Origin of the sequence: Photobacterium sp. (assembly GCF_033720175.1) — a bacterium.
Classification (GTDB): domain Bacteria; phylum Pseudomonadota; class Gammaproteobacteria; order Enterobacterales; family Vibrionaceae; genus Photobacterium.
In genome coordinates this window covers 230685-286280 of the sequence record NZ_JAWWDA010000001.1, presented here as the reverse complement: position 1 = coordinate 286280, position 55596 = coordinate 230685, and the positions used below count along the sequence as shown (strand labels likewise).

The window sequence follows — 55596 nt, the reverse complement described above, 5'->3', positions numbered from 1 at the left end:
ATAGGCGTCGTTACGGTAAGCATTGTTTTATTTGGGTTGATATGAATGCAATGTGGCCCATTTTTTCAGCGTCATGGGCTGAACAGCAGTCTTGACTAAATCTAATGAATTATCGCTGAACTCTGCATCTTGAGGCGGTTTGGGTATATAATCCCGCCACTTTAATTTCACACAAGAATGATCATGTTAGCAGGCTACTTAACATTTTTAATTCCCGCATTATTAGGTGCTCAGCTTATTCTTACGCTGGTGTTGACCAAAGGTAACATTTGTCCCGGGCAGCGCGGACGCGTGCATAAAACGTTGCCAGTTGTCCTTGTCGGTTGGCTGTTAGCCGTTATGGCTCAACCGCTGGCGGTATTACCTCTTCTGGCATTGGCGTATTTCAGCTTCAAGGCGAAAACGGGAAAAACACGTGATACAGGTCCAATGCCGGTTCTGATGGCTGCTAACGGATTGGCAGCTCTGTGCTGGCTCGTGCTATTACCATCAATGTCATTGCCACAGGTTGGCATGAGTTTTATGGCAATCGCACTGTTTGGATCATCATTGGCACACTTACTGTTGGCTCAAGCCAAAACGCGCTTACAAGCTTTTCATCGTATTTTGCCGTTTGTGGGCTTGAGCAGTGCAATGGTCTTAATTCTGTTTATGCTGTGGCAGCTGACCGATATTGATGCTGCAGTCGTTGAAGCAATGACAACGAATGTCATTGCAGCGCTGTTGCTGCTGGTATTTGCCCTGCTGGTGTGGGCGTCACATATTCTACTCAGCCGCACCGTAAATCGCTGGCAGTTGTTGGTGGCGTCGGTATTGCTGGTGGTTTCCGGCTCAATGCAGTTAACCTTGTTCTGATCATCTAAACCTGCGAGTTCGGGATAGAGGGCTTTTTTATGCCGGTTGATTTGATCCCTACTATGCTTATCGGTAGAAAAGCGAGTGAAGGGGAAGGCGGTATGGAAATTTCAAATCTACTGAATATGGACAGTAAAATTGTCATCGGTATTATCAACGAACGACTCAGGCTGGAATGTTCCAGCATGGATGAGCTGGTCAGTCGCTATGAATTAGATGCTGATGAGCTGACCGAGAAAATGGCTACGATCGGTTATCGCTATGATCCAATTACCAATCAATTTAAGTAAACACCCAATCAGATTTAAAAGTAACAGGCCAGCATAACAATGCTGGCCTTTTTGTCCTTTGGGGGGTTCTACGCCGCTTTAATTCCTTCAAGATGCGTTTGGCACTGTTGCCTTGCGGTAGCGAAGAATGCCTGTAAATAATGGCGATCCTGCTCCGATGAACGGATGGCTGCAAATAGCCGGCGCCATAATCCCTCCCCAAGCGGTTTACTCACAATGAGTCCCTGGCGGGAAAAATCATGAATCGCCCAGTTTGGCAGCGCCGCGACGCCTAAGCCTGCAGACACCATCTGAACCAGCATTAACGTATTATCTGCTTGCTTCCAGGCTTTTGGCTCGACGTTCGCGGGCTGGAGAAAGTGCTTTACAACATCCAAACGGTTCTTTTGCACCGGGTAACTGAGCATCGTCTGATTGGCAATATCACCAGGTTCGATAACGTCTTTATCGGCTAAAGGCGACTGAGGGGATACCACCAATCGCATTTCAAAATCGAATAAAGGTTCGTAGTGAATTTCAGCCCGGGGTTGAATATCTGAAGTGATCACAACATCGAGCTCGCCAGAGGCCAACGCCGGGATCGGTTCAAACCCGAAACCGGAAGAGAAATCGAGTGCCACGGAAGGCCAGTGGATCTGATATTCCTTTAATGCCGGCATCAGCCACTGGAAGCAGGAGTGGCATTCAATTGCCATATGCAACCGGCCATTGGCATCGGCTTTGAGGCCTGAGAGATCGTGTTCTGCTTTAACAATACGGGGGATCAGCTCATCTGCCAGTCGGAGTAAAATTTCGCCTTCAGCGGTAAACTTTACAGGGCGAGTTTTACGGAGAAAGAGTTGTCCGCCCAGCCGTTGTTCCAGATCTTTTAGTTGGTGTGATAAAGCAGATTGTGTCAGACACAAGGTGTTAGCCGTTGCGGTGAGAGAACCTGTATCGCGTAGAACAGAAAGGGTTCTGAGGTGCTTAATTTCAATCATGAGCGAATTTCAACATCCTTGTGATCACTATGAATTCAATGTACCTGTTCAATAAGGATGTGTAAACATCTAGACGTCTATTGCCTGTGGTTTTGATCTAATGAAATGATTATTAATTTTTCTCATAATCAAGGTGAGTAATTAGAAATTGTTCATCTTGTTTATATGCGCCATTGTTTAGCCATCCATACCGCTAAATAGACAGCAGGGAATCACAATGACAGTTTCAGCAGTTCATAAAACCATCACCCACATTCTGGGTTACCCGCGTGTAGGCTCACAACGAGAGCTGAAATTTTCACAGGAAAAATACTGGCGCGGTGAGATTGATCAAAAAGAACTTAAGGCCGTGGGTAGCTTATTGCGCCACCGCCATTGGGGGGATCAGGTCGGTGCCGGGCTGGATTACGTTTCTGTGGGGGATTTTGCCTGGTACGACCATGTTTTAAGCACCAGCATGTTACTTGGTCATATTCCCCAACGTCACAAGAACGGCTTTCCGGATCTTGATACACTCTTTCGGGTTGCACGCGGCAAAGCGCCCACCGGGTGTGCTTGTGCGGCATCGGACATGACAAAGTGGTTCAACACCAATTACCATTACATCGTTCCTGAGTTTACTAAAGACGATCAGTTTACTGTCAGCTGGCAGCAACTGTTTGAAGAAGTGGCTGAAGCGAAAAAAGCAGGCCACAATGTAAAACCTGTTTTGCTTGGTCCCGTTTCTTACCTTTGGCTAGGTAAAGAAAAAGAAGCAAGTTTCGATCGCCTGACGTTACTGCCGCGTCTGTTATCTGCTTATCAGCAGATCTTAACCAAATTGGCCGCACTGGGTGTAGAGTGGGTTCAGGTTGATGAACCCGTGTTGACGCTTGAATTGCCAACAGCCTGGGCAGATTCCTTCAAACTGGCTTATCAGGTACTGAATGGCGACGTGAAGTTATTGCTTACCACCTATTTTGACAACATTACCCACCATCTGGACAAGATAACTGAGCTGAATGTCGACGGTCTTCATGTAGACTTATCTGCCGCGCCTGCACAGTTGGACGACGTGGTTGAGGCGCTGCCCGATCACTGGGTACTGTCAGTAGGAGCCGTCAATGGTCGCAATGTATGGCGTGCTGATCTGTCTCAGCTCCTTGAGAAACTGCAACCGGTTAAAGCGCAGCTCGGCAAGCGTCTGTGGCTGGGAAGCTCCTGTTCGTTACTTCATAGCCCCATTGACGTAGATCTTGAAACAGAGCTGTCACCCGATGTGCGTCAATGGCTCTCTTTTGCGAAGCAAAAATGTCGTGAAGTCACCTTGCTTGCACAGGCTTTGGATGGTAACAGCATTGCGATTGAGGAGTGTCATAAATACAGTGCTCCCATTAAAGCGCGATTAAACAGCGCACGGGTCAACAACCCTGATGTGCGCCGGCGCACTGATGCAATTACCGGTGCATTGGCTGACCGTAAAGCGCCGTATGCCGAACGAGCACGCAAGCAGCGCGGAGCCTTGAATTTACCGCTGCTACCCACAACAACGATTGGTTCATTTCCGCAAACCGCTGAAATTCGTTCTCAGCGAAGTGATTTTAAAGCAGGTAGGCTGAGTAAAGCCGATTATAACGCTGTGCTGAAAGATCATATTGCCGATGCTATTGCCCGTCAGGAAGCATTGGATCTTGATGTACTGGTTCATGGTGAAGCTGAGCGTAACGACATGGTAGAGTATTTTGCCGAATTATTAGAGGGTTTTGCGGTAACCCGTTTCGGCTGGGTACAAAGCTACGGTTCTCGCTGTGTAAAACCGGCGATTATCGTGTCAGACATCTATCGGGCCAGAGCAATGACAGTAGAGTGGGCGACATACGCACAGTCTCTGACAGACAAGCTTGTCAAAGGTATGCTGACTGGCCCGGTCACCATCCTGGGCTGGACATTTCCGCGAGAAGATTTGACGCGGGAAGAGATTGCCAACCAGATAGCCTTAGCGCTGCGTGATGAAGTGGCCGATCTGCAAGCGGCGGGCATCAAGATTATTCAGATCGACGAGCCGGCTATTCGTGAAGGCTTGCCCCTGAAAGAGAGCCAGTGGCCGTTGTATCTCGATTGGGCTGTTAATGCCTTTAAAATCGCGGCGGGAAGTGCAGATCCGCAAACGCAGATCCATACGCATATGTGTTACAGCGAGTTCAACCACATCATCAAATCTGTCGCCGCGCTGGATGCCGATGTTATTACCATTGAAACATCTCGCTCAGACATGGAGTTATTAACAGCATTTGAAGCATTTAATTACCCGAATGAAATAGGCCCGGGTGTTTATGATATTCACTCGCCTAATATTCCGCCAGTAGAACAGATTATTCAGTTAGTCGAGAAGGCAGAAGCCCTTATTCCGGTTGAAAGGTTATGGATTAATCCTGACTGTGGCCTGAAAACCCGTAATTGGGAGGAGACCGAAGCCGCCCTGAGTAATATGGTTACTGCCGCAAAAGCACTTCGTGAGGAGTGGCATGCAAAAGCGGTTTAACAAATTGCCATGAAAAGAAATTGAGGGAGTGCTCTAAGCACTCTTTTTTTCGATGTGGAAAAATCAAAAAATATCTTTAAGTTACAGACTTGAGGCGAGGGTAGATCCCCCCGCCTTTACGTGCAACGATGATTACTGAGGCTCAGTACGTGTGAAAGTCAGTATGTGGCTGGCGCTTGTTAGTGTTAACTGATCACCAGAAATTTTCGCCTCACTCCAGTCCGTCAGTGTCTGGGTCAGGGTATTTTCCATCTCCATTGCCGGGGCAGGGCAGGCCATCATAGTCATTCCCATTTTTTCAATGCGTAACTGACCGTCGCTCAATTCAGCCTGACCAAAGTAACGGTTGCAGCCAGAATAACCATTTGCGCTCATGTCATTGGTGAGCCCAATATTGGGGGCTGTAAACGGCTCTGGTAACTCAATGGCTTTGTTGTCAACTTGAGTGAGCACCCAATTGTGGTTAACAAGATCCCCCTCGGTTGCAATTTTACTGATCTCGCCGTTGTTGCCTGCACATGCAGCAAGGATCATAGGTAATACCAATACGGTAAGTAAACGCTTTTTCATAGTGTCGATTCCCAGGGTTTAGATGTGGATATACTCTTTATTGAACAGAAGCTGTCTTACGATCAATTAAAGAATGGAGAGCATTAATACCAAACTGTATAACAATAAGAAAGCTTGCTATCTCTTTATTCACAGCATGAATAAGTCACTGAGCTTTAAGGATTAAAATCAATTATGACAAAGGTAAAATAATATGTGTTAGAAATACGTGATTTTTACTGTGGCTTTGCACGGTAGATATCGTCTGAAATGATCTGAAGTCGTTTGAAACACCGTTTACATTAACTTGGTATTAGGTTTTTTTTCGATCATGTGAAGATGAACATCCTGTTGCGGGAAGGGGATAGAAATTCCTTCTTGGTCGAACCGGATTTTAACCTCGCGAGTAATATCCCAGTATACATCCCAGTAATCTTCAGTTTTTACCCAAGGACGAACAATAAAATCAACAGAGGAGGTATTAAGCGTGTGCAGTTTAATGGTTTTTTCTGGCTGACCTAATACCGCAGGGTGAGCATCAACAATGTCACTCAACACTTTTTCTGCCAGTTCAATATTGTCGCTATAACCAATACCAAAGATCATATCGACACGCCGAACGCGTTCATGTGTCATGTTTTTGATTATGTCTCCCCAAATTTTGCTGTTTGGAACAATGATGATTTGGTTATCAAACGTTTTTATGGTGGTGTTTACCAGGCTCATATGGCTCACTTTGCCCGATACGCCGCCAGCTTCCACAAAGTCACCCACATCGAATGGCCGGTAGATCAGCAGCATCATGCCGGAGGCAAAGTTGGACAGGGTATCTTGTAAAGCAAAACCGATGATCACACCGGCGACACCAAAACCAGTAAGGATTGGGGCCAAGTTTAAGCCAATTTGCGACATGGCAATGAGCAGGCCTATGACAAAAACGCCATTGCCGGATATGGAGGTGAAGAAGTCCTGCATCAGCTGCGATAAATTAAGGTTTGGTGAGGAAACCGCTTTTTTCACCATTTTCCGCGTTAATTTTTTCAGCCCGCGGAACACGATAATGATGAATACGAAGATCAGGGAATTGAACAGTAGCTGTGGCGCTTTATCAAATATCCACTGTCCGAATTCATTCCCCCAGGTAGAGATGATCGAAAAAATGACGTCGAGATTGAGCAGATCATTGGTAAGGGTACCTGTGGCTTCAAAAAGCTGTTGCTTATACTTTGTCGTATCCAGAGCCATCTTGTCACCGAGCTTGACTAAAAACTGCAAGGTGTCGATGTCACTGGCTACTTTGCGCTGTGCAAGAATGTGCACCAGTTGGACGGAGGTTTTTTCTCCTTCAGTCGCTGATTTAAGCTGCTTACTGAGCAAGGCTTCTTGCTGGCTATCGAAGGTCAGGGATGCAGACATGAACTCCAGCCGGTGTTCAATATCATTGATCAGTGCTTGTTCTTTTTTCGGTGCTGGGTCACCAAGTAGTTTTAGCCATTGATAGTTTTCCCATTGTTCTTCGAACAGGCGGGAGGAAAAACGGCGGGTTTCATCCAATGACTTCTGCGCCAAAAGTTTTCCTTCATTCGTTTCCTTGTCCAGTTCCTTTTCATCTGTTTTTATTTTATTGAGCAAAAAAACCGATGCGTCTGAGATGAATTTAACCTGCTGGTGGACATGTCTTAGAAGAAGCTCATGCGTCTCTTCGGTCCGGTTATCAATTAAATCCTGAATAACCTCCCTAAGCGCATTGTTTTTATTGAGAAGCTGTAGGCGAACCACATCCCGAGCGGAACCCGACATGGTCTGAGATTCGGTATAAAGTGCTGCAATTTCCTGATCAAGTTGTTCTAGTTTCACAATTTGCGGCGAGGATTCTTGTGCAATGCAAAAAGATGACAGTAACAGAAATAATAAAACCAATACCCGCATTATAAACGCTACTCTTGCCAACAGGGATTTTACAAGCATAGCAAACGCAATCATCTGGTGTTCAGAATTGGGCACATAAAAAACCATAGCTTGGATTATTATCTTTAGTATCTTTTGTGTTTGCAGTCTCTCAACGCGGGCGGGCTGGATCATTCCCAAAGGGCGAGTTGACTGGCGAAATAGGCTGTGTCGCTGATTTTCAACGTACAGTTGCGATATGTTTAAATCGGCACTTTGCCTGATAGCCAATAAATCTTCGCTAAAACGAGCATCTTGAGGTCACTTGAATATAATTAGTTTGATAACTGAGTGATCGTCGCAGTAAGTGTTGGCTTGGCAGGTAGTCTTTAGGTGGCGTAATGATTAATCATAATATTGTGAAAATCAGCTTAAAAAACGGGATTAAGGATCTTTTCGAAACGTCTGGTGGCGGAATAAAAGAGCTTTTTGAAACATCGGCGGGAATAAGAGGGATTGAATACAGTTCAAGTCGTGAAGCTTATATTAATAAAAATCAGCTTGTTTGGTTTCATATTGATGAAGAAAAAATGACCATAGCAATGAGCTTTGGTGATGTCAGGTCGACATTACAATTCCCTGACCATGGTGGTGAATTTCAGCGAATAAAAAGAGATCTGACAAGGTAGTTGAACTTATTGGAGCCGATGGGTTGCCGCCAAATTGTTGTCATTTTTGCGTACATGAGTTGGTTTTACTGATGGTTTTCCGTAAAAAAAGCCCCCTTGCAAGAAGGGGGCAATAGTACCATCGCTAATATATCCCCACTTCCCGCAAGCCCCGTCATACCTAGGGTTTTCATATTTATCAACCAGTTGTGAAAGGTTGATGAATGCAATATGCATCAGTATTAGTGGGTTTTATTCACGAATGTCGCCACTCTGTCGCCACTTTCTGGCGGCGGATTAAAAGGTGTTTAAAGGAAGTTCAGAGGGTTTTTAGTGACGGCATCTTGAAGGTGATCGGGGGCGAAATGGCTATACACCATTGTCTGTTTTATATCGGTATGACCCAGTATGCGCTGAAGCACTAAAATATTGCCACCGTTCATCATGAAGTGGCTTGCGAAGGTATGACGTAATACGTGTGTCGTTTGGCCTTTAGGAAGTTCAGGGAAGCACCGGCGGATGCGTTTATAAAGAGGCAAATAATTGGTAGTGAAAAGTGGGCCATTACCGCGACAGTGAATCTCATCATACAGCTCAGATGAAATAGGCACAGTGCGATTTCGCTTCCCCTTGGTATTGGTAAACGTGATTTTGTGTTTGGTCAGTTGAGAACCTTTGAGGTTCGCGGCTTCCATGATGCGTGACCCAGTAGCAAGGCAGACTTTGATGATTTTAACTATCTCTTCACCATTGTTGGTGTGACTCACAAAGTCGAGAAGGTGGATGATTTGTTCGTGTGTTAAAAAAGCGAGTTCCTTTTCCGGTGTCTTGATTTTTTTAACGCTTTCGAAAGGGTTGGGGTGGTTCCACTCATTTAAGCGATGCAGCTCATTAAACACAGCCTTGAGCAAAGTAAGCTCCAGGTTCTGAGTTTGTGGCGACAGTTCCTTTGCACCGTTTACAACAATATTTCGTCTGGTTGCACGATAGCGGGTGAAATCACGGCCACTGCATTGGGCTGCTATAGGGTTGCCCATTAATTCGCTGATCACCTGCAAGCGGCGGTAACACATCTTACCGGCTTTAATGTTTTTACCGTGATACTCAAACCACAAATCAACCAACTCTGATAACCGGCGATTATCGGGTTTTTCTCCAAGCCACGGCTTATCTTGAATTTCACGCATGGTGAAACGCTCAAAAGCTAGGGCTTCACCTTTGGTCGAAAACTTTTTGCGTAGACGTTTGCCTTGCCGCCCTTGGGGGTAGCATTCGCAAAGCCATGAACTATCTGTTTGTTTTCTAACGGCCATAATAGTATATACTGTTTTTATATACAGTCATTCTAGGACTCAATTTTAACTTTGCAATGTTTATTGCTGCATATTGCAGACATACGATTGAACGTTTATCCAGCAGTTGATTTTTCCAAGGTGGTACATTTGCCATTCAAAGGTATAATCTGACTGATTTTTTTAATTATTTTATTGGTATTGTTGGTACATGAAAGCAATTGATTTATTCGCAGGGGCAGGTGGCTTTTCTCTGGCAGCTCATAAAGCTGGGGTAAAGGTTATGGCTGCTGTAGAGTTTGATGAACAAGCTGCGATTACCTACCAGCAAAACCTAGTTGATCGTTTAGAAGCGCCTACAAAGGTTTATTCTAAAGATATTAACACCATTGATATTCCTGAATTCATGGAAGAGCTCGCTATTAAAGAAGGTGAGCTTGACCTGTTGTTGGGTGGTCCACCTTGCCAGGGATTTTCTGGACACCGGCTAGGGGATAGTTCAGTTGATGATCCTCGTAATAAACTGCTTATTCGATACTTCGATTTTGTGCATGCACTCAAGCCAAAAGTTTTTCTTGTAGAGAATGTTCCGGGTATGTTGTGGAAGCGCCACGAAAAGCACCTGAACAATTTTTTAGATTTGGCTAAAGAAAATGGCTACAAGATTATCGGGCCAGAGCGCATTAATGCCAAAGATTATGGTGTACCTCAGAATCGATTACGTGTTTTCATTCTTGGTGTTCGAGAAGATGTTGATCTAGCAGACTTACAATGGCCACCTCAACCAACGCATTTCAAGCCGGGTTCAAATAAGTCAGAATGGTTAACTGCTTCTAATGTTTTCGAACGGCCGCCTGAAAAAGAATTAGAGCGATTATTTGAACGGTTTGTGAAAAAAGACAGTATTGAACATGATAAGGCTTGGCAAATAATTGACTCATTGAAGTTCGGTAAACCTGTAGCTTCGATAGAAGATGACCCATGTGCTTTTCATATGAACCATACTCCTGAACTCACAGCACGGTTTGCGGAAATAGGACCTAATGGAAGTCGTGATGAAATCGGCACTCAGCTGAAATGTCATAGCAATGGCCATAAAGGCCATAAAGATGTTTATGGCCGTGTTCGTTATCACCTGCCAGGGCCGACGATGACGACAGGGTGTTATAATCCATCAAAAGGTCGTTTTGTGCATCTATGGCACAACCATGGTATTACGCTACGTCATGCGGCAAGGTTCCAGACATTCCCTGATGACTACATCTTCCAAGGCACTGCAACATCTCAAGCCAGACAGATAGGAAATGCAGTGCCCATAGAATTAGGGAAGCATCTCATTACTGCAATATGCAGTAGATTGAAATAAGAAAAGTGCCTACAATGTTAGGCACTTTTTTTTGCGCAAATTTCTGAACTAAAGGCAAAAATGGCAAAGATAAAAACAAGAGCCAGAACGTTGGATATGCTTGGTAGGCAGCAAATAGCAGGTATCCCAACAGCTCTTAGCGAGCTTTTCAAAAATGCTCACGATGCATATGCTGAAAATGTTGAAGTTGATTATATAAGAAAACAAAATTTACTGATCCTCAGAGATGACGGCTTAGGCATGAGTCGTGATGAGTTTGAGAGTCGATGGTTAACTATTGGTACTGATAGTAAATATGAGCATTACTCAAGCATAGATATGCCCAGCACGGACTTTAATAAGAAGAAACGTGTTGTGATGGGGGAAAAAGGTATAGGCAGGTTAGCTATAGCTGCTATTGGACCTCAAGTTATTGTATTAACCAGGAAGAAGAACTATCTATTAGACGAAAATGGAGAAATGATTCCATTAATTAAAGACTTAAAAGAGGGTGAAAAGCAAGAATATAAATTTGAGTTATCGGATCTAACAATCGCACTTGTTAATTGGTCTTTATTTGAGCTTCCAGGTCTGGATCTAGACGATATTGAAATACCTATGGAGACAATTGAAGGTGGTAAATATTTAACTACTGATGTCTTTACTAGGCTATTAAGTGACACCAAAAAGAATTATAAAGTAATTGCACAAGCAAAGATAGAACAATTTAAACGAACAAAAGAATATGAGAAACTTCAAGGGATTATTTCACCAAGTGAGTTGTTAGAAGAAATAAAAATAATACTTGGATTAAAGAAAATTGAAGATGAGTTGTTATCTTTTTCAAATATAAACCCTGACATAGTTAAAATGATTAAGGAAGGACCTAGTTTATTTGATAATGGACATGGCACTCATTTCATAATTTCCTCTGTCGAAGAAACTTTGATTGATGATATTGAAGATTACGGTAAAAATAAAAAAGAAGGTGCGTCAAAGTTAGAGAAGGGGTTGTTAGGGTTTACTAATACAATGAATCCTAATGAAAGACCTCCGATTATTGCAAAGTTTAGATATCATACATTAGATAACTTTAGAGATGAACTTATTGGTGAGGATGTCTTTTTTACACCAGATGAGTTTCAAATGGCTGATCATCACATTGAAGGTGAATTTAACGAATATGGTCAGTTTGTTGGAAAAGTTTCAATTTATGGTGAAGAGGAGAAAGAATATGTATTACCATGGTTAGATGGAAAAGGAAATAAAACATTATGTGGTAAGTTCAGTTTTAAATTGGCCTATGTACAAGGTAGTTTAAAAGATACTAAATTGCCTCATGATATATGGAAAGATATTACGGCTAAGACTGATAAGATTGGTGGGCTATATGTATATCGTGATGGTATAAGAATATTGCCATATGGTGATGTTGATTATGACTTTTTGCACATTGAAAAGCGAAGAACTAAGAGGTATTCATCATTTTTCTCTTATCGAAGAATGATGGGATATGTTGAACTTTCTAGGGAAAAAAATAACACTCTTCAAGAAAAAGCTGGTCGAGAAGGATTTATTGAGAATACAGCGTATCGTCAATTTAAAAAAATCCTTGAGAATTTGTTTATCCAATTGGCTCAAGATGTATTTAATGACGGTGGTGACTATTCAGATTTATTTATTCAAAAACGAGATCGTTTAAATAAAGATTACGAAAACTTGAAGAAAAGAAATTCTTCAGTTTCGAAAAAAAGAGAACAGTTATCTAAAAATCTTGATAAATTCTTTTTGAAGTCTCATGAGCTTTATTGGAAAAATGAGGTAGAGAGGATTAAATGCAATACGTTATCGAGGCTCGGGAAAATCACGAGCGATGATATTGATAATGTGGATGATTTGATCTATAAAATCGAAAAGGATGTCAGGAGTGAATTTGCACGTCTTGATGATGAGTTAATTATTAGTCGACCTTCTGGCGTGGGTTTAACAAAAACATTGTCTGATGATTGGGACCAATACCTTACTTATAAAAAATCAGTATCGGAAAATGTGATTAAACCTGTAAAAAAGGAACTATCTAGTGTTTTGATGAGTATTGAAAATACACATTATTCTTCCGAACAAATAAAAGATAGAATGGTTAAATCTGTTGAGTCATTAATTGATTATCATGATAGACAAATAAAAAAAAGAACTTCAGTTCTTGGCGAAACATTATCTGATATTCAAGGGTGGATAAAAAAAGACATTTCAAAGAGCAGAGAAGAAGCAAAGACTAACTTTAATAATTCATTGTCAAGTCTGATTTCTTTGGATGCTTCTTCGAGAGATCCTGAATACTTGGCCGGAGTTAAGATAAAAGTTGAGGAGTCTATAGAAGATGTGTCGAAAAATACGGTAGATGGAATTGATGAACTTATCGCGCAGCTTAACACTACTAAAATTAATACTGATGAAAATGTTATGTCATCAAATGCATTGCTAGCTTCCTTAGAAACACAACTAGAAATACTCAAGGAAGAGGTCGATAATAACACTGAGCTTGCGCAACTTGGGATGTCTATTGGTGTGATACATCATGAATTTTCTAGCCATATTAGAAATGTAAGAGCAGGTATAAGAGAGCTACAACCTTTAGTTATAAAAAGCAAGAAAGCAACCATAGCTCTTAACCGTATAAGAGTGAGCTTTGAACATTTGGATGGCTATCTTAAACTTTTCACGCCACTTTCTAGACGATTAAATAGGAAAAAAGTTAAAGTTACAGGTGCTTCGATCTATGACTTTATATTTGAGCTGTTTTCAGAAAGAATTGAAGAGCAAGATATTGAATTGATAATAGAAGACGGGTTTAAGACTAGTTATATTGAAACTTATACATCTACAATTCTGCCTGCATTTGTCAACATTGTAGATAATGCTATTTACTGGGCATCAAGAATTGAAACTGGCAGATATATCAAATTTGGGTTTTCTGATGGTGGATTTTATATTACTGACTCTGGGCCAGGTGTTGCTTTAAAAGATAGGGATGTGATTTTTGAATTTGGTTTCTCCAGAAAATATCAAGGTCGAGGTATGGGGTTGTATATAACAAAACAAACATTAGACCAGGAAGACTTAGACTTAACTCTTGCACATTATAAAGCGACGGAAGGCGCTACTTTTATCATCGCACCAAAATCCGAATCGAAGGTATCATAATTATGCCATTTTTTTCAGCATCACGTGAAACAGCAATTAATTATTTGAGCACAGTCCTTACAGTCGATGATATGTTGGGTTTTGGTCCGCAAGAAACATTATCTGAAGAGGATTTTATACCTGAGGATGATGATGCGACTGAATATGGTGTCGCAGATATTGATAATAACAATAATGAAGAAACCCCTTTGGCCGATCATTATCTTGATTATCAAGAATTGTCAAAAAGTTTCGCATCTTTTGGGTTACATTGTAGTGGTTTAAAACCAGATACGACAAAGCCTGTTTCTGATGTCGTTGATGATATAATATTATCTGCTAATAAATCAGATCTTTGTATTTTTGATTGGGAAATGGAAGCGTTAAAAGATGGATCAACGGCAAAAAGTGTTATCGAGAAACTCGTCGCCAATGACTATGCTTTAAATGGTAGGTTAAGATTAGTTGTTATCTATACGGGGGTTGATCAAGCTAAGCACCGAATCGATATTATTGATCCGATAGCTCGCTTGATTGAAACTAAACTTAATGGTATCAGTTCCCATACTGTTAAAGTAACGGATCAGCATGTTGATATTTGTGATCAAGATGAAAATTGTAGTTGGCGTGTTGTTTGTGTTGGTAAAGGGACTGTAGACCCTTCTCAACTAGCAAATATTACTATTGATGAATTTGTTGATCTAACTGCGGGTCTATTATCTAATGCGACATTAGCCTCAATCGCGGAATTAAGACTTCATACAAATAGTTTACTTTATAAATTTAATAAAAACCTTGATTTTGCTTTTATATCTCATGTTTTGGGCCTCATGTCATCACCTCTTTCGAGAGGTAATGCTAACAATGTGTCGATAGACTATGCTATAGATCTTGTATCAGAAGAAATAAAATCATTATTACAAAATAGTTCTCTTTTAAAGGATGAGTTCAAAGAAGAGAGGATGTCAAAATGGCCAAAATTCAAGAATTCTAATGATCAAGTAAAGTATTTATTAGAGTATTCAGATAAATCTCATGAATTGACAGCCGATGAGTTATTAAGTGTTATGAATATAAGTAATCAGAGTGATGAGGATTACGACACTATCTTAAATGGCTTACAAATAACAAAAAGTAAATTCAAAAACAGTGCTATATCCCTTTCACTTAAAGGCGATGATGCTAAATTATATTTAGAGAAACTATCGTCTATTGAAGGTGTTAGAAGGAGTGTGTGCTCACATAAGACATCTACTCCAATATCGTTAAAACAAGGAACGATTTTAGAAATTAATGATATGATTTTTGTTTGCATTCAGCCTTTATGCGATAGTGTTAGATTGCAAGATAATACAGATTTTGTATTCTTGAAGTCAGTCTTTGATGAAACTGATGGGAAATTTACTCATGTTGTCAAACATGAGGATGAATATATAAAATTATATTTGGTACCAGGGAAAAATGGAGTACATAATTTTACATTCAAACCTGATGCTAATCGAGGTGAGATTATTTCTGTTTTTGAAAATGAAAAACACTTCTTTAATGCTGAATATAATCTTAATGGTATTGTTGATATAAAGATAAAACTACGTTGGTTAGGTGAATTAAAATCAAACGTAGCGCAGTCTTTGTGTACAAACCTTGCTAGCCAATTATCACGTGTTGGTCTTGATACAAATGAATGGCTACGTTTGCAATAAATTGAATATTAATTTATAAAAGATAAGCGGTCTTGGAATTGGCCGCTTATCTAAACAACCTTTCCCAATACCTCAACCTGCTGATCTTCAACTTCAACATCCTTGCCATTGAAGTTCATAAACATCTTGCCGTTCGGGAGGCGATGTAGTTCATTCACCGTGGTTAAGCCAGAGAAAGAAACAAGATACTTCCCACTGATCACCTTCGTATTACTCGTATCCACAAACAGTTTCTGCCCTTCATACTCAACTAGCATCAGGTTCTCTGCTTCTGGCATTCCTTCCAAAAACTTAGCGTCGAAGAACATCTTGCCTTTGTCGATTAAATCGCCGTTCTTTAGCTCGAAGTAGGGTAGCTCAATTTTTCCACTTTCAGAACTAGGTTCACCCTTCTCATACATCTCACCTTCACCAAGCAGCAACCAACGAAGAGATACCCCAGTAGTCAAATGTACACGTACAGCGATTTCAAAAGGAGTTTGATCACGCTGATGCCAAGTTGAAATAGTACCTTTGCCTACTCCAAGCACATCAGTGAGCTCTTTGTATTCTGACAAATGTAGAGCCTCAACCAATCTTGAGGTCACATTTTTGCCTCCTTCATACGAAAGAGGTTCAATTTTATCTTGACTAGGACTCATATGTAGATCTACCATTCATGCATCAGTAAGGGTGTTCTGGATTGTATAGCAGCAAAAAGAACACAATTGAATGACTCAATAACACGATAGGATACCACCATGGAATCAACTTCAATAGTGTTTAACGCGCCACTTTCGCCTTTTGTCACAGTACAAAAGTTCTCTGAATTCACAGGTATAGCTGTTGGTCAGGTGAACAAGATGATTCATGAAGGCCGCCTTCCTATCCGCAATAAGCTTAAACCAAAAGAAAAGCCACTTATCAACATGGTTGCATTGGCAAACGAAGCTGATCAGCAGGCTTATTAAATCATTGGGTTAATTGAGTAAGTCATTTGAATATGCCTTAGGGATAGGAAGCTCACAATGTCTGCAAATGAATGTCCTAAACACACCGCGTTCACAAACGCATGCTCCACCTTTAGCAACGATCACACCGTTAAGCAGTTGGCGGCTAAGTTCGGGCTAAACAGTCAAATGCTGTGTAACAAGCTGGATGCAAACAAAACACACAAGCTGTTTGTTGAAGAGTTGCTGTTACTCACCAAAGCAACCTACAACCCAGCAACCGGAAAAATGGACACCGGCTTAGTTGATGGCCTGCTGCGAGAACTCAACTTAACAGCCATTCCATTACCAGAATCAGAAATAGCTCAAAAGCCAGCATCGCTGACAGACCGCATGTTGCAGATTTCATCTGCAACGGGTGAACTCAGCGCACATGCTTTGCAAATCAATGCCACCAATCGCGTAAATCGCACAACGAAAGAGCAGGTCGTCAAACGCGCTCAATGTGCAGTACGCGAACTCGTCATGCTAATGAATGAAGTAGAAGGCAAGTTTCAAGCTGTGCCGGTTCTTTCGTGTGCGTTTGATGCCATTGGTTCTATGCCTTTGCCTGGTTTGTTATAGGGGAATCCACCATGGGACAAGCACTACAACGTATTGAACATCAGTTTCCTCGCCCGGCAGAGGAATCCATTGCCCAGTGTCATGCACTGTTTAACTGCGAAAGCCAGTTGGGCCTGTCGTATGACAACTTGGAAGAGAAGGTAAAACGCACGTTGTGTTTTTCTGCAGGGTTAAAACAACGCCACGTTGAAATGAAGCTTCACGAATTGAACACCCTAGAGAGAAAGGCATTACACAACGCCATTAACACACTGGCCGATGCGCTAAAGCCTCTCGCTCATCAGTTGTTTAAAGAATTCCGTTAGTAACTCTATTTATCTGAACATTTGTTATTTGGTTAGGAGAACACCATGGAACAAGGAACAGTAAAAAGTCATTTGCTACAACAAGCTGAAGCCCTCGCAAAATACAGCAGAGCGCTTGCGAATTCACTAATACAAGAACGTGATTGCCATGATGTGATGTTAGGGATCATGCAGCTGGCGATGGTGAACAAAGATGTGATTCATATTCACGTGAGATTTTTCGCACATATTAATGATATCTATGTATCTGTTAATCCGGTAAATAATAGCTATAAAATTTCAGAAACCATCAATGTTTATGCTGAGATAATTTCGCTGAATCCGGAACATTATAATGATGATTCATCGCCACTAACTCGATTGTTAGAACTTGAAGACAAACTATTAGAACTGATCGCTGAAGCTAAAGATAAAGCAGAGGTGGCAGCATGAGCCTCGGTCATATCATGGTCACTTCTGATGACTTATACGCGGCACTTTCTGATGTCGGGATGCGTTCTGAATCGAAAGATATATTCGTGAATATCTTTAATTACATCGAAGACATGACAGGTGAATGGTTCGCACTCGATACCGTTCGCGCTCAGTCCATCCATGTCGCCCATGATCCGGTCTTGCTAGCTGTCGATGAAATTTATGCCGGTTGGTTCGCGTTCTGGATGTGTGTATTTAACAGCTCAGACCATGGAAGTGAATTAGAAGCCCAAGCAATGGGTTCAATTCGAAGCCTGTTTTTTGTCGCTGCTCACAACCGACAAATCACCGTTCCTTCAGCTATCGAAACATGGTGGCTGCAAACCGCAGACATTCACCGTAACCATTCACTTAACGAGGTGGCGGCATGATGAATTATCTAGCTGTGTTCTTAAATTCAGGTGGTGGCGTTGTTCGTAACGAAGAAACCCAAGAGGTGATGAATTTACAACTTGGTGAATATCCATCTGCAGATATTGCGATTGAACATGCGTGCGAACAATTGAATTGCAAACATGTGCTAAATGGCGTTCTTGTGAAGGGACAAGACAAAGGCGGTTTCATGATTGTTGATGCGCAGGAGTTTGTAAGTCTTTAAAGAATCAACGCCCCAAAAGGGGCGCGATATTAGTGGTTATTTGTTCGAGTTAAATTTTCACCTGCAAGCCAAGACATAACGACTTCGAATCGAGTCAGTGTGATATTTGAAACATCATTACCGAGCTCAATTCCTGCTCTGATATGAGCGGCAGAGTCAAAGATTTGTAATACAGCATTATCTTTACTCTGAAGCGCTTTGTATTTGGTAAGCAGTTCATCTTCACTGGTTGGTTCTTCAGTTAGAAGGTCAACATATTGCTTGTGTTGATATTGTGAATGAACTGATTTTACTGCTGGTTTAATTGTATGTGATATGGCTGCAATGAAAGGAATGAACACACCAACTTCAAAATTGAATTGTGTAGTAGCAACAAGAGTTGTTCCCAAGAAAACTTGGAGAATGCTTATTGCATTATCTAATCGATTATAGAAACAAGCGTTCATTTGCTCCATTCGATTGGAGTAACGAATTTTAAATTGGGTGTTATGTTTCGACATGTTTTTATTCCTTTTGTTTTTGCGGCGGTTGTTCTGGAACTTCGCGTTTAGGTTCATGAAATTTGTCTCTGTCGCCGTTAGCTCTTTGATCTGTATAGCCTGTCATTTGGCTTTCCTTTTTTGCTGGGTTGTTATGTGGAAACAACATCTTAGCGAACGTGTGCCAGCTACGTAAATGGGCCGGGTTCCCCCACGTTACGGGGGATTTAAACAATACGAACGAATAAGAACGATATAAGCCGAATAAGCGCGAATACGAATTTAAAAATAATTTAAATATTTTTTAATTTGTATTTTTCGAGGTGATAGGAAAGAAGATGCTATCGAATAATGATCTCTTTTATGTGGCTGCCACTGTGCAGCCACATGACAAAACAGAAAATAATTTAGCCGCTTATAATAGCGGTTTTTTAGGATTCGATTTTTGTGGGCCACGCCCAAGTCGTTTAAATCCAGAACAACGTTGGGAATTAAACCGCGTCAGTCGCGAGAATAATTTTTTTGCCGAGAAACAAAAAGCGCATGCCGCTTCTTTGCCTGACTATAACGCAGATCACCTCCGCGAAGCGGCGGCACGAAGTGACGAAAACAATAGGCTTGTCCAAGGGCGCAAAAGTCCGACACGCCATAAAGTGTCTGATTTATCCCGCCGTGTGGCAATGTTCCGTAAGGCTCAGCGTGGTTCGGTGGTGCTGGATAGTATCGAGTCGGCTTACAATCACGACACGTTGTATGCGCTCTCAGACAATGGAAACAAAGCTCGGGTTTTGGCACCGAAAGGAAAATCCAAGGTTGCAGAGCCAAAAATTAATCCAAATTCAATCAGATTGATGAAACGTGATTGGTCCGGTGGATTCAAAGTTCAGTATCACACGCAGACGCCATCAAGTGCCGCGCCGGATGCTCAGGAAGGCGACAGATTTACAGAAAACCTGACCAAACGCGCGGTAAGCAAGGTTTTTGAGTCGGGCGCCTATGTTGCAACGTGCTGTGGTGGGTTTACTACGTTCTTAACCCTGACATTTAAAAAAGAACAACGAAACAAAATCTTCGGAGGCATGGTTGACGGCGATGCTGCGCCATATTCCACATTGCCTAAACCACCGTTACCAGCCAGTAAAACCCGCGGGCCGCGTTCGATGTTGCGGGGCCGTCCACAGCTAAAATGCACCGATGGCACAAATACCCCAATCAATATCAAGCGCAACATGGCAAAGTCAGTTGATCATATTGCTGGCCCATACACCGCGCTGGATGTGCCGACCACTTTTGAGAAAGATTCAGGAATGATTGTCGGCCCTATCTGCCCGCAGCCTGTATTGATGAATGCCGATCGTGTTATTGCGGGGCCATACTCACCACTTTGCGCCAAACCAGAAAAAGAATTCACCCTCACTAAAACGGCTGAAACCACGATAGGCAAAGAGGTTAGCCGTTTTTTGGATGGCGCAAAAAAAATGTATCACCGTGGTTGGGTGGCAAATCATACCGTTGAAATTGATGTTGAAAGCGGCGCGGAATATTGCAAATTAGAAGAAAAATCCATAGCCGGTTACACCAAAGCCAGCGACGTGGGGCCAACTCAAGAGCCATCAGATTTTCATTATATCTGGGTGGCTGAATGCCCGGCTAATGAAGACGGTGAACCTAATCCTCACGTACACGTTTTATTAAACTGGTCAGTGCCTAAACCGCAGTTTTCTGCCTGGTCAAAACGGCTAGAAAAGTTATGGGGTAATGGTTTTGCTAACTTGCAACGTATCCAGCAACCAAAAGCAGCGGGAACTTACATCATCAAAGCCGTTGGTTATGCCGCCAAAGGTGAAAATGCCGACCAAGGGCTAATCAAGGGCAACCGTTATAACATCGCTCAATGCAGCCGCGCCCCAGCTTGGGAATGTGTTGCCAGTTTTGAGGCCGATAATATGGCGGCAATTATTAAAGAGTGTGGATACCAGTTGGAACAGTGGCGAAAACCGCTAAACCGAAGCATTAGACGTATTGAAAGGCAGATAGACCAAACCATAAAGGCGAAAGCGATAGCCAAACAAGCCAAAAAGCCACAAGACGTGATCCACAAATTAACGGGTCGCATTATCCGGCTTGAACACCAACAGAAAGCGGTTCGGGACCAAATAAAAAGCCGTGAAGTTTATGCCACCACTAAAAATATTTTTTGCTTTTCCTTTGATGGCGAACACGCAGAAGAAAAGGCGTGGGATTTCTTGCTTTGGGCAGCTGGCGCTCGCGGTTGGTCAATGGAATCGAGATCGGATGATGAAACTTACCGACAAATCGTAGCCGAAGCCAAACAGGCCGCACGTATCGAGTACGCCAATAACTATCACCAGTTCAAAGAAAAGCGCGCTTACTGGCAAAGCGTTTTACATGATCCATTAATACGATGTGATGATGGTGATCGAGATGCGGAGCTCGCGTGGAGTATGTCCATGTTCGAGCAATACGAAAAATCTTACGAGATTCGAACCGGTTGGTTGGAATAGTAAGGGAGTATCATGAAGAAATTGACAAGGTGTTGGTTAATTTAGCTTTGTCACTTGGAGCTGAATGCTTAGCTCTAGTACTGGCAATGGTTCAAGGCCAGACACTTCGCATGATGTAGCATCACTTGTAAGCCAACATTCGATGAAGCTGAGCAGGTCATCTGCATCGAAGTGTTTTGGGGATCTAAACGCACACTCCCAGACGGTAAGAACTCGCCAGCCATTTTCGATAAGCTGTTTAAATGCGGTGTGGTCCCTTTCCTTATTTCGTTTAAATTTGGATTGCCAAAATGCAGAGTTAGTTTTGGGTATAGTCCCGTGAGAACAGCCGGCATGTTTATGCCAAAAGCATCCATGAAGGAAAATTATTGCTTTGTACTTAGGAAAAACGAGGTCAGGTGTACCAGGTAGTCGCTTATCATGAATTCTATACCTAAACCCTTTGGCAAAAAGGAGCTTGCGCAAGTTCATTTCTAAACCTGTGTTCTTTGATTTATATAGGCGCATATCAGGCATAGAACACATGACCAGCAAGGAAGCTAATAATAAAAGCCTACGACAATAGTGAAGAAATGCCAGAACAGGCTATCGGCAATCAGCTACTAGACTTAGTAACCACTGATATAAGGAGTTCACCATGTGCTTTGACGGTTTAGCCCTTAAAGTGTTGAAAGAGCAATTCAGGGAAAACACTAAACGTTCGGTTTCGCCTGGGGGAAAAACGGCTGCCGATCCTTCTTTGGAACGCAATGAACACAGTACCAAACTATCGTCCACTCGGGAGAATCTGCTTTCATCCAAGGTGAAGGGGATTCCAGGCATTGAATACACGGCCTGATATGCCGACAGTCATCGCAAAGCTCTAGCCTTGGTATTTTGACTAACTCTTTATCTGTATCAGTTACTTGCGTCACTTTTTTTCTCGTTATTGCTGCACATTGAATAACTTTACTGTATATTCGTACAGTGCTTTACGCAAGGAGTACTGTAAATGGCGCATTCAATCAGCTGGCAAGCCATTGATTTTATAGTTGAAGCTCTCGCTGCAAGTACATACGGCGAAGACCGTACTGAAGTAGGGGTGTATTTGGTGGAATTGGTAATGAAAGAGAAGAAAGGGCAGCTAGATGCAGCCCAAATGGAAATGGTTAGAACCCTGCTGACTGATGCCTCGTCGCTTGCCGTCCAGGTAGATACAGATACTTGAATTGTTCTTCGTCATCAATTCTTCAGAGGGAACGGAACGCATTTGATGTTCCGTTTTATTTCTTAACGTCGTATTTAGCGTATTGATTCATGTTATGTAGTGTAAATATCATTGAAGTGGTTTTCTATCGACTACCAACACATCTGTTAAGTGCGGAAGTAGCAAATACACTGACTCTCCAGAATTTTCGTCATCATTTTCTTCGATAGCTGTTAACCAAAACCAAGGGGTGTCACAGTTGCATTTATGTTCATCTTCATTGGTTAGGGAAAACCTTTGCCCACAACTCCAGCACCAAACATGAAAATCTCCACATTCATCGCATTTGGCAACGCAACATATGCTTAAAGGCATTTGGGAACTGCCAATTCCAAAAGGTGCGTCCCATAAGACTAATCCTCTATTTTTTCTTGAATTGCAGCTTTCGCTTAGACAATCACTCCATAGCGAAAGATCAAGTTTCTCAAGCTCCTCAAGTGTCACAAGCCTTATACTAATAAGCCCTTGTGCTCTGCGCTTAGCTGACTCGCTATATCCATTCGGGCAAACTAAAATACCTTTTGAAGCGGAGCAGTCCCTCATCATCCCTTCAAATGACTCAACATCCTTTACATTGATCGCACGCTTATACCTCTTGGCGTCAACGATTATTCGCCGTTCTTTACCATCCTCAAATCGACTATCAATTAAGACATCTACTTGCCGCTCACATTTACTGATAGAGCCAGTTAATTTTGCATTAGGAATAACTGTAACGTCATCAGACAAAAACTCTTCCGAACACAGATATGCCACGAATCTTTCGTATTTCTTCCAGTCTTCCATCTAGCACCTTAATAATTGATATTGAAACTGACAGCTTAAGCTAATGTATTCAGGGATATTACAGAGATATGAGCTTAATACATTTGATATAAAATCATATCAAATGTATTAAGCTTTGCGTGCGCATATGTTGTCTGTATGTTTTTTGAGGGCAAATGAGATCAAGTCGGAATGAAGCTTAGAACATATTTAACTGACTATGTAGTTCCTTCGCTTTCTCTGGTGACATCGAATTAACTAAGGCAGCAACCAGCTCGGTCGTGTTCTTTGCCGAAGGGCTGAGAGTATGGGAAAAGCTAAGATTCATAACAAAAGAGTGGCCACATTCGGGGTCACTACAACTGCAGTATAAATCCGCATAGCCGGTCGATATTCGATTGGTTTTTTGAATGCGGGCTTTCTCACCGCACTCTGGGCAAAATACTCTCATAACGCATCCACTTGATTGACGAACTGACCAATCAATTGTAAATCAAATGACTGTGTTTTTATACAGTGATGTCTGCTAAGTCTTCTCAACACACAAAGAGATGAGTGCGCCCACGTAAAACACATTCACGCCACGGAAATCGCACTCCTCCTCCCCACCTGCGACGTTTAAAAAAAGTGATTTTTTTCAGTTTTGTTTTCTGCAATTCTGGCGGTGGTGCCTGGCGAGTGATTTAGCGCTAAGCCCCATGAATACAGGGCTTTCAAGGTATGGTTGATGGAAGAAACTAGCGATGAAACCACAAACATAAAACTGAAAAATTGAAATTAATTACAGATTTTTTCAGTTTTAAAGATCACTTAATGATCTATCTTGTTTGATTAAGTTGTTGAAATTAAGAGGTTTTGCGTATTTTCTGTCACTGTTTTAATGATCTGGTTGATCGCGACAATGATCTGATGACTTACGTTTAAAGCCAGGCAGGACAAGGGCTGGTAGCGTTTTTTGTCTGAAAATGAAATTTCAATTAACTGAAGAAGGAACTTAAAAGCGCTAGCTCAGTTTTAGCCCATTTTGTAGATTGAGTGATTGCTCGTCACATTTCTTATGCTTGAAATTTGACTACATCCTAACCGTGATACTAGGTTCATATTGTGGGTGTGTTGGTTTATATATTTCATAACACCGAAGGTGAATGGTATGAGCTCAAATAACGAACTAGAAACAGAAGTTAAATTTTTGCCAGCAGGAACTAGTATTGTTTTTGAAGGTGCTACAGAAGCTAAATTTGGTGCACTTACAGTTGTCCAAGGCGTGCTTGATATTACATATTATGACGGCTCAACAGCTTTAGTGAAAATGGGGAAATTCCCTGTTTTAAAAGCAAAGTTGTTAGTTGATTCCTACATAATGATAGATAAAACGGAGTTAAATGTTTTAATTGATAGTTCCATCGAGAAAAGTCGTAGTAAGCATAAGAAATGGTATGAAAAATCATGTTGGTTTGAAGGTGAATATTGAAAACTAAGATACAAGTTAATCAACGATACTCTAAGCTGTGGGCTAGTCACCTGACTTCAGCCCATATCCTTATCAGTATATTGGGATCCATATGAAATTTAGAATTGTTATTAAAGGAACACAAGTATCTGCTGTGATAAACAGATACAAGCTGCCTTAAATCGTCATCAGAAAGGTTCATCCCAAGCTGGTTTTATATTGAAGATTTGCTTGGCATGAAGTTTTTAAGCTTTGTATTAATGAGGTCGATGGTATTTTTATGGAGAATTGTACATGTCTAATCAATCAATAGTTTTACGTAAAGAATTATTCACCGAAAATGGTTGGAATAAATTATTGGGTCAATTGGAAGTGAATTTAGATGCTAGCAATGCTGTTGAAAGCTTTGAAGTTGATTTCAAAGAAATTGAAATGAAAGGTGACTTTCACATCATTGATGGGATTCTAGAGGATGAACCAAAAGGTGGCAAAGGCCAAAAAAGTGGATGGAAAAAAAGCAAAGGAGGAGGCTGGTTTAAATAAAGGCACCTCTTAAGACGTAGCATGATTACACTTTTCTACTAACAAGCAATCAAGCTTGTTCGCCCTATAGATTAGCTCACGGGACGTTGGCGCTGTAGCCCATCGTCCCTTATTTGGTCTCAAATTATATGCTGTTTGGCTGTCCCTTAACATGTTACATAAAAAGCAATAATCAATAGACTATCGATGATCAAAAGTCCTAACCTAAAATAGATTCAACTGAGTGCTACTTGCTTCTCGCCATTAGCTAAAGTGAACTCAAACTGCAAGCTTTTCGGCACCTCCACATCACTATTGACCGCATCCATGAACATTTCACAAGCGGGTATCACTTCGTTCTGGGTATAAACTTCGTTGAACTTAATTGGGTCGCCTCGGGTGCCGCCATTGGGAATGATGGCCGCCAGTTCGACAGGGAAGCGATGACCGGTTAGCACTTCCTGTGCGGATACATTTTTTATCTTTTCAAATTCATCTTTGGTGGCAATGTCGCCAACCGGGATCAACTGAATGCCTTTTTCCTTACCATTTGGAATGTTGATGAACATAGACCGGAAATTACCAACACCACGGCTAGAAGCCATCTTCTCTTTTAAATCGTCTTCATCATCTTTACTCAAGTTCGGGTCAGTGGCGTAAAAGATAAAGCCCATATGTAAGCCGTTCTTGTAGTATCGACGGCGAAAAGTAGTCGCATCGCTATTTAACAAAGCCGATTGAACACAACCCAAATAATCAGGCGAGCCGTAAACCTGTTGAGCCGGGTCGTATTGCTTAATGAAAATGACATCTTCTTGCTTATAGAGTCGCTTTTTATCATCGCGCTCTAGCAGCCAGTAATCGCCTTTCTTGTTCTTGCGTAAATACATCGATGGGAGAGGGTGCAGGCGAACCACACGACCAAAGTGATCGCGTATCTTTAGAATGGCAGTATCGCCAAACTCCAGGAAATCATGAACAGCCGATTGAACCTGTTGTTTAAGCATTCCGCCTTTTACGAATCGCCCGGCAATCATATTGCGTCGGGCCATTAAAATAGAACCATGATACGCATTGGCCCGGGTTAATTTATTTAAGCCGGTTCTATCTAGCGGCGGTTCCCAGTAGTCGTCTGAATCGTTGTAATAGAGTTCGCTGTATTCATAATTGGTGAAACCACTGTCCATGATTTCAGGCTGTCCAAAACTGAACATCAGACTTTCATTCGTTGATTGCTCAGAACCGGTTGGGTTTACTTGTTCATTATTACTCATGCACAGGTCTGCCAGGTTGATTTACGTTTTTGTTGGTGATCGAGAGGTTCATTGATGATGGCGTGAGAAATCGCCCAAAAGGCATCGGCATGGCCTACCGTTTCACTTCGGTCTGCCTTAAATGTCATCATGTTGCCACTGTTGGTACTGGTTCGCTTAATCGCCATGAATGCCATGGCAATGTCTTTGTGCTCCGCATCAAAAGAGAGTCGGCCACTTTCAATGACATCAATCATTTTTAACACTAAGCGGTTTTTGTTTTCGTTGCTGTAGTGAATCGGTACCGCTTCTCGTGGGTATTTGGCTTGCAATAGATCCCACACACCGCCACCGATGCCAGTGGTATCTACACCAATGTAAGAAACGTTATAGCGGTTATACACTTCTTCAATTTTTGCTACGTGATATTGAAAGTTGAGCCCGCGCCAATAATGCTTTTCTAACACTCGGAATTGTTCAGGTGCCACGATTGGCGGAGCAATCACAACCAAACACGCATTATCTCGGGTACGTGATGGGTCGTAACCTAGCCAGACTTCACGACGGCCAAAAGGTGCAACGGTCTTGGGTTTATAATCTCGCCACCGGCTAATATCGACCATGCACTTTTCAAGGTCGGAGAACTTAAATACCGAATGCGAGTCATCGACAAAGATGCACATAAACAAGTTATCGAAATCTGACTTGCTGTATTCATCTTTGAGTTCTTCAATATCGAATAAACCGCAACCGCCGTTAGCCGCATCTTCAATGGTGACAATGTAACGCCATTGGCGGTCAGGGCAGAGGATCCCTTTCTGCATCTCTTCAAAGGTTGGGAATTCAATACTTTCCCGGCTGTCTCTGCCTTTCTTCCAGGAATCCCCAGTCCAGAACGGATAAGCTGCATGTACCTTGCTAGATGGCGTAGAGAAATAGGTTTTACGCCATTTCTTATGGGTCGCCATTGCCGAAGCGAGTTTATTGAGTTCATCAAACTTGGGGATCCAAAAATACTCATCAATATAAACATGGCCGTGGTAACTCTGAGCCGTTTTGCTGTTGGTTGATAAGAATCGAAGTTCAGCGCCATTGGAGAGAGTGATTGGGTTACCCGTTAACTCAATATCTAAAAACTCTTTTGCGATGGCAATTATGTAACTGCGGAATACTTCCGCCTGGGCGCGAGAGGCCGACAGAAAGATTTGGTTATCACCCGTTAAAATCGCATCTTCTAAAGCTTCACCGGCAAAGTAATACGTAGCACCAATCTGGCGAGATTTTAAGATATTACGAATACGCTGATGAAGATTATCACGCATCGCCAGTTGATATTTAAACAGCGATTTATGCCATGGTTTGAAATCATCCTCGGTGATCTCATCAATGTTATTTTTGCCCGCTTTTGATTTTGTAAGAGTGGATTTCTTGTTATTAGCTTTGGTGGATGAGTTGCGGCTTTTCTGTTTCTTCGGTACTTCTTCCTCCTGTTCGCCAGAAGCCTTTTGAATTCGTAGCTCTAATTCAACACGTTGTTTCTTCAACTTCACGTGATGTTCAATCAGCTTGGTCATTTCTTTGATTTGCTGATCGGTCTTTTCTGGAAGCTCTAACAAGGTTTCCACCCGGCGAGCAATCGACTCTTCAACGGTGTTTTCACGCAGGGAATCACGCCAGCCATATTTATCCGCCCAATAGTAGATGATGCGATCACTATTTAGCTTCAATTCAGCAGCGATTTCTTTTGGTGTCCAAGTGCGCATGTAAAGGCTCTTGGCTGCGTCTCTGATTTCTTTTGTATATGCCATGCCGCCAATAATACGCATCTGAAATAGGCAAATGACTAACAAAAATTCGGCTGTTTTCGGATAGACGCTGTATCCGAATTACCCCGAACAGAACTGCATGATTTGCCAACTTCAAGCCCGTATTCTTGCCGTAAATCGACATTCATTTGAAGCACTGACAGGTAATTATGAGTAAGAAATCAGGCTGGAAAATCGCTGCAACAGAAGGAGCAACCATTGACGGTCGCACCATCACTAAGCAGTGGATTCTGGATATGGCAGATCAGTATTCAACGACTGAATATGGTGCGCTTATCTGGCCTGAGCATTCCCGTAGTCGATGGGACAAGTTTGAAGGAAAAAACTGGGGCACGGTTGATGAAGTTAAAGCGGAAAAACAGGCGGGCAAGTACCGTTTATTAGTCAAACTTTCACCCAATAAATACCTGCTGAATGCCAATGCTGATGGGCAAAAGTTATTTATGTCTATCGAGCCTAATCCTGATTATTGCGGTTCTGGCCGTTGCTACTTGATGGGGTTAGCCGTGACTGATTCGCCAGCATCAACAGGAACCACACTTCTTAAATTCTCAACAGACAGTGAACACGAATACAGCCAACTAGAAGAGCTGGATTTAAGTGATGTGATGGAAAGAGATCACAGCTTGATTGCTAGTGCGTTTTCAACCATTGCTCATTTCTTCTCTTCTGGCGGGCAGTTACCCAACATCGCCCCAACCCCTTCTGATAGCAATAAGGACGAAGAGCCAATGAACACCGAGCAGTTTAACCAAATGATGGGCAAGCTGAACGACATTGAAACCAAGCAAAATGAGCTTGAAGAAAAGCAAACAGAATTTGCCAGTCAGGTCGAACAGTTCTCCATTCAAGGTAAACCAGAAACCGAAACAAAACCTGAAGACGAGCCCGAGTCAAAGGGCGGAGCAATCACGGCTGAGCAATTTAGCCAGGTAACTGAAAAGCTGGACACTTTGTTAAATAAACAAGGTGAGATGGAAACTCAGTTCAATGCATTAAAACAGGAAGTACCGAATCAAGCGCCGGCTGGTGAAGGTGCGGGTAATCAAACGAAAGTGGAGACATTTTAATGCTCAATGCCATTTCAACTGAATATCTACAAAAATATTGTCAAGCAGTGGCGGCTGATGCAGGTGTGAGTGATCCATCTAAACAGTTTGCTATTGCTTCGCCTATTGAAACTCGCCTGCGCCAAGCCATTATGGAATCAGATGCCTTTCTTGGCATGATTTCAATGCAGTCGGTTGACCAGATTAAAGGCCAGGTGGTCGACGTGGGCACCGGTGCTTTATTAACGGGCCGTGTTAAAGATGGCCGCTTCCGCAAGAAGCTGGGTATTGATGGTAATACTTATGAGCTGGTCGAAACGGATTCTTGTGCTGCGGTAACGTGGGCCATGCTAACTCAATGGGCAAATGCCGGTACATCAGGCCAGTTCGTTAAGTTAATGAATACCGCGATTTCTCGTAACTTCGCCTTAGACATGTTGCGGGTGGGTTTCCACGGTAAAACGATTGCAGACACAACCGATCCAGCCGCAAACCCGAACGGTGAAGATGTAAACAAAGGCTGGCTGACAATTGTAAAAGAAAAAAAGGCGGCTCAAGTCTTAGCTGCTGCAACGTTAGACCCTACGGGCGCAACCGTTGATTCGTATAAAAACCTTGATTCACTGGTGAACGATTTAATCAATACCACCATTCATGAAACCTACCAAAACAGTACCGATTTGGTGGTGATTGTGGGGCGTGATTTGGTTGCCTCTGAGCAGCACCGTTTATTGGAATCCGCCACGGTTCCCACTGAGCATAAGGCTGCACAGAGCCTCGCGAAAACCATTGCCGGAAAAGTCGCGTATACACCGCCATTTTTCCCTGCCAATCAAATCTGGGTCACGAACCTGAAGAACCTGCAAATTCTGACGCAGAAGGGTACCCAATGGCGTAAGGCCCGTAATGAGGAAGATCGAAAACAATTCGAGAACTCTTATTTGCGCATGGAAGGTTACGCCGTAGGTGACTTTGATAAGTTCGCTGCTATTGAAGCTGTCACCATTGCCGCTCCTGCGGAGGCATAAATATGGCAAGTCCGTTAGCCAAACAACGCCAAGCGATGTTAGCCAAACAGCAAAACCGACCCTCATTGGTAAGTTCGTCTTCTGAAGAACCCAAAAGCCTTCATCTGCTTTTGCATGAACTCGACAGTGATCTGAAAGTGCTGAAAACCTTCAATCGCATTGAAGACAAGGTGAAGCACAAACGTGAGCAGCTGATCCCTAAATTCAAACCATACATCGAAGAGTATTTAGCCTCTGGCGAGCAATACGACAACCCGCTATTTGCACAAATGGTGATCTGGTTGTTCGATGTGGAAGATTTAGAAACCGCCATTGAGTGGTGTCAAAAAGCCATTGATCGTGAACTCGATACACCCGAGCGATTCAAGCGTGATTTTGCGACCTTCTGTGCAGATGAAGTGTTGGCCTGGTCCGAACGCATGGCAGCACAAGGCCATAGCGTAGAGCCTTATTTTAGCCAGGTGTTTTTCAAAGTGCGAGAAGAGTGGCGCATCAATGAAAAGCTCACCGCTAAGTGGTTCAAGTTTGCAGGCCTGCATTTACTGCGTGATAGCGATGGGCAACCGCGACCAACGGCTGTGGGTGATCTTCAAATCTTAGAAAGCGCCGTTGCATTGCTAGGTGAAGCTAACGCGCAATACCCGAAGGTAGGGGTCTCTTCAATGATTGAAAAAACTCACGCCCGAATTCGAGCGATTAAAGAAAACCGTTTATAGGCTCCTATGCCACCGCGCCTCGGCTGGCGAGGATGAGCAAGTAACTCATTACTCCGCTTAATCCGTCGAACCAGTGGCTAGAGGCGCATCTATTTAATACGTAAAGCGAAAAGGAATCGTGATGAGCCTTGGTGGAAAACTTAAAACAGATGAAACCACGCTAATTGCAGGTAACGGCTGGCCTGAACTGTCTACCGGTGAATTCCGTCAGCTTCGTCGCATTCCGACCACGTTTGATAATGCATCGATGGCATTGGCGATCCGTATCGCAGCGAATGCGGTTCAAAACCAGTTATTAACCCTGCTTGATGCTGATGGCAATCCGCCAACATTCGATGAAACCCAAACAGCGATTTATCAACGAGCAGTCTATGGTCGTGCTCATGCTGATTTGCTGATGGAGTTTGCCACCCAGGACCGCCGAAAAGAAGCCAATAATGCGGCAACCGATGACATTGACCAACAAGACCGTTTCTTATCCCAAAGTTCACGCGATATTCGCCAACTTTTAGGATTTGGTCGTGCATCAATTGGGGTGATCTGATGGTGACTGAACCCTATACCAAGACCAAGTTAGAGCATCTCACTGAATACATAGTTTCTCACCTGAGAAGCAATGTGCTCGATAACAAAATCGATTCGTGGCAAGAGAACGGTTCTATCGTGCCAAACGGTGAAGACAAGGGAAACGGTGGTCATGTCGCTTGTCACTGGAAATACAACGCGGTGATTTCGGTAGAAGAATTCCCTCACCAGTTACTGGACCCGCGCAACTTGTTCGCTTTGGTGGCGTGTTGGTTACATGACCACGATATAGACCGCAATGAAGACGAGCTAGACGATCCATCTTTATCCGTGGATGTGATCAGCCATGAAGCTGCAGATGTGTCGATTGAATTAGAGCTAATCGAACCGATTGAAATGATCCCTGACCCAGAAGGAATGATTACCTGGCGCGGGGAAACTTATCGGGTGCAGGCGGTACCGATTGATACTGCCGAAGAGGCGGAGCTGGTTAATGAAACCGCAAATTAAGGTCAACAAACGTGACCGGCTCAACATGCAAGAAAAGCTTGCCATGTTGGCCCTGCCACCAAAGAAACGGTTTTGGATATTAAAAACCCTTGGCCGTTGGGAAAAAGCCAATACACGCAAGCGTATTCAGCAGCAAAAAGACATTCACGGCAGGGCGCTGGAAGGTCGGAAAGGTAAGAAGCGCGGCAAGGTCATGCGTCGTATGGCGAAGGGGTTAGAGCCCTATGTAAGAAATTCCAACACGTTAGACCTAACGTGGAGCAATAAACTTACCGCCAAAATTGCAGCAAGGCACCACATTGGGCAAGCCCAAAAAGTGACTGCTCGCGAGATGCAAAAGAAATATGGAACGCCTGACCCAAAAGAGCCTTGCACTAAGTCACAAGCACGAAAGCTGAGAGAGCTTGGGTTTGAAGTAAAAAGGAAAAAAGGGACGGGAACAAAGAAGCCGAGCCTCAAATGGATCATGGAAAACATCAACAAAGGTAAGGCTGGTTTGATGATTCGAATCATGAAGGGCGAACCGTCAAAGAACGCTTGGGATATTCCCTTAGCAGAGCGCCAGATTTTAGGCAGCAACGACCGTGAAGTAACCCGCCAACTCATAAAAATCATTGAGCAGGCCAAGACGCGAACATAAGCGAGGAATAATCAATGGCAACCGGAAAGGTAGAGGTAAATAACCTCAATTTAGGGCAAGGAGGGGTTCCAGAAATTGAACGCCATTTGCTCTATATCGGGCGCACCGATAAAGCCGAACTGCAAGGCAAGGTAACGCGCATCAATAACATGACCAACCTAGATGAAGTGGTTGCCGATGATGCGCTAGGCGCGAACGTCAAAGCCGCGCAGCTCAATGGCAAACAAAACTGGACGGGTGCCATCTTTGGTCTGGCTGCAGATGCTACTTGGCAAGAAGCGGTAGATATTGCCAACCAAACTGACTCGTTTGAAGGCATTTGTATTGTAGACATCACCACAGACAAGGCCAACTTCGATGTGATGCAAGCCAAAGCCACAGAGCTAACCAGTAAGCTTGGACGTTTTGTGTTCTTCCTTGCTGCTTGCCCTGGTATCGACAAAGCGGCTCAAACGTGGGCCGACTACGAAACCATGATGCTGAATCTGGTGAAAGATGTTGCGGCAAACATGGTCGTACCGGTTCCCCTGCTTAATGGCAACAACGTGGGTGTACTTGGTGGCCGACTTTGTGATCGGGCGGTCACGGTAGCTGATACGCCAATGCGTGTGGCAACAGGCAGTGCGTTAGGGCTTGGCGAAATGCCAGTCGATAGCGCAGGCAAACCACTCGAAATGAGCACTATCACAGTATTGGCCGATGCCCGTCATTCGGTGCCGCAGTGGTATGCCGATTTCGAAGGTGTGTATTGGTCTGATGCGACCACGCTAGAAACCAAGGGCGGCGACTACCAATACCTTGAATATGTGCGCCCGGTTCACAAGCTAAATCGCCGTGTTCGTGTTAAAGGGCTTCGCCGCATTGGTGACCGAATCCTGAACTCAACACCTCCTAGCATTGAGCTGAACCGCTCATATTTCCGCAAAGACATGAAGATTATGTCGAAAACCACGGAAATTGGCGGTATCACCTTCCCTGGTGAAATCATGCCACCGCGCGATGAAGATGTGACCATTCAATGGGTGACCAAAACCAAGGTGATAATCGGGCTAATGGTTCGGCCACATAACTGCCCGAAACATATCGTGGTCAACATTGCGCTTGATCTTTCTAACCCAGCCGATGCGGAGGGCTAATTTATGAGCATGCGTATTTCTGGCAAGAACATGCACTTTTCAATGGGCGACTACAAGCTGAAGGCTCAGAAAGTCACCCTTTCAATTACGGATAACTCTGCTGTCAATAAAACCTCTGGTGTTCCCGATGGTTGGGTTGATGGCGATGTGGAAGCCAGTGGTGAAATGGAACTGACTACCGCGCAATTTAACCAATTGAGCAAGGCAGCAAAACAAGCCGGTTCGTGGCGTGGTATGCCGGAATTCGATGCGCTGTTCTACGGCAAAATCGATAAAGACGAGCTGAAGATTGAAGCCTTTGGTTGCCGAATCAAAATCTCTGATTTGCTTGATGCTGATTCTAATGGTGGCAGTGCTCTGGTGCATAAACTGCCTTTTGAAGTAACAAGCCCGGACTTTGTGAACATCAACGGAACGCCATACCTGCGCCCAGATGAAACCGAAGACTTGGTGCAATAAGGGGGCTTGATGACTGATGTTATCGACCAAGGCTGCCGTTTCGAAGCCCAATTCACTGAAATGGCGATTGCCAACCAACGGGCAAGGGCTCACCGAGCTGAACAATGGGAAAGCGCACAGAAATGCGGCGAATGTGGCGACCCAATACCCGAAGAACGCCGCCAAAAAGTACCAGGGTGTAAATACTGCACCCAGTGCCAAAGCGACATGGAGCGAATGAAGCGATGAAACTAGGAAAGCTCTTTGTAGAGCATGTGATTAAGCCTGTTCTTGACCATTTAGATATGGCGACAGGTGGACACGGCAAGATGAACACGCAAGCCGCTATCAATCTAATTTTGATGATTGTGGCTCATGAGTCTGGAAAATTGACCTATTCAAAACAGGTTCGTGGCCCTGCTCTTGGATTTACCCAAATGGAACCGGCTACTTTCGGGTGGTTGATTGAATGGCTAGGTAAAACGCGACCTCACCTGTTGGATGCTTTATCTATGTTTGCACCAATTAGCGCAGAGCCCATTGGTAAAAACGATGCCGATTATATGGTGATTTCGCCCCAGTTCGCGGTGGCTACCGCTCGGTTGAACCTGATTCGATTCCCAGAAGCACTGCCAGAAGCAGATGATCTCGAAGGGTTAGCGCGGTACGCCAAAAAGTATTGGAACACTCACGCAGGTAAAGCCACCGAGGCGGATTACCTAAATGCTTACAAATTCATGGTTGGAGATGAGACATGAGCTTTTTAACTGGAATTATCGGCAAGACATTATGGGAAGTATTGAAAGGCCTGTTCTTTCAAATCGGTTGGAAAATTATTCTTGAGCGTTTTGCATCTCGCGCTGTGGTGTGGGGATTGGAAACCCTCAAAGGCTTAACCACCAATGATGTTGTTCAAGAAACCGTTGATGATGTGGTCTCGTCACTTCAAGGCAAGCGATTGAAGGAAATCCCACAGAAGGAATAGCTATGGATCCAAGTTGGCTAAACGCTTTAGTGGCTCTGGCAACATTTCTTAGCTTGTTAGTCAGTGCCCTGATTGGCTACTTATTCAAATTGTCCAAAGAGCTTTCGGACTACAAAACTCATGTGGCGCAGTATTACGCCACCAAAGATGAAGTTAAAGACCTGGCTGAGCGTGTAGAGCGCCAGATTGAAACGGGCTTTAGCAGAATGATTGAAATGCTTAAACAGAGAGATGCAGCATGACAAAAGCAATTGTTTTAACCATTGGCGAAGTAGAACTTGAATTCAACCCAACGCCAGCCGAATACGACGAAGCGCAAAACACCATTATGCAAGGCGATATAAGTAGTGCATCTCACAACTTCTTGATGAGCTGTGTCAGCGAAGGTTCAAAAGACGCACTGCGCGACATCACCAAAGCGAACGCAGGTGCAGCCACGCAGATTTATGGCGCAGTTCTTAAAGAGTACACACCTAAGCTTTCTATCTCAGTAAAAAAATAGATGGGCTTGTCGCTGCCATTGACAGCAGCGACAGGCAACAAATGTATGCGTGGCGGCGAAAGTGGTTACCCAATGAACCGGATACAGATCAGAACCTTGCTTACGCGATTTGGTTAGAGAAAAAACATTGGGAAAACATGCAAGCCGTCACCGCTAGCGGCGTAGCTAAGGCTTTCGGTGGATAAGCTAACTAACCCATAGAGAATTGTTGATGTTACCAGAAGCACTCAGATTTCAAATTGGATTGATTGACCAGATTTCAAAACCTCTGGGCAATATTCAACGTCATTTGAATGATGTCACCAACACCTATCGTCAAGGTACTCATACCATGATGGCTGGTGCCGCAGGCATGGTGGGTGCTGGTTTCGCATTACAACAAGCCTTAATGCCAGCGATTGAAATGGACCGAAAGCTAGGTGAAGTGAAATCACTTGGCGTTGCCGACGACCAGTTGAAAACCCTTGCCCAAACAGCAATGAAGTTTTCGGTTGAATATGGAAAATCGGCCACTGATTTTGTGGCTGCTTCTTATGATATTCAGTCTGCTATTTCTGGCTTAGGAGGCAATGAGCTTTCAGAGTTTACCCGCGCATCGGGTGTGCTTGCAGCAGCGACCAAAGCGGATACATCAACCATTACCAACTACGTCGGCACCATGTATGGCATTTTCCAAAACTCAGCGAACGAAATGGGCAAGGCGGATTGGGTAAATGTGTTGGGTGGTCAAACTGCGAAAGCGGTTCAGATGTTTAAGACTACGGGTGATGGAATGTCATCGGCATTTACTTCGGTAGGTGCTGCGGCAACCTCTGTCGGTGTGGGTATGACTGAGCAAATGGCGATTCTGGGTACGTTGCAATCCACCATGAGTGGCAGTGAAGCGGGTACCAAATATCGCGCGTTCTTAGCGGGTACTGCCAAAGCGCAAGAAGCCTTGAACATGCAGTTCACAAACGCCCAAGGGCAGATGCTGCCAATGGTCGACATCCTGAATCAAATCAAAGGCCGTTATGGTGACACGATTTCTGTGGTTGAATCGGCAGAGTTGAGCAAAGCCTTCGGTACCCAAGAAGCAACGGCCATGATCCAGTTGTTGATGCAAAACACTGATGGGCTTGCCAGTTCAATTAATAAACTTGGCAAAGTGAATGGACTGGATGTTGCAGAACAAATGGCAGGTTCAATGACCGACCAATGGGAACGACTCAAACAAGGCGTGTTTGCCGTTCGAACCGCCTTTGGTGCGGCGTTATTGCCTTCTCTCTTACCTGTAATTTCAAGCTTGGCCGATGGTGGAATAGAAATAATCAAGTGGACAGAGATGTTCCCGAACCTAACCAAATACATTGGCTTCGCTGGCATGACAATTTTAGGCGCGGCAGCCGCAGGGGGCGCATTTACCTTGATGATGGGCGTTGGTAAGCAAGCAATGGCGACTTACATGCTCACCATGAAGATGTTCACTGGTGTGAGCTTCTTACTGACCAAAGGAATGGCGGGGCTACGTGTTGCCATGCTTGCCGCCAATATTTCGATAGCGGCTAACCCAATCATTTTGGTCGTGGGCGCAGTGATTGCCGCAATAGCCGCCGTCGGTGCACTGATTTATTACTGGGATGATCTGAAAGCCTCGTTTGGTGACACCACTTGGTTTCAGGCTCTAACTCTGCTTTCAGCTCCAATTCGCATGTTGTTTGAAGTGATTCGTGGTGGTTGGCAGTGGGTAATGAGTGGGTTTTCAGATACCAGCGGCTTTAGTGGCTTGTTTGCCATTGTCGATGAGGTGAAGGCGGTATTCGCGAATCTATTCGGTTGGATAAGCGATAGCTTTGGGAGCGTTCTTGAAGCCGTGAGAGGTGTCGCAGATTGGCTACCAGGTTTCGGCGGTGATGATGAATCTATTCAAGTGAAATCTAAGTCAGTCCAAAGCGCAAAACCTTACGCACAAATTCAGCCAGGTGGCGCGGCCAAGAACATCGCCAGCTATCAAACCAGTTCAACCAATTACGGTGGCGTGGCGATTTATCCAACCTACATGGGTAGTCCGCAAGACATGGCGAGTGAATTAGAAATGGCGGCAGGCTGATGGCGGATTATATGTATCAGGATTTGCTGATCGAAAGCGGTGATGCGGTGCTCGATGCAGGCCGCAACCCGGTGTTGATTCAAGACCGAGCCGTAATCGCCCAAGACATTAAACACGCCATTATTGAAAGCAACTTGGCCGTTTATCTGATTGCGGAGCGTAGCCCTTCGAAAAAGGCGGATGCTCGGACGCAATTAGAACTGTTAGTGGAAGAAGATGTTCGCTTGGTACCAGGTACGGTACGCATTGAAGAAGCGAAAGAAGGCACTCTTTACATTTTTGCTGAGACATTAGAGTTCGGCACTGTTAGCACCGAGGTGACCATTGACTGATATACCTAAACCTGACTTTACCGAGTTAGCTAAAAAAGCCGGGCTCCCTCTTGAAGAAAGTGAATGGAAAGCGGTGCTGAAAGAGGAAGCGGAAAAGCAAGGAAGCACGATTGCCAATGACTCAAAATATTCGCCGTTCTGGCGCTTGATTGAGGCAATGGTGATTAAGCCTACGGTTTGGCTGATTAACACCTTTTTGGTGGGGTATGTGTTGCCCAACATGTTTGTGGCAACAGCGAAAGATAAGTGGCTCGACTTGTGGGCTTGGCAGTTTAACGTGACGCGAAAGCCAGCCACGAAAGCTGTGGGGCAAGTCGTAATAAATCGAGCAGCGACGCAAGGCCCGGCCATTGTAATATCTGCAGGCACCTTTGTTCAGACTGATCCAATTAATGGCACGGTTTACCGTGTTGTATTGAGAGAAGACACCACGCTACCTGAAAATGAACTGTCTGTTGTAGCCGAGGTGGAAGCCGAACATGAAGGTGCGGCCTATAACTTGGGTGAAGGGTATTACCACATTCTAGCAACGGCCATGCCTGGTATTAGTCGAGTGGTTAACTCAGCAGATTGGTTGGTTGAAGCGGGTGCTGATAAGGAAAGTGATGATCAGCTAAGGGTTCGAATTCGAAACCAGTTCAGTGGTGTAGCCAAGTGGCATATTGATGCAGCATACCGGGCTTTGTTGATGCTTCGTGCAGGTATCAACAGTGAAAATGTTTACTTTGAGCACAATGCGCCGCGTGGGGCGGGTTCTGCCAATGCGTATATTTTGCTGGATTCTGGTGAGCCATCATCGCAGATGCTGACTGATCTGAATAATCACGTAAATAGAGATGGTAACCACGGACATGGTGATGACCTTGGGGTATTTGCAATGCCTGGTAATCAGATAAACGTCACATGCCGAGCTTGGATAGGACGCATGATGTCCAGTACAGAGAAGCAAGAGCTTGAAACCAACATCGGTTTATTTATCGGCTCGGCCTTTAGGCAGAACACCGATTACAAGGCGACGAAAACCAAGCCTTCATCCCGTTTTAGCTTTTCCAAGCTGACGCAAGAACTTCATGCCAAGTTCACAGAGTTGGAGTCGATTGAGTTTGATAACTCAGACATTGCCAATGGCATGGAAGTACCGCGCATCAGCAATATGGAGGTGAGTGTTGCAACTGCCTGAATTTAAGCTCAAGCACTGGATGGGGAAAGGTGAAATCCTCAAGCTTGCCAAGGCCCTGCTTGGTTATTGGGACAGAATCAAGGCTGTACTGGAATGGCCGCTGCAGCAGCTTGATCCTATGGTTGCCCCGATAGAATTTGTTGACCTTATAGCGTGGCAACGTGATATCGAGCGATTACCTGAAGAACCGGAGCATATCTACCGCATTCGTGTGAGTTTTGCCTATTCATTTGCATCGGGGGGCGGCTCGGATGTGGGATGGGAAGATATGTTCGACAAGCTGGGTTACCCGCATATCACCATTGATGAGCGACTCAGTTACTACCCGTGGGATGTGGTCAGCGTCAAGGTCAACGACGGCGATATCAATGATGTACCAGGCCTGATGGATGCCATTGTTCGCCAGTATGGGCGAACCTGCCGAAGGTACAGCTTTGACGTAACAATGAAAGCGACAATGCATATTGGCGTCGCAGAATTTAGCCATACCCATGAAACCTACAGCGCATCATTAGGATAAAACTATGGCAGTAATAACCATCGCTGGTGAGCAGTTGATTGCCCAAAAGAAAGAAGCCGAAGAACCATTGGTGATCACGGATTTTGTATTAGCTTATGTTCCAGGTATTGACCCGACTCAGCCGATTGACCGCAATCAGGTATTGCCACCCAGTAGCCAAATTAAGTTACGGATGCCGTATACCCGAAAAGGCTACGTGAATTTAAATGAAGTGGTGTATTCGCTGATATTGGATAACACCGTAGGGAATTTTGAATTTAACTGGCTGGGATTAATTACCGAGGAAGAGGTATTACTCGCAGCCAATCATATGTGGACAGAGCCCAAGCGGAAAAATAACTCGTTAACCGGGGAAGAAGGGAATAACTTAACTCGTAATTTCTTGCTGAATTTTTCCGGTGCGCAGGCCATTACCAATATCACCATCCCGATTGAAACATGGCAGTTTAATTACACCGAGAAAATTAATTATTTCGACTCGATGATTGTTTCGATGGCGTCGAATTTGTTTGCCTCTCAAAAACACATTATCGACTTATACCACAAACAGAATACTTTAAATGACCGTTTAGAAAAGTTGGAGAACAGCAATGGTTAATCAGCAAATTGAAGAATTATTACAGCAGGCCGTTGATCAGTCGCTAGCTCAAACCGAACAAAGCCGGAGATTGGCGGAAGAGTATGCCACTGCGATTGGGGATATCAAACAGGCTGCTAATGATGCAGTACAGCGTGTTGATGCCGCCATTCCTACCGCCGTCAATGCAGAAATGTATCAGCATTTGTATTTAGATCCGGTAAATGGTGATGACTCCAATAGTGGGTTGTTATCATCGCCCTTTAAAACATTGAAAGCGTTACTTGACTCAACGGTAATCGGTTCGACTGTTGTTGTAAGAGGTGCTAATGACATGGTGGTTAGTGTTGATGAAGATATATTCCTCACTAACAAAAAGGTTGTCATGTATTTATTTGACTGCACACTAAATCTGAACGCAAGAATTATTATGAGTGGTTCTTTTTTCAAAAATCATTACTACTTTAAGGAAATTAACCAAACGGTTGAAAGTGCATTTATGCATTACACCGCCGAAATTCGTATTCTATCCGGTGGGTTGAACCCGTCAGGGGAGGCCAAGAGCTTATTTAAACAGGGTTACACTGGTGGGTATGTTGATAAACCAGGTTCTCACCATAGTAATATTCTGTTTGAAGGAACAGTCAACGATGCTAATTCTCAATACTATGTGTTTAGTCCTACCTATTACAAAGCGTCAATGATTGCAACGACATATAACTTAATACTTGGGGCAAATGTTGGTCTATTTGACCCTGTTTACAATACCGTGCAAGTGGGCACAACAGGCGTTTATTTGGTGGGTGCATAATGATTATTAGTTTTAAATATGACGGTAAGCAGTATCTGAACTTTGATACAGGCAGTGATGAGTGGCGCGATCTAGATATTTCCTCTGAAGATAAGGCTGTAATTTTAAATAATATCAAATGGGAAGACATTCGCGAAACCCGCCAACGTTTAATATTTGAAACCGACTGGACGCAAGGGCAGGACAGCCCGTTATCACCGGGGATCATAGCCGACTTTGCAACGTATCGACAAGCCTTGCGTGATATCCCACAGAATACGGCTAATCCTGATGAAGTGGTGTGGCCAGATAAACCATCACTGAGTTAGTTACTTCGAGGGAAGTTAAGTTATGAAAGTCAAAATGGACCCGTTAACAGTGGTCATTGTATCGATTTTGTTGGGGTGGGGCTGGACAGAAGTAACCCGTAAACCCATTTGCCAACAAGAAATAATGAAAGATGGTGTGAAATACACCATGCCGGTTAGCTGCTCAGTTCTTACCAATGAAGGGAATAGTTAATGCTGACTCTTGATGGTGAACAGCTACAGCTTAAACAGCCAAAGATTGGCGTTAGACAACAACTTGCCGGACAGGACATGTCCGGCCAAACCTCGGCTACCGACCAAGCGGAAACAGGCAGCAAAGGTAAAATTCTGACTGTCAAAGGCGTTATCCCTTTTAGCAAGTCACAGTTGTTAACCAACCTATTCAGCATGGCCGAAGCTCTGGATGAAGGTGCCCGTCATATCTACCGCATTAGCAACAAAACCGCCGAAACCTTAAAAGTTCGCCAGGTGAAATTTCAAGGCGCAATTCGTGCTGATGAGCAAGATACACTCAGACAATGGAGCGTGTCTTTTGAACTTGTTGAGCACTTATCGGTACCTGAGCGAGTTGAGCAGCGCCAACCGGATAAACCCGCCGCACAACAAAAAGTGCAGGGCGTGAACACACCAGTGGAAAGTGGCCAGAACGAAGACGTGCCACCTGGTACCGATGTCGAACTGACTGGCGTAATGAAAGTGCTCAAGAACATTGATGAAGCCTTGGCTTGATGGTGAACCATGACAGCAAACAACAAATTCCTTTGCCGAGTCTATCTCGGCAAGGACAAAGCCAAAGTAAAAAGCTACCGCATCGTTTTTAGTGAGAACACACCAGGGCGATGCACTCTAACCGTGGAAGGAAACCCAGAGCCAAACACTCTGGTCGCTGTGGATTTAGGTTGGGGCGATAAAATTGATCGAGTTTTCCTTGGTTTTGTTGAGCGCGTCCAACCTGCCGAAAAAGGATGGTCAACCATCTTTTGCCGTGAACTGGCCGCGATCTTGTTCAAGTCGCTCAACATCATCATGCGTCACCCAACATTGATACAGTTACTAAGTGAAGTCACCAATAAAACAGGGCTGCAGTTTGTGGTACCAGAAAGGGCGTATAGCAAAACCGCTATTCCTTGTTTCTACAGTGATGGTAATGGCTATCGGGTCATTGATGAACTGGCCCAAGCATTCAGCATTGATGATCTGTTTTGGCAGCAACAAGGTAACGGTCAAATCTATGTTGGCAGTTGGAAGGACTCGTTTTGGGCAGATAAGCCAATCACCATCCCAAACCAACTAATGACCAACCACACCGCCAACAAATCAGTGAAAATCCCTGCAATCCCAAAACTCAAGCCTGGTGTTGTGGTTAACGGCATTCGCCTCACAGGCGTAGAGTTCGAAGGCACGGAGGCAAAGATAACATGGATGTAAATGTAATTAAGCGCATCATCTTTCGCTTATTCCCAGAGCTCACTGGCCGATGGCATTTACCAAGATGGGGGAAGGTGGTTGCACTGCCAGAGCTGCCAGAAGAGGGCGATTTATCCGATCGCTTTTATCCTCACTATGCGGTTGATGTTCAGCTACTTGATGAAAAGGGCATGGAGTACGAGAACAAACCACCACTTCAAGCGGTACCGCTTCCCGTTCCAGGTCTTGGTGATCATGCTGGCCGTTTAGAACCGCCCGCGATTGGTAGCATCGTAGAGTTAGGTTTTATGTTCGGCCAACCGGACAAACCTTTTATTCGTTGTGTTCTTCCGCTTGGGTTCAAGTTACCAGGTATCAAAGAAGGTGAAAGCCGATATCAACAGCGACAAGGTGTTTACCAGTTGGTAGATCAAGACGGAAACTTTGAACGAAAGACAGATAAAGACGACAAGTTGGAATGTCTTAACCAACGCCTCAAAGTACTGGAAAACCGTTTAGCTGAAATTGATGGTGACCACACGGAAACCGTTAAAGGTAATAAGGCAACTACTGCTAAGAATCTCACCGAGGATGCAGACACCATTAAGATGAATGGTGGTAAAGGAGTATGCACAGGTGCAAGTATCTGCCCGTTTATGGGCAAACCACATGTAGACGTATCAACCACCGTATTCGCAGGGAAATAAGATGGCATTAAGCAAAGCGTCACTGAAACAGAAACTGGAAACCGAGTTGAAAGCCCAGGGCTTTGTTCTCGATGGTGAGTTCGCGATGGCGGGTAAGATGGCCGAGGCCATTGCCAATGCCGTGGTGGATGAAATAACCCAGAATGGTAAGGCTGATGTGAAGGGTGGAAGTTCAGCAGGGGAACATTCGATAGTCTAATAATTCAAGCTGTTAAGAGAGAGAATAAATTTCATCTGTCGCCATTCTGTCGCCACTTTGATTGCTTTACATACTTCCTTGTTTGATAAGTGATTGGTAATAAACAAAAAAAGCCCCCTTGCAAGAAGGGGGCAATAGTACCATCGCTTTTCTTATTCGTAATTCGCTTTAACCAAAATCACCATTTACATAACCGCGGGTGCGATCGTCGCGTGGGTTGCTAAACAGTGCGCTTGTCTCATCATGTTCAACCAGCTCCCCCATCAGGAAGAAAGCAGTACGGTCAGAGATACGTCGTGCTTGTTGCATTGAGTGAGTCACGATAACAATCGTGAAGTCTTTTTTCAGTGACTCCATCAAATCTTCAATTTTCTTGGTCGCAATCGGGTCCAGTGCCGAGGTCGGCTCATCCATCAGGATAACTTCTGGCTTCATTGCAATCGTACGGGCGATACACAGACGTTGTTGCTGTCCGCCTGACAGGCCGAAAGCATGAGATTTAAGACGGTCTTTTACTTCATCCCATAATGCTGCACCGCGAAGTGATTTTTCGACGACATCATCAAGGGTCTTTTTATCTTTTACCCCTTGAGCGCGCAGGCCATAAGCAACATTTTCATAGATGCTCATCGGGAACGGGTTAGGTTTCTGGAACACCATCCCCACTTTAATTCGCAGCTGAGCCACATCGATGTGGCCATAGACATCTTCGCTATCCATGGTCAGTGAACCGTTGATCTTAACGCCTTCAATCAGGTCGTTCATCCGGTTCAGGCAACGTAATAAGGTCGATTTACCACAGCCTGACGGGCCGATGAGTGCCGTTACCTGACGATTTGGAATTGGCAGGCAGATCTTTTTAAGCGCCTGGTTTTCACCGTAGTAAAGGTCAAGGTTTTCAATGTTAAATTTGTTCATCTTTTTGTCCTCAAAAATCAGTAAGTTGCCGTGTTGAAGCGGCTGGCAATCAATTTGGTAATCATGTTAATAACAAGAACAATCACAATCAGAACGGTTGCCGTTGCGTAGGCTTGTTGCCATTCATGAATGGTGTAAAGCTCTTGCGTTAACTTATACAGGTGGACGGTTAACGTACGGCCCGAGTCAAAAACACTCTCGGGAACGCGGGCAACCATACCTGCAGTCATGAATACCGGTGCGGATTCACCAATAACACGACCCACGCTGAGGATGATGGAGGTTACGATACCAGGCATAGCGCTTGGCAGAATAAGTCTCCAGATGGTGTAGATTTTTGAGGCACCTAAACCGTAAGAACCTTCACGGTAAGTTTGCGGTACAGACATTAATGCTTCTTCTGTCGTACGAATAATCACCGGAAGGATCAAAATACTCAGGGTCAGAGCCCCCGACAGAATAGAGTAACCAAAGCCCAGTACGACAACGAAGAAGGTCATACCGAACAGGCCGTAGATTATCGACGGGATCCCCGCCAGTGATTCTGTACAAAAACGCACGACTTTGACTAATTTACTGCCTACTTTAGCGTATTCGGTCAGATAGATAGCCGTCATAATGCCAATGGGTGCAGCCACAGAAATGGAGGCGGCAACCATATAAAGTGTCGACACAATCATAGGCCAGATGCCAGATTCTTTGCCAATTGTGGTGTAGTTACTGGAGATAAACGACCAGTCTACATAAGCCAGACCGTTACTTAAGATGTACCAGACAACCCAAAGCAGAAAGCCAACAGTGATACCCGCTGATAACCAAATTACGCTCAGAGAGATTCTATCTTTTAATTGCGTTGATAGAGACATAGTCATTACCTCGCACGCTCACGGTTTAAGTACAGGAGGGCGGCGTTCAATATCATAATAAAGGCAAGCAGAACAATGCCCGTTGCGTATAGCGCGCTTGCATGGATGCCTGTTGCATAAGACATTTCAATGGCAATATTCGCGGTCAGGGTGCGCGCAGAATCAAGCAGTCCTTCAGGCATGGCTGGGGAGTTACCCATTACCATGATGATGGCCATGGTTTCACCCAGTGCACGAGCAATGCCCAGAATCACGCCAGTCATAATACCTGAGCGAGCAGCCGGAAGCAGGAGCTTAAAGATGGTGAACATGTGTGATGCGCCCAGCGCGAAAGAGCCTTCTTTATAGGTACGAGGAACGGCACGAATCGACGTTTCAGATACCGTAATAACGGTAGGGAGGATCATCACCGCAAGAACGATAATACCTGCCAGAACCGTATTACCGGCGGGTATATCAAAGGTGCTCTGAACTAACGGAACAATGATAACCAGACCGAAGAAACCGTAAACAACCGAAGGAATACCTGCGAGTAACTCGATCATTGGGCGAATAAGGTTTGCTAAGCGCTTGGGGGCGACCTCGGCAATAAAAATAGCGGTTAACACCCCGACAGGTACGCCCAGAATAACCGCGCCAGCGGTAGAAACTAAAGACGCGACGATCATTGGTGCAATACCAAATAATGCCGGTGGCAACCAATCAGACCCTAAAACGATACCTGTAAACCCAGCATGCTGGAACGCTGCGAAACCTTCTCTAAAAATAAAATAACCAATGGTTATTAAAGACAAAATGCCAAGCGCGGCACTTAGCATGAAAAGGTTTTTGAAGAACAGTTCGCGCCAGTCAATCACTTTTTTTGACTTCAGTGACGAGCCTTTCGCTGTCTTCTCAATGTTATTTGCGATGGTCATATGTAACTCCAAAAACCAACAACGTCGACTCGTTCATCGTATCGCTCCAGAACGAACAACTGCTGGTTGAGCAGTTGTGAAAATGTAAATCGTTGTGGCAAAAAATAACGCTCAGCCTTTAGCCGAGCGTTACTAAAGTGACTTAATTAATTGCGATGTAACCTTTAGCTGCAACCAGCTTTTGAGCTTCGTCAGACAAAGTCCAGTCCATGAAGGTCTTAGTAGTCGGGTTGATTTTGCTTGCCTGATACAGAACAAGGAAAGGTCGCTGAACCTGATACTCACCAGACTTAATGTTTTCTACTGATGGCTTATGGCCGTCGATAGCCACCGCTTTTAGTGAGTTATCAACAGTCCCCAGAGAGATGTAACCGATAGCAAACGGGTTATTAGCAACGGTTGTTTTGAGCTGGCCGTTACCACTTGCAACCTGGGCGCGCTGAGAAATAGCGGAAACTTTAATGTCGTTAATTTTCTTTTTGAGTGACATGATATCTTCGAAAGCGCCACGGGTACCGGATGCTGTATCACGTGTCACGACGACGATTGGCTTATTTTCGCCACCCACCTGTTTCCAGTTAGTGATTTCGCCTTTATAAATTTTTGTCACGTCTTCTTTGGAAAGATCGTTAATCGGGTTGTTGTTGTGCACAACAACGGCAATGCCGTCACGAGCCACAACCACTTCTTTCAAATCGTCTGACTTCTCAGAGTCTTTAAGGTTACGAGAACTCATACCGAGATCCGCTGAACCGTCTTTGGCAGCACGAATACCAGCAGAAGAGCCCGGACCCTGAACTTCAACGAAAACATTTGAGTTTGTCTTGCCATAAGTTTCACCAAACACTTCCATCAATGGTGTAACTGAACTTGAACCGACAACAGAGATAGTTTCGTTTGCAACTGCCGCTGTATTGAAAGCCATTGAACCTGCAAGAGCTAGCGCACCGATAATCTTTGTTTTCATTTTCCTAATCCTTTACATGCTGGCGATATTGCCAATAGGTTTGAATGAACGAAGGTAAGGTTAGGTTAGTTTTATGACAATTATGTTTCAGAACGTTGAACCCTACATGACAGCGGTAATGCAACAAGAGCCGATGCAACGGCCAAGCAGACGGATAAACTGGCTAAAGAAGGCCTGAATGTTTTTGAGCAGAGCAGTGTGCAGATGACACAAACGATGTCAGAAGTTGCGGGTGTGGTAACACGGTTGAAAGATCAGTCAGAGCAGATCAGTAAGGTCATCGAAGTTATTCGCGCTATTTCTGAGCAAACTAACTTGCTGGCACTCATCGCAGCCATAGAAGCTGCATGAGCCGGGGAGCAAGACCGCGGCTTTGCCGTGGTTGCCGATGACGTCAAATCACTGGCTGCGCGTACGCAAGATTCGACTAGTTATCTCTGTTAGCTGAGCAACAGAAGCAGCAATTGTCTGTATTTAATTTATTTACTCACCGATCTTCCCGTTCATTTATTTTTATATTTTTATATTTTTTGTTTTTATATTCATTTCATTTTTTAATTTATTTCTTTATTCGCCAAAGATATTCCGGCAAGTATTGCAATATCGTCGCGAAGGGAGCGGGATCAATTCGCTTCTTAATTATGCTGTTATGAATTAGCGGCAAGTCAATTGATGAAATGCGATATTCTGTGTTATTTAAAATAAGCCCTGCAATGATTTTTGTGATCTAAGTCTATCTTTTAGATGTTTTTGTCGACATAATACGCAATATATTATCAGTATCATCAACGTGATGAATTGGTACTTCAGCGTTTAATTTTTGAGGTTTTAATGCAGTTTTCGTTAAAAAATTTATCGATACGAGTTCAGGTGCTATTACCTGTTCTACTGATGGTTGTCGTACTCATTTCTTCTTTATTGTTGACTAAGTCTAAACTGGAAGAAGAACAAGCTAACATTAGTAATAACACCGAATCTCTGGTGCTATTTAAAGATACCTTAGCTAAAATCGATGATGACATTTATCCTCTTCGAATTAGTGCGGTATATGCTATTTATGAAGGTTCTCGCCGCAATAGCTTTCAAACTACATTGTCAGAAACTGAGCGAAAAGTTACTTCTTCACTCAAAATATTATCGCAAGTATCAGAATTCCAATCTGATGTTAATGCCGCGGACACTGCGATAAAGGCTTATATTTTATACTCTAAGCGTATGATTTCTTTAGTGGAACGCTATGATTCAGGTACAGCCTCTCAACAAGAGCTTGATACTTTTATTGCCCAATATATTGAAGTTGGTAATAAAATGGTCGGTTCAATTAATACACTCTCTGGCAAAGTTAACCTGTATGCGAGTAAAAGTTTAGAGCAAAGCGAGAAAAACAATGAGTCGTTAATGACAATGGCATCCATTGCATTATTAGCGGTGTTCGTTATTTCTATCTTAGCGGCATGGTGGCTCTCTGGACTCATCGTTAATCCGATACTGAAACTGCAAAGTGTTATGCGTGATGTGGCCGCTGGCAACTTGTCGGTACGTGCAGAGCAAGATGGTGATAACGAGATCTCTCAGTTAGGAGGTGACGTTAACACGACGGTAACGCAACTTCATACCACCGTCGAATCACTCATTCGTATTAGCGAAGATGTTGCGGCGGCGTCTACAGAGCTTGCCGCAGTCATGACCCAGTCGGAAGCAAATGCACAGCTTGAATTGAATGAGATTGATCAGATTGCTTCGGCAGTTAATGAGTTATCAAGTACAGCGGACAACGTGAGTGATAATGCCACTAGTGCCGATGCAACCGCGAAGCAAACTGATGCACTGGCCAAAGAAGGCCTGAATATCTTTGAGCAGAGCAGTGCCGCCAGTGTGCAGATGACAAAAACATTGTCTGAAGCTGCTGAGGTAGTGACGCGCTTGAAAGATCAGTCGGATAAAATCAGCGAAGTGATTGAAGTGATCCGCAGTATTTCAGAACAGACGAATTTGCTGGCACTGAACGCTGCCATTGAAGCCGCACGAGCCGGGGAGCAAGGCCGGGGCTTTGCCGTGGTTGCCGATGAAGTCAGATCGCTGGCAGCACGAACTCAAACATCGACCCAAGAGATCCAGGTTATTATTGAAGAGCTGCAGTCACAGTCTGGACATGCGAACGACAGTATGCAGTCGAGCCTTGAAATGCTGGAGCGTAACCAAATGTTGGCGAGTCAGGCCAATGACGCGTTAGTGGGTATTACTGAGTCGGTGATTCAAATCAGTGATATGAACACCCAGGTCGCGACAGCGGCTGAGCAACAGTCTCAGGTAACGCAAGACATTAACCGTAATGTGACGAACATGTCTGAAATCGTGAATCAAAACGTTGCTGGTATCAGTCAGAGTGCAGTTGCGAGCAATGAATTGTCTCAGTTGGCAGAGCAGCAGAAAGAGCAGCTGTCTTTCTTCAAACTGTAAACTACCTTAGAATAATTGTTAGCAGAGGCCTGTCAGTGACAGGCCTTTTTGTTTTCAGAAAAAACTAATGGCACTTTCAGGACTAGCGGCATCAATACAGTAATGAATAGTCTTCTTTAAATGTTGACAATAATCCCCATCGGGATAATCACCAGAGCCCAGCAGTGAGATCTTTATGCTAAAAAAAGCCCAGCAAATGGTTGTGTTTAATGCACTGACCAAACAGCAAAGCTTCACCAAGGCGGCACAGCTGCTGAATATTTCGCGTACCCAGGTCAGTAAACAAATACAGCAACTGGAGCAGCGGCTAGGTGTTCAGTTGGTGCAAAGAACCACTCGTTCATTCGCTCTAACGGAGGCCGGGCGGACATTCTCAGCCCACTGCGCCAATATAGTCGGGGAAATCAACGAAGCCGAGAGCGAACTATTGTCAAATACCGATGCCTTGCAAGGGGCGTTACGTGTTGGTATTGCCCAGTCATTTGCATCGAATCATATTGCGCCCCACATTTCTGATTTTCACGATCTATATCCGCAGCTGGACTTAGAGATGAGCCTGTTTGATCACCGTGTCGATCTGATATCAGAACAACTGGATCTGTGGATTGGTATGATGGATTCGCCACCTGAGGGTTTTGTTGCCCGGCATTTAACGGATTGTCATTTCGTATTGGCAGCAAGCCCGGATTATCTAGCGAAAAAAGGTGTGCCATATCACCCAAGTGATCTGGCCGATCATAACTGCATCATTTATTTCAGTCGTGAGCGCAAAGATAACATCTGGAGCTTCCAGAAAGACGATGAGAGTCTGCAAATGAATGTAAAAGGTAATTACCGGGTCGATTCGGCTGATGCAATTCGAGACGCGACACTAACCGGTAATGGCATCGGTTATCTGGCCACTTATTTACTGCAAAATGAGTTTCGTGACGGTAAGTTGATTCGTCTGATGCCTGATTGGCAATTAACCCAGCATATGCCACTTTACGCCATTTATCCCCGGCATAAGTTCTTACCGAACAAAGTCAGGGTGTTTATCGAGTTTGTCCGCAAGCATATAGGGGAGCCCGCATGCTGGGACCGGGGACTGTTGTAAGGGGAGGTTCATCAGTCTGGTGCGCCAGGAATGTTTGACAGACTTTTATAACGATGGTGGTTTTAGAAGGAATAGATACTGATTGCCCCTGTAGCATGGTCATTTTTTATCAATAGGCCGGTATTTCCTTGTCTGGAGATTGATGAAAAAAGCATCTGATTAGATCCTCGACAGAATTCAGGCTGCCAAAAAACGGCCGTTATTGTCACACATGGCAACAACAGTATCCCCCAAAGGAACCAATCATGCCGATTGCGTTTGCTTTGGCGAAAATAGAAGCAAAATCACCGAGAAATGTAATCCGAATGTTGGACTGCATAACAACTTGATCCTTGTCACACTTTTAAATCCCCCTACAATGCCGCCGCAATCGTTTACTAACAGACTAACAGTGAGGAATGACCGTGAACTATTTGGTCAGCATCTTAGGTATTATCACGCTTTTCGCGATTGCCATCTTATTTTCAGAGAACCGTCGAGCCATTAACTGGCGAACTGTCGGTGGTGCCTTTGCCATTCAGTTATCGTTTGCAGGTTTTATTCTGTATGTACCGATTGGTCGTGAAGTGCTGAACAGTGTGTCGAATGCCGTATCGGGTATCATCGATTACGGTCGGGTTGGTACTGAGTTCCTGTTCGGCGAACTGGCACAATTTAAGCTGGGCTTTATATTTGCCGTCAATGTACTGCCAACCATCGTGTTCTTCTCTGCACTTATCTCTGTTCTCTATTACCTTGGAATAATGGGCTGGGTCATTAATGGACTCGGTGGTGCACTTCAGCGCCTACTGGGTACTAGCCGGACTGAATCGATGTCTGCGACGGCAAATATTTTTGTTGGCTCGGTTGAAGCGCCACTTGTTGTACGCCCTTTTTTGGCCAAGATGAGCCGTTCGGAGTTATTTGCCGTCATGGTGGGGGGGCTGGCATCGGTCGCTGGTGGCACGATGGTTGGCTATGCCGGTCTGGGGGTTGAGATCAGTTACCTTATAGCGGCGAGTTTTATGTCGGCGCCTGCTGGTTTGATGATGGCGAAGATCCTTGTGCCACAAACTGAAACAATTACTGAAGAATCACAGTACGCCGATGAAGATGATGACGAGCCGGTTAACATTATTGATGCGGCTTCTCGTGGCGCATTGAGCGGTCTGCAAATCGCAATGGCGGTAGGAGCAAGCTTACTGGCAATTATCAGTCTGATTGCGTTAGTTAATGGCGGATTAGGTCACATCGGAGAGTTCCTCGGTATCAATAACCTGAGTCTGGAACTGCTGTTCGGTTACCTGTTTGCTCCCGTTGCATGGTTGATTGGCGTTCCTTGGTCAGAAGCAACGGTTGCGGCAAGCCTGATTGGTAAAAAGATTGCGGTTAATGAATTTGTCGCTTTTGCTGATTTAATGGCCGTGAAAGATCAACTCAGTGAGCACTCGCAGGCGATTGTCACTTTTGCATTGTGTGGTTTTGCCAACCTGACGTCGATTGCAATGCTGATGGGAGGGTTAGGTGGCGTTGTACCAAGTCGTCGTCCTGATGTTGCACGCCTCGGTATGAAAGCGATTTTTGCTGCAACGCTGTCTAACTTAATGAGCGCGACTATCGCTGGTATTTTCCTCTCATTCTGATGAGTGGCCAATCAGAAATTAACGAGATCTCTATTTTTGTTTTATGCGTTTAAAAATAAAGCCCGCAAAAAAGCGGGCTTTATAATATCGGTATGTAAGACCTAAGGACAATTTAATATTAGTGAGATGGCCTCAGAAGTCAGTCTTAAATGTGATACAATTGTTCGTATTATTGCTCTCTCTTTGCTTAGTTCATTGCTTTTATATGAATTTTTTGATGATTAATTTTATCTGGAGCGGAAATGAAATCTCCTGTTGACCGATTGCTAATTGAACATGAAAACCTGGTGCACTCCGAAGGGGTAAAGGTTGTCTCGCACACCCAGCGCGATGATGGTGACTGGGTGTTACATACCTTAATGATTGAAGGTTGTGACGCTCCCTTTAAATTCCGCCGTAAGAAAAAGTATCGGAGCCTGAAGGGGCAGAGGGTCAATATGACATACTATCCGGAAATCGAGATCGTGGCCGGTTTCGAGATTGAAACGATGAAAGTGGTGAGGGTTAAGAGAGATTAACCAGCAGAAGGACGCATAATGCGTTCGTTGCGAGTATTGCGTCTGGCATGGCTAGCGCGTTCACTCTGACGCCTTACCTGCCGTATCTTTCAGCCAAATTCAGGAACCTTCCGATTCCCCCCCGCATTGACTAAATAGTGTGGCTCGGCGACGACGGATGGCGCTAAGTGCGACAGCTGCTGAAGAGATCAAGTTCAGGCTGATAGACCTTAGTATCGACATCCATAATTCCTAACATTGAGTGGAACACATTGTCTTGTGAATAGCTTCTTTGTTGTGCCACCTGGTTGAGGCATTTCGAATCGATATTTTTTGCTTGCTTAAAATCTTCCGACATCCACACCATCATAGGCACTTTGGTCTGAAAGTCAGGTGCGAGCTTGTACGGTGTACCATGGAGAAACAGCCCGTTTTCACCCATTGACTCGCCGTGATCGGAGATATAAAACAGCGCCGTATTAAATTCGGACTCTAATTTTTCCAGTTTCTCGATAGTTTGTGAAATAACATAATCAGAATAAAGAATTGTATTGTCGTAAGTGTTAATGATCTCATCCAAATTACAGTTCTCAATATCACTACGCGGACAATCTGGCGTAAATATACGATGCTCATCAGGATATCGTTGGAAATAAGTTGGACCATGACTGCCGATTAAATGCAGCGACAGCATACGGTTGCCTTCTAAGCTGCGGACATCCGAATCAAAATTTTCCAAAAGAGCCATATCGTAGCACGTGTTGCCATTACAATATTTACTTTTGATATTACGCTTGATCTCTTGATAAGTGATATTTTTCGCAACGCCTTTGTCACCACTGTCATTATCTTTCCAGAGCAGTGAAATACCGGCTCGCTTCATGATATCTAAGAAGTTATCTTGATGATTAGCTAGACGTTTATCGTAATCACGTTTCGGTAGTTGGGAGTACATGCAGGGTACGGAAACGGCTGTTGCGGTTCCGCATGAACTGACGTCATGGAAGGAAATTATGTTTTTGCCACGAGTGTACCGATTGGTCGAGCGAGAGTAGCCATTCAATTCCTGGTTTTGTGAACGGGCCGTTTCCCCCAATATAAACACCATTAAGGTTGGCTTTTCTGCCGCCACTGATTTTGGGGATTGCTTGGCATCTAGCCCGATTTTTCGGTACTCGATAGGAGCTGCGAAGTAGGTTTTATTGATGTACTTGGTTGCGCTATACATCAAATGGGTCGGGATAATCATCTTATTTAGGTAGCTATTATTGCGCCCGACAGAGCTGTAATCTTTATAATACAGCAGTGCGATAATCGCGATGACAATCAGAGACAACCCCATTGAGACACTCTTCGTAACCAGCAACTTTGTCTTACTGCCAATAGGGGTGAATTTTACTTTGCTGATCAGCAGCGCAGGTCCTCCCCCCATCAATAATATCCACAAAACGGAATAGCTGCTTAGATAAGAACTGGCCTCGCTGGTATCGGTTTCGGCAATATTTTCAATCATGCCATAGTCGATGAGAACCCCGTAATTATACATGGCATAACTCACGATGCTGGAAACAATGACTAACACCATAAAGAACGGACGTGCAATTAAAGGCCAGCTAAACAGGCTGAAAATAAAATTGAAGGCGGCAATAAAGAAGATCGGGATTGAGAGAATAAAACCTATTTTCACACTTTGCAGTGCACTTAAAATATGATGTAACTCAGCTAATATCGGTAAGTTCACTACAGCCGTAAAATAGCAGGCGAGTAAGAACGAAAAGCTAACCATACTCAGTTGCTTCATGTTTAAACGTTTTTTTAATGTATTCATAATGAAATTATTTTCTAGTGGAAAATTTGTCCTGGAAAACCAATACCGTGAAGCACGTAGATGCCGCTTCTTTCTATTACTTGCAATAGGTTAATGGTTTAAATGTCGTAAAAATGTCATTGACATTTTTTTCACACTGGTACGTGTGATGATGCGATATAAAACAGGAAAACAACGCGATGAAACTACTCTTAGTTGAGAATTATCAAGATTTGTCTGGAGTGATTTTTAACTTTTTTGAAAACAAGGGCTACAGCCTCGATCATGCGTGCGATGGCTTGCAAGGTTTTACACTTGCCAGCCAAAACCATTATGATCTGATCATTCTTGACGTGATATTGCTGTACACAGACGGCTTTAGTCTGTGTCAGAAACTGCGTCAGCAAGGCATAGATACCCCGGTTTTGATGCTTGCAGAACGTGATATTCGGGAAGAGATACTCGAAGGTTATGATATGGGGGCTGACGATTATCTGGTAAAGCCGGTAGACCTTGAA

65 protein-coding genes and 1 pseudogene (1 of these 66 cut by a window edge) are annotated in these 55596 nt (G+C 44.0%); 50 read left to right on the top strand and 16 right to left on the bottom strand.

Annotated features, from left to right (window positions below; all coding sequences use genetic code 11):
- The first annotated feature begins 183 nt into the window (after positions 1–183).
- Together R3289_RS01215 and R3289_RS01210 are read left to right on the top strand one after the other, a co-directional pair.
- Positions 184–855 (top strand): hypothetical protein, encoded by a 672-nt coding sequence (locus tag R3289_RS01215; protein WP_318923520.1) that lies wholly within the window; start codon positions 184–186, stop codon positions 853–855.
- A 101-nt stretch (positions 856–956) separates the two neighbouring features.
- Positions 957–1145, top strand: coding sequence for a DUF4250 domain-containing protein (locus R3289_RS01210; protein ID WP_318923926.1), 189 nt, complete (start codon positions 957–959; stop codon positions 1143–1145).
- A 68-nt stretch (positions 1146–1213) separates the two neighbouring features.
- On the opposite strand, the gene metR is transcribed toward R3289_RS01210, so the two are convergent.
- Positions 1214–2125: an HTH-type transcriptional regulator MetR gene (gene metR, locus R3289_RS01205; protein ID WP_318923519.1), complete on the bottom strand. Its 912-nt coding sequence runs from the start codon at positions 2123–2125 to the stop codon at positions 1214–1216.
- Positions 2126–2342: 217 nt separating this feature from the next.
- Between metR and metE the strand changes: the two genes are divergently transcribed.
- Positions 2343–4646, top strand: coding sequence for a 5-methyltetrahydropteroyltriglutamate--homocysteine S-methyltransferase (gene metE / locus R3289_RS01200; RefSeq protein WP_318923517.1), 2304 nt, complete (start codon positions 2343–2345; stop codon positions 4644–4646).
- 132 nt (positions 4647–4778) lie between these two features.
- On the opposite strand, the gene R3289_RS01195 is transcribed toward metE, so the two are convergent.
- Both R3289_RS01195 and R3289_RS01190 read right to left on the bottom strand, forming a co-directional pair.
- Complete coding sequence (locus R3289_RS01195; RefSeq protein ID WP_318923515.1) at positions 4779–5216, bottom strand: META domain-containing protein; 438 nt, start codon at positions 5214–5216, stop codon at positions 4779–4781.
- Between the two features lie 276 nt (positions 5217–5492).
- Complete coding sequence (locus tag R3289_RS01190; RefSeq protein ID WP_318923925.1) at positions 5493–7124, bottom strand: mechanosensitive ion channel family protein; 1632 nt, start codon at positions 7122–7124, stop codon at positions 5493–5495.
- Between the two features lie 359 nt (positions 7125–7483).
- Between R3289_RS01190 and R3289_RS01185 the strand changes: the two genes are divergently transcribed.
- Entirely contained in the window at positions 7484–7771 is a 288-nt protein-coding gene (locus tag R3289_RS01185; RefSeq protein ID WP_318923513.1) for a hypothetical protein, read from the top strand.
- A 287-nt stretch (positions 7772–8058) separates the two neighbouring features.
- On the opposite strand, the gene R3289_RS01180 is transcribed toward R3289_RS01185, so the two are convergent.
- The gene (locus R3289_RS01180; RefSeq protein WP_318923512.1) at positions 8059–9063 is read right to left on the bottom strand and encodes a tyrosine-type recombinase/integrase; all 1005 of its coding nucleotides are present in this window, start codon (positions 9061–9063) and stop codon (positions 8059–8061) included.
- Between the two features lie 190 nt (positions 9064–9253).
- Between R3289_RS01180 and R3289_RS01175 the strand changes: the two genes are divergently transcribed.
- The 3 genes from R3289_RS01175 to R3289_RS01165 are packed head-to-tail and all read left to right on the top strand — an operon-like array spanning position 9254 to position 15273.
- Positions 9254–10408: a DNA (cytosine-5-)-methyltransferase gene (locus R3289_RS01175; RefSeq protein ID WP_318923510.1), complete on the top strand. Its 1155-nt coding sequence runs from the start codon at positions 9254–9256 to the stop codon at positions 10406–10408.
- A gap of 60 nt (positions 10409–10468) precedes the next feature.
- Positions 10469–13591, top strand: a complete 3123-nt coding sequence (locus R3289_RS01170) for an ATP-binding protein (RefSeq protein WP_318923509.1) — start codon at positions 10469–10471, stop codon at positions 13589–13591.
- Positions 13592–13593: 2 nt separating this feature from the next.
- The gene (locus tag R3289_RS01165; protein ID WP_318923508.1) at positions 13594–15273 is read left to right on the top strand and encodes a response regulator receiver domain; all 1680 of its coding nucleotides are present in this window, start codon (positions 13594–13596) and stop codon (positions 15271–15273) included.
- 50 nt (positions 15274–15323) lie between these two features.
- On the opposite strand, the gene R3289_RS01160 is transcribed toward R3289_RS01165, so the two are convergent.
- The gene (locus tag R3289_RS01160) at positions 15324–15914 is read right to left on the bottom strand and encodes a phage repressor protein CI (protein WP_318923506.1); all 591 of its coding nucleotides are present in this window, start codon (positions 15912–15914) and stop codon (positions 15324–15326) included.
- 99 nt (positions 15915–16013) lie between these two features.
- On the opposite strand from R3289_RS01160, the gene R3289_RS01155 reads away from it, so the two are divergent.
- The 6 genes from R3289_RS01155 to R3289_RS01130 are packed head-to-tail and all read left to right on the top strand — an operon-like array spanning position 16014 to position 18203.
- Entirely contained in the window at positions 16014–16223 is a 210-nt protein-coding gene (locus R3289_RS01155; protein ID WP_107282814.1) for a DNA-binding protein, read from the top strand.
- A gap of 57 nt (positions 16224–16280) precedes the next feature.
- Positions 16281–16826 (top strand): phage regulatory CII family protein, encoded by a 546-nt coding sequence (locus R3289_RS01150; protein ID WP_318923505.1) that lies wholly within the window; start codon positions 16281–16283, stop codon positions 16824–16826.
- A gap of 11 nt (positions 16827–16837) precedes the next feature.
- On the top strand, positions 16838–17131 hold the full coding sequence (locus tag R3289_RS01145) for a hypothetical protein (RefSeq protein ID WP_318923503.1): 294 nt from the start codon (positions 16838–16840) through the stop codon (positions 17129–17131).
- 45 nt (positions 17132–17176) lie between these two features.
- Positions 17177–17563 (top strand): hypothetical protein, encoded by a 387-nt coding sequence (locus tag R3289_RS01140; RefSeq protein ID WP_318923502.1) that lies wholly within the window; start codon positions 17177–17179, stop codon positions 17561–17563.
- Positions 17560–17976 (top strand): hypothetical protein, encoded by a 417-nt coding sequence (locus R3289_RS01135; protein ID WP_318923500.1) that lies wholly within the window; start codon positions 17560–17562, stop codon positions 17974–17976. The genes R3289_RS01140 and R3289_RS01135 overlap by 4 nt, the downstream gene beginning before the upstream one ends.
- Positions 17973–18203 carry a hypothetical protein gene (locus tag R3289_RS01130; RefSeq protein ID WP_318923499.1) on the top strand — a complete coding sequence of 77 codons (231 nt, stop codon included), beginning with the start codon at positions 17973–17975 and terminating at the stop codon, positions 18201–18203. The genes R3289_RS01135 and R3289_RS01130 overlap by 4 nt, the downstream gene beginning before the upstream one ends.
- A gap of 29 nt (positions 18204–18232) precedes the next feature.
- Here R3289_RS01130 and R3289_RS01125 read toward each other — a convergent pair whose 3' ends face one another.
- Complete coding sequence (locus R3289_RS01125; protein ID WP_318923497.1) at positions 18233–18703, bottom strand: hypothetical protein; 471 nt, start codon at positions 18701–18703, stop codon at positions 18233–18235.
- A gap of 317 nt (positions 18704–19020) precedes the next feature.
- Here R3289_RS01125 and R3289_RS01120 point away from each other — a divergent pair, with 317 nt between their 5' ends.
- Entirely contained in the window at positions 19021–21207 is a 2187-nt protein-coding gene (locus tag R3289_RS01120; RefSeq protein WP_318923496.1) for a hypothetical protein, read from the top strand.
- Between the two features lie 36 nt (positions 21208–21243).
- Here R3289_RS01120 and R3289_RS20500 read toward each other — a convergent pair whose 3' ends face one another.
- On the bottom strand, positions 21244–21714 hold the full coding sequence (locus R3289_RS20500; RefSeq protein WP_413466654.1) for a very short patch repair endonuclease: 471 nt from the start codon (positions 21712–21714) through the stop codon (positions 21244–21246).
- A 130-nt stretch (positions 21715–21844) separates the two neighbouring features.
- On the opposite strand from R3289_RS20500, the gene R3289_RS01115 reads away from it, so the two are divergent.
- Both R3289_RS01115 and R3289_RS01110 read left to right on the top strand, forming a co-directional pair.
- Positions 21845–22045, top strand: a complete 201-nt coding sequence (locus R3289_RS01115; RefSeq protein WP_318923494.1) for a hypothetical protein — start codon at positions 21845–21847, stop codon at positions 22043–22045.
- Between the two features lie 153 nt (positions 22046–22198).
- Complete coding sequence (locus tag R3289_RS01110; protein ID WP_318923493.1) at positions 22199–22414, top strand: hypothetical protein; 216 nt, start codon at positions 22199–22201, stop codon at positions 22412–22414.
- A gap of 108 nt (positions 22415–22522) precedes the next feature.
- Here the strand turns inward: R3289_RS01110 and R3289_RS01105 are convergent, their stop codons facing one another.
- Both R3289_RS01105 and R3289_RS01100 read right to left on the bottom strand, forming a co-directional pair.
- Positions 22523–23239, bottom strand: coding sequence for a restriction endonuclease (locus tag R3289_RS01105; RefSeq protein ID WP_318923491.1), 717 nt, complete (start codon positions 23237–23239; stop codon positions 22523–22525).
- Positions 23240–23417: 178 nt separating this feature from the next.
- Positions 23418–23669 (bottom strand): ogr/Delta-like zinc finger family protein, encoded by a 252-nt coding sequence (locus R3289_RS01100; RefSeq protein WP_318923490.1) that lies wholly within the window; start codon positions 23667–23669, stop codon positions 23418–23420.
- A gap of 699 nt (positions 23670–24368) precedes the next feature.
- On the opposite strand from R3289_RS01100, the gene R3289_RS01095 reads away from it, so the two are divergent.
- Entirely contained in the window at positions 24369–24689 is a 321-nt protein-coding gene (locus R3289_RS01095; RefSeq protein ID WP_318923489.1) for a hypothetical protein, read from the top strand.
- 273 nt (positions 24690–24962) lie between these two features.
- Entirely contained in the window at positions 24963–25211 is a 249-nt protein-coding gene (locus R3289_RS01090) for a hypothetical protein (RefSeq protein WP_318923488.1), read from the top strand.
- Positions 25212–25426: 215 nt separating this feature from the next.
- Here the strand turns inward: R3289_RS01090 and R3289_RS01085 are convergent, their stop codons facing one another.
- Both R3289_RS01085 and R3289_RS01080 read right to left on the bottom strand, forming a co-directional pair.
- On the bottom strand, positions 25427–26464 hold the full coding sequence (locus tag R3289_RS01085) for a phage portal protein (protein WP_318923487.1): 1038 nt from the start codon (positions 26462–26464) through the stop codon (positions 25427–25429).
- Positions 26461–28251, bottom strand: a complete 1791-nt coding sequence (locus tag R3289_RS01080; protein ID WP_318923485.1) for a terminase large subunit domain-containing protein — start codon at positions 28249–28251, stop codon at positions 26461–26463. The genes R3289_RS01085 and R3289_RS01080 overlap by 4 nt, the downstream gene beginning before the upstream one ends.
- Before the next feature lie 167 nt (positions 28252–28418).
- Here R3289_RS01080 and R3289_RS01075 point away from each other — a divergent pair, with 167 nt between their 5' ends.
- From R3289_RS01075 to R3289_RS00955, 26 genes are all read left to right on the top strand, one after another.
- Positions 28419–29339: a GPO family capsid scaffolding protein gene (locus R3289_RS01075; RefSeq protein WP_318923484.1), complete on the top strand. Its 921-nt coding sequence runs from the start codon at positions 28419–28421 to the stop codon at positions 29337–29339.
- On the top strand, positions 29339–30346 hold the full coding sequence (locus R3289_RS01070; protein WP_318923483.1) for a phage major capsid protein, P2 family: 1008 nt from the start codon (positions 29339–29341) through the stop codon (positions 30344–30346). The genes R3289_RS01075 and R3289_RS01070 overlap by 1 nt, the downstream gene beginning before the upstream one ends.
- 2 nt (positions 30347–30348) lie before the next feature.
- Positions 30349–31062 (top strand): phage terminase small subunit, encoded by a 714-nt coding sequence (gene gpM / locus R3289_RS01065; protein ID WP_318923482.1) that lies wholly within the window; start codon positions 30349–30351, stop codon positions 31060–31062.
- Between the two features lie 121 nt (positions 31063–31183).
- A complete protein-coding gene (locus R3289_RS01060) occupies positions 31184–31606 on the top strand; it encodes a head completion/stabilization protein (protein ID WP_318923481.1) in 423 nt (140 codons plus the stop codon).
- Positions 31606–32097, top strand: a complete 492-nt coding sequence (locus tag R3289_RS01055) for a phage tail protein (protein WP_318923480.1) — start codon at positions 31606–31608, stop codon at positions 32095–32097. Before R3289_RS01060 ends, R3289_RS01055 begins: the two co-directional genes overlap by 1 nt.
- A complete protein-coding gene (locus R3289_RS01050) occupies positions 32081–32737 on the top strand; it encodes a virion morphogenesis protein (RefSeq protein WP_318923478.1) in 657 nt (218 codons plus the stop codon). The genes R3289_RS01055 and R3289_RS01050 overlap by 17 nt, the downstream gene beginning before the upstream one ends.
- A gap of 14 nt (positions 32738–32751) precedes the next feature.
- Positions 32752–33873, top strand: coding sequence for a DUF2586 domain-containing protein (locus tag R3289_RS01045; RefSeq protein ID WP_318923475.1), 1122 nt, complete (start codon positions 32752–32754; stop codon positions 33871–33873).
- Between the two features lie 3 nt (positions 33874–33876).
- On the top strand, positions 33877–34332 hold the full coding sequence (locus R3289_RS01040; protein ID WP_107282792.1) for a phage protein: 456 nt from the start codon (positions 33877–33879) through the stop codon (positions 34330–34332).
- Positions 34333–34341: 9 nt separating this feature from the next.
- A complete protein-coding gene (locus tag R3289_RS01035) occupies positions 34342–34560 on the top strand; it encodes a TraR/DksA C4-type zinc finger protein (protein WP_318923471.1) in 219 nt (72 codons plus the stop codon).
- The gene (locus tag R3289_RS01030) at positions 34557–35069 is read left to right on the top strand and encodes a hypothetical protein (protein ID WP_318923469.1); all 513 of its coding nucleotides are present in this window, start codon (positions 34557–34559) and stop codon (positions 35067–35069) included. The genes R3289_RS01035 and R3289_RS01030 overlap by 4 nt, the downstream gene beginning before the upstream one ends.
- Positions 35066–35296: a hypothetical protein gene (locus R3289_RS01025; RefSeq protein WP_107282789.1), complete on the top strand. Its 231-nt coding sequence runs from the start codon at positions 35066–35068 to the stop codon at positions 35294–35296. The genes R3289_RS01030 and R3289_RS01025 overlap by 4 nt, the downstream gene beginning before the upstream one ends.
- Before the next feature lie 2 nt (positions 35297–35298).
- On the top strand, positions 35299–35538 hold the full coding sequence (locus tag R3289_RS01020; protein ID WP_107282788.1) for a hypothetical protein: 240 nt from the start codon (positions 35299–35301) through the stop codon (positions 35536–35538).
- The gene (locus R3289_RS01015) at positions 35535–35798 is read left to right on the top strand and encodes a putative phage tail assembly chaperone (protein ID WP_107282787.1); all 264 of its coding nucleotides are present in this window, start codon (positions 35535–35537) and stop codon (positions 35796–35798) included. Before R3289_RS01020 ends, R3289_RS01015 begins: the two co-directional genes overlap by 4 nt.
- Before the next feature lie 41 nt (positions 35799–35839).
- A complete protein-coding gene (locus tag R3289_RS20495) occupies positions 35840–35983 on the top strand; it encodes a DUF6890 family protein (RefSeq protein WP_413466642.1) in 144 nt (47 codons plus the stop codon).
- Positions 35984–36009: 26 nt separating this feature from the next.
- Positions 36010–37887 (top strand): phage tail tape measure protein, encoded by a 1878-nt coding sequence (locus R3289_RS01010; RefSeq protein ID WP_318923465.1) that lies wholly within the window; start codon positions 36010–36012, stop codon positions 37885–37887.
- A complete protein-coding gene (locus R3289_RS01005) occupies positions 37887–38219 on the top strand; it encodes a DUF2590 family protein (RefSeq protein ID WP_318923464.1) in 333 nt (110 codons plus the stop codon). Before R3289_RS01010 ends, R3289_RS01005 begins: the two co-directional genes overlap by 1 nt.
- A complete protein-coding gene (locus R3289_RS01000) occupies positions 38212–39399 on the top strand; it encodes a baseplate J/gp47 family protein (protein ID WP_318923462.1) in 1188 nt (395 codons plus the stop codon). Before R3289_RS01005 ends, R3289_RS01000 begins: the two co-directional genes overlap by 8 nt.
- 19 nt (positions 39400–39418) lie before the next feature.
- Positions 39419–39919 (top strand): hypothetical protein, encoded by a 501-nt coding sequence (locus R3289_RS00995; protein ID WP_318923924.1) that lies wholly within the window; start codon positions 39419–39421, stop codon positions 39917–39919.
- A 4-nt stretch (positions 39920–39923) separates the two neighbouring features.
- Positions 39924–40517 carry a phage tail protein gene (locus R3289_RS00990; RefSeq protein WP_318923460.1) on the top strand — a complete coding sequence of 198 codons (594 nt, stop codon included), beginning with the start codon at positions 39924–39926 and terminating at the stop codon, positions 40515–40517.
- On the top strand, positions 40510–41307 hold the full coding sequence (locus R3289_RS00985) for a hypothetical protein (RefSeq protein WP_318923458.1): 798 nt from the start codon (positions 40510–40512) through the stop codon (positions 41305–41307). Before R3289_RS00990 ends, R3289_RS00985 begins: the two co-directional genes overlap by 8 nt.
- Positions 41307–41615: a tail fiber assembly protein gene (locus R3289_RS00980; RefSeq protein WP_318923456.1), complete on the top strand. Its 309-nt coding sequence runs from the start codon at positions 41307–41309 to the stop codon at positions 41613–41615. The genes R3289_RS00985 and R3289_RS00980 overlap by 1 nt, the downstream gene beginning before the upstream one ends.
- Positions 41616–41637: 22 nt before the next feature.
- A complete protein-coding gene (locus R3289_RS00975) occupies positions 41638–41808 on the top strand; it encodes a hypothetical protein (RefSeq protein WP_318923454.1) in 171 nt (56 codons plus the stop codon).
- Complete coding sequence (locus tag R3289_RS00970) at positions 41808–42344, top strand: adenine glycosylase (protein WP_318923453.1); 537 nt, start codon at positions 41808–41810, stop codon at positions 42342–42344. The genes R3289_RS00975 and R3289_RS00970 overlap by 1 nt, the downstream gene beginning before the upstream one ends.
- A gap of 9 nt (positions 42345–42353) precedes the next feature.
- Positions 42354–43043 carry a hypothetical protein gene (locus R3289_RS00965; RefSeq protein ID WP_318923452.1) on the top strand — a complete coding sequence of 230 codons (690 nt, stop codon included), beginning with the start codon at positions 42354–42356 and terminating at the stop codon, positions 43041–43043.
- Positions 43034–43729 carry a hypothetical protein gene (locus R3289_RS00960; protein WP_318923450.1) on the top strand — a complete coding sequence of 232 codons (696 nt, stop codon included), beginning with the start codon at positions 43034–43036 and terminating at the stop codon, positions 43727–43729. The genes R3289_RS00965 and R3289_RS00960 overlap by 10 nt, the downstream gene beginning before the upstream one ends.
- A gap of 1 nt (position 43730) precedes the next feature.
- Entirely contained in the window at positions 43731–43928 is a 198-nt protein-coding gene (locus R3289_RS00955; RefSeq protein WP_107282779.1) for a hypothetical protein, read from the top strand.
- Positions 43929–44096: 168 nt separating this feature from the next.
- Here R3289_RS00955 and pstB read toward each other — a convergent pair whose 3' ends face one another.
- From pstB to R3289_RS00935, 4 genes are all read right to left on the bottom strand, one after another.
- Positions 44097–44846: a phosphate ABC transporter ATP-binding protein PstB gene (gene pstB, locus R3289_RS00950; protein WP_318923447.1), complete on the bottom strand. Its 750-nt coding sequence runs from the start codon at positions 44844–44846 to the stop codon at positions 44097–44099.
- Between the two features lie 17 nt (positions 44847–44863).
- The gene (pstA, locus tag R3289_RS00945) at positions 44864–45718 is read right to left on the bottom strand and encodes a phosphate ABC transporter permease PstA (protein ID WP_318923446.1); all 855 of its coding nucleotides are present in this window, start codon (positions 45716–45718) and stop codon (positions 44864–44866) included.
- Complete coding sequence (gene pstC, locus R3289_RS00940; protein ID WP_318923444.1) at positions 45718–46629, bottom strand: phosphate ABC transporter permease subunit PstC; 912 nt, start codon at positions 46627–46629, stop codon at positions 45718–45720. The genes pstA and pstC overlap by 1 nt, the downstream gene beginning before the upstream one ends.
- A 142-nt stretch (positions 46630–46771) precedes the next feature.
- On the bottom strand, positions 46772–47596 hold the full coding sequence (locus R3289_RS00935) for a phosphate ABC transporter substrate-binding protein (RefSeq protein WP_318923443.1): 825 nt from the start codon (positions 47594–47596) through the stop codon (positions 46772–46774).
- Positions 47597–47707: 111 nt separating this feature from the next.
- Here R3289_RS00935 and R3289_RS00930 point away from each other — a divergent pair.
- The 5 genes and pseudogenes from R3289_RS00930 to R3289_RS00910 form a co-directional block, all read left to right on the top strand.
- Positions 47708–48025, top strand: a pseudogene (locus R3289_RS00930) (methyl-accepting chemotaxis protein); the annotation flags it as partial.
- A gap of 402 nt (positions 48026–48427) precedes the next feature.
- The gene (locus R3289_RS00925; protein ID WP_318923442.1) at positions 48428–50056 is read left to right on the top strand and encodes a methyl-accepting chemotaxis protein; all 1629 of its coding nucleotides are present in this window, start codon (positions 48428–48430) and stop codon (positions 50054–50056) included.
- A 175-nt stretch (positions 50057–50231) separates the two neighbouring features.
- Complete coding sequence (locus R3289_RS00920) at positions 50232–51152, top strand: LysR family transcriptional regulator (protein WP_318923441.1); 921 nt, start codon at positions 50232–50234, stop codon at positions 51150–51152.
- 404 nt (positions 51153–51556) lie between these two features.
- Positions 51557–52774 (top strand): NupC/NupG family nucleoside CNT transporter, encoded by a 1218-nt coding sequence (locus tag R3289_RS00915; protein WP_318923440.1) that lies wholly within the window; start codon positions 51557–51559, stop codon positions 52772–52774.
- A 242-nt stretch (positions 52775–53016) separates the two neighbouring features.
- Complete coding sequence (locus R3289_RS00910) at positions 53017–53292, top strand: hypothetical protein (protein ID WP_318923439.1); 276 nt, start codon at positions 53017–53019, stop codon at positions 53290–53292.
- A 163-nt stretch (positions 53293–53455) separates the two neighbouring features.
- Here R3289_RS00910 and R3289_RS00905 read toward each other — a convergent pair whose 3' ends face one another.
- The gene (locus R3289_RS00905; RefSeq protein ID WP_318923437.1) at positions 53456–55099 is read right to left on the bottom strand and encodes a phosphoethanolamine--lipid A transferase; all 1644 of its coding nucleotides are present in this window, start codon (positions 55097–55099) and stop codon (positions 53456–53458) included.
- A gap of 179 nt (positions 55100–55278) precedes the next feature.
- On the opposite strand from R3289_RS00905, the gene R3289_RS00900 reads away from it, so the two are divergent.
- Positions 55279–55596, top strand: partial view of a response regulator transcription factor gene (locus tag R3289_RS00900; RefSeq protein WP_318923436.1) — the 5' portion only. 60 nt of this gene lie beyond the right edge of the window; 318 of the gene's 378 nt are visible here — the first part of the coding sequence; it begins with the start codon at positions 55279–55281; the stop codon falls past the right edge of the window.

What these genes read in the sequence shown, in the direction of transcription:
- R3289_RS01010 (WP_318923465.1), top strand. Translation starts at nt 36,010, where the DNA reads ATGTTACCAGAAGCACTCAGATTTCAAATTGGATTGATTGACCAGATT.
- R3289_RS01090 (WP_318923488.1), top strand. Translation starts at nt 24,963, where the DNA reads ATGTCTAATCAATCAATAGTTTTACGTAAAGAATTATTCACCGAAAAT.
- R3289_RS01050 (WP_318923478.1), top strand. Translation starts at nt 32,081, where the DNA reads ATGAAACCGCAAATTAAGGTCAACAAACGTGACCGGCTCAACATGCAA.
- R3289_RS01035 (WP_318923471.1), top strand. Translation starts at nt 34,342, where the DNA reads ATGACTGATGTTATCGACCAAGGCTGCCGTTTCGAAGCCCAATTCACT.
- R3289_RS01165 (WP_318923508.1), top strand. Translation starts at nt 13,594, where the DNA reads ATGCCATTTTTTTCAGCATCACGTGAAACAGCAATTAATTATTTGAGC.
- R3289_RS00990 (WP_318923460.1), top strand. Translation starts at nt 39,924, where the DNA reads ATGGCAGTAATAACCATCGCTGGTGAGCAGTTGATTGCCCAAAAGAAA.
- R3289_RS01085 (WP_318923487.1), bottom strand. Translation starts at nt 26,464, where the DNA reads ATGAGTAATAATGAACAAGTAAACCCAACCGGTTCTGAGCAATCAACG.
- R3289_RS01105 (WP_318923491.1), bottom strand. Translation starts at nt 23,239, where the DNA reads ATGGAAGACTGGAAGAAATACGAAAGATTCGTGGCATATCTGTGTTCG.
- R3289_RS01045 (WP_318923475.1), top strand. Translation starts at nt 32,752, where the DNA reads ATGGCAACCGGAAAGGTAGAGGTAAATAACCTCAATTTAGGGCAAGGA.
- R3289_RS00970 (WP_318923453.1), top strand. Translation starts at nt 41,808, where the DNA reads ATGCTGACTCTTGATGGTGAACAGCTACAGCTTAAACAGCCAAAGATT.
- R3289_RS01020 (WP_107282788.1), top strand. Translation starts at nt 35,299, where the DNA reads ATGGATCCAAGTTGGCTAAACGCTTTAGTGGCTCTGGCAACATTTCTT.
- R3289_RS01120 (WP_318923496.1), top strand. Translation starts at nt 19,021, where the DNA reads ATGCTATCGAATAATGATCTCTTTTATGTGGCTGCCACTGTGCAGCCA.
- R3289_RS01170 (WP_318923509.1), top strand. Translation starts at nt 10,469, where the DNA reads ATGGCAAAGATAAAAACAAGAGCCAGAACGTTGGATATGCTTGGTAGG.
- R3289_RS01005 (WP_318923464.1), top strand. Translation starts at nt 37,887, where the DNA reads ATGGCGGATTATATGTATCAGGATTTGCTGATCGAAAGCGGTGATGCG.
- R3289_RS01100 (WP_318923490.1), bottom strand. Translation starts at nt 23,669, where the DNA reads ATGAGAGTATTTTGCCCAGAGTGCGGTGAGAAAGCCCGCATTCAAAAA.
- R3289_RS01055 (WP_318923480.1), top strand. Translation starts at nt 31,606, where the DNA reads ATGGTGACTGAACCCTATACCAAGACCAAGTTAGAGCATCTCACTGAA.
- R3289_RS00935 (WP_318923443.1), bottom strand. Translation starts at nt 47,596, where the DNA reads ATGAAAACAAAGATTATCGGTGCGCTAGCTCTTGCAGGTTCAATGGCT.
- R3289_RS01135 (WP_318923500.1), top strand. Translation starts at nt 17,560, where the DNA reads ATGAGCCTCGGTCATATCATGGTCACTTCTGATGACTTATACGCGGCA.
- R3289_RS00965 (WP_318923452.1), top strand. Translation starts at nt 42,354, where the DNA reads ATGACAGCAAACAACAAATTCCTTTGCCGAGTCTATCTCGGCAAGGAC.
- R3289_RS00920 (WP_318923441.1), top strand. Translation starts at nt 50,232, where the DNA reads ATGCTAAAAAAAGCCCAGCAAATGGTTGTGTTTAATGCACTGACCAAA.
- metR (WP_318923519.1), bottom strand. Translation starts at nt 2,125, where the DNA reads ATGATTGAAATTAAGCACCTCAGAACCCTTTCTGTTCTACGCGATACA.
- R3289_RS20500 (WP_413466654.1), bottom strand. Translation starts at nt 21,714, where the DNA reads ATGCGCCTATATAAATCAAAGAACACAGGTTTAGAAATGAACTTGCGC.
- R3289_RS01030 (WP_318923469.1), top strand. Translation starts at nt 34,557, where the DNA reads ATGAAACTAGGAAAGCTCTTTGTAGAGCATGTGATTAAGCCTGTTCTT.
- R3289_RS00980 (WP_318923456.1), top strand. Translation starts at nt 41,307, where the DNA reads ATGATTATTAGTTTTAAATATGACGGTAAGCAGTATCTGAACTTTGAT.
- R3289_RS01150 (WP_318923505.1), top strand. Translation starts at nt 16,281, where the DNA reads ATGTCTGCAAATGAATGTCCTAAACACACCGCGTTCACAAACGCATGC.
- R3289_RS01190 (WP_318923925.1), bottom strand. Translation starts at nt 7,124, where the DNA reads ATGCGGGTATTGGTTTTATTATTTCTGTTACTGTCATCTTTTTGCATT.
- R3289_RS01070 (WP_318923483.1), top strand. Translation starts at nt 29,339, where the DNA reads ATGCTCAATGCCATTTCAACTGAATATCTACAAAAATATTGTCAAGCA.
- R3289_RS00975 (WP_318923454.1), top strand. Translation starts at nt 41,638, where the DNA reads ATGAAAGTCAAAATGGACCCGTTAACAGTGGTCATTGTATCGATTTTG.
- R3289_RS01060 (WP_318923481.1), top strand. Translation starts at nt 31,184, where the DNA reads ATGAGCCTTGGTGGAAAACTTAAAACAGATGAAACCACGCTAATTGCA.
- R3289_RS01040 (WP_107282792.1), top strand. Translation starts at nt 33,877, where the DNA reads ATGAGCATGCGTATTTCTGGCAAGAACATGCACTTTTCAATGGGCGAC.
- pstB (WP_318923447.1), bottom strand. Translation starts at nt 44,846, where the DNA reads ATGAACAAATTTAACATTGAAAACCTTGACCTTTACTACGGTGAAAAC.
- R3289_RS01125 (WP_318923497.1), bottom strand. Translation starts at nt 18,703, where the DNA reads ATGTCGAAACATAACACCCAATTTAAAATTCGTTACTCCAATCGAATG.
- R3289_RS01185 (WP_318923513.1), top strand. Translation starts at nt 7,484, where the DNA reads ATGATTAATCATAATATTGTGAAAATCAGCTTAAAAAACGGGATTAAG.
- R3289_RS01080 (WP_318923485.1), bottom strand. Translation starts at nt 28,251, where the DNA reads ATGGCATATACAAAAGAAATCAGAGACGCAGCCAAGAGCCTTTACATG.
- R3289_RS00955 (WP_107282779.1), top strand. Translation starts at nt 43,731, where the DNA reads ATGGCATTAAGCAAAGCGTCACTGAAACAGAAACTGGAAACCGAGTTG.
- R3289_RS01075 (WP_318923484.1), top strand. Translation starts at nt 28,419, where the DNA reads ATGAGTAAGAAATCAGGCTGGAAAATCGCTGCAACAGAAGGAGCAACC.
- R3289_RS01180 (WP_318923512.1), bottom strand. Translation starts at nt 9,063, where the DNA reads ATGGCCGTTAGAAAACAAACAGATAGTTCATGGCTTTGCGAATGCTAC.
- metE (WP_318923517.1), top strand. Translation starts at nt 2,343, where the DNA reads ATGACAGTTTCAGCAGTTCATAAAACCATCACCCACATTCTGGGTTAC.
- R3289_RS01140 (WP_318923502.1), top strand. Translation starts at nt 17,177, where the DNA reads ATGGAACAAGGAACAGTAAAAAGTCATTTGCTACAACAAGCTGAAGCC.
- R3289_RS01115 (WP_318923494.1), top strand. Translation starts at nt 21,845, where the DNA reads ATGTGCTTTGACGGTTTAGCCCTTAAAGTGTTGAAAGAGCAATTCAGG.
- R3289_RS01145 (WP_318923503.1), top strand. Translation starts at nt 16,838, where the DNA reads ATGGGACAAGCACTACAACGTATTGAACATCAGTTTCCTCGCCCGGCA.
- R3289_RS01025 (WP_107282789.1), top strand. Translation starts at nt 35,066, where the DNA reads ATGAGCTTTTTAACTGGAATTATCGGCAAGACATTATGGGAAGTATTG.
- R3289_RS01160 (WP_318923506.1), bottom strand. Translation starts at nt 15,914, where the DNA reads ATGAGTCCTAGTCAAGATAAAATTGAACCTCTTTCGTATGAAGGAGGC.
- pstC (WP_318923444.1), bottom strand. Translation starts at nt 46,629, where the DNA reads ATGACCATCGCAAATAACATTGAGAAGACAGCGAAAGGCTCGTCACTG.
- R3289_RS00960 (WP_318923450.1), top strand. Translation starts at nt 43,034, where the DNA reads ATGGATGTAAATGTAATTAAGCGCATCATCTTTCGCTTATTCCCAGAG.
- R3289_RS00995 (WP_318923924.1), top strand. Translation starts at nt 39,419, where the DNA reads ATGGGGAAAGGTGAAATCCTCAAGCTTGCCAAGGCCCTGCTTGGTTAT.
- pstA (WP_318923446.1), bottom strand. Translation starts at nt 45,718, where the DNA reads ATGACTATGTCTCTATCAACGCAATTAAAAGATAGAATCTCTCTGAGC.
- R3289_RS01215 (WP_318923520.1), top strand. Translation starts at nt 184, where the DNA reads ATGTTAGCAGGCTACTTAACATTTTTAATTCCCGCATTATTAGGTGCT.
- R3289_RS01015 (WP_107282787.1), top strand. Translation starts at nt 35,535, where the DNA reads ATGACAAAAGCAATTGTTTTAACCATTGGCGAAGTAGAACTTGAATTC.
- R3289_RS01130 (WP_318923499.1), top strand. Translation starts at nt 17,973, where the DNA reads ATGATGAATTATCTAGCTGTGTTCTTAAATTCAGGTGGTGGCGTTGTT.
- R3289_RS01095 (WP_318923489.1), top strand. Translation starts at nt 24,369, where the DNA reads ATGAGCTCAAATAACGAACTAGAAACAGAAGTTAAATTTTTGCCAGCA.
- R3289_RS20495 (WP_413466642.1), top strand. Translation starts at nt 35,840, where the DNA reads ATGTATGCGTGGCGGCGAAAGTGGTTACCCAATGAACCGGATACAGAT.
- R3289_RS00925 (WP_318923442.1), top strand. Translation starts at nt 48,428, where the DNA reads ATGCAGTTTTCGTTAAAAAATTTATCGATACGAGTTCAGGTGCTATTA.
- gpM (WP_318923482.1), top strand. Translation starts at nt 30,349, where the DNA reads ATGGCAAGTCCGTTAGCCAAACAACGCCAAGCGATGTTAGCCAAACAG.
- R3289_RS01110 (WP_318923493.1), top strand. Translation starts at nt 22,199, where the DNA reads ATGGCGCATTCAATCAGCTGGCAAGCCATTGATTTTATAGTTGAAGCT.
- R3289_RS00905 (WP_318923437.1), bottom strand. Translation starts at nt 55,099, where the DNA reads ATGAATACATTAAAAAAACGTTTAAACATGAAGCAACTGAGTATGGTT.
- R3289_RS01175 (WP_318923510.1), top strand. Translation starts at nt 9,254, where the DNA reads ATGAAAGCAATTGATTTATTCGCAGGGGCAGGTGGCTTTTCTCTGGCA.
- R3289_RS01155 (WP_107282814.1), top strand. Translation starts at nt 16,014, where the DNA reads ATGGAATCAACTTCAATAGTGTTTAACGCGCCACTTTCGCCTTTTGTC.
- R3289_RS01210 (WP_318923926.1), top strand. Translation starts at nt 957, where the DNA reads ATGGAAATTTCAAATCTACTGAATATGGACAGTAAAATTGTCATCGGT.
- R3289_RS00910 (WP_318923439.1), top strand. Translation starts at nt 53,017, where the DNA reads ATGAAATCTCCTGTTGACCGATTGCTAATTGAACATGAAAACCTGGTG.
- R3289_RS01195 (WP_318923515.1), bottom strand. Translation starts at nt 5,216, where the DNA reads ATGAAAAAGCGTTTACTTACCGTATTGGTATTACCTATGATCCTTGCT.
- R3289_RS00985 (WP_318923458.1), top strand. Translation starts at nt 40,510, where the DNA reads ATGGTTAATCAGCAAATTGAAGAATTATTACAGCAGGCCGTTGATCAG.